Source organism: Paenibacillus sp. MAH-35, assembly GCF_058135425.1.
In genome coordinates, this window is record NZ_JBYUPU010000054.1 from 1 (window position 1) to 41,844 (window position 41,844).

Annotated in this window: 36 protein-coding genes and 1 rRNA gene; 8 read left to right on the forward strand and 29 right to left on the reverse strand. The window is 54.2% G+C overall.

Annotated elements, in window-relative coordinates:
* The 5 genes from AC3Y2E_RS31270 to AC3Y2E_RS31290 form a co-directional block, all read right to left on the reverse strand.
* A 16S ribosomal RNA gene (locus tag AC3Y2E_RS31270) occupies positions 1-120 on the reverse strand; the annotation flags it as partial.
* A 992-nt stretch (positions 121-1,112) separates the two neighbouring features.
* The gene (gene ligA, locus AC3Y2E_RS31275; protein ID WP_379217248.1) at positions 1,113-3,116 is read right to left on the reverse strand and encodes an NAD-dependent DNA ligase LigA; all 2,004 of its coding nucleotides are present in this window, start codon (positions 3,114-3,116) and stop codon (positions 1,113-1,115) included.
* A 113-nt stretch (positions 3,117-3,229) separates the two neighbouring features.
* The gene (pcrA, locus tag AC3Y2E_RS31280; protein ID WP_379217219.1) at positions 3,230-5,554 is read right to left on the reverse strand and encodes a DNA helicase PcrA; all 2,325 of its coding nucleotides are present in this window, start codon (positions 5,552-5,554) and stop codon (positions 3,230-3,232) included.
* Positions 5,555-5,568: 14 nt separating this feature from the next.
* A complete protein-coding gene (gene pcrB, locus AC3Y2E_RS31285; RefSeq protein WP_379217220.1) occupies positions 5,569-6,258 on the reverse strand; it encodes a heptaprenylglyceryl phosphate synthase in 690 nt (229 codons plus the stop codon).
* Positions 6,259-6,476: 218 nt separating this feature from the next.
* Positions 6,477-7,016: a PspC domain-containing protein gene (locus tag AC3Y2E_RS31290; protein ID WP_379217221.1), complete on the reverse strand. Its 540-nt coding sequence runs from the start codon at positions 7,014-7,016 to the stop codon at positions 6,477-6,479.
* A 252-nt stretch (positions 7,017-7,268) separates the two neighbouring features.
* Here AC3Y2E_RS31290 and AC3Y2E_RS31295 point away from each other — a divergent pair, with 252 nt between their 5' ends.
* Genes AC3Y2E_RS31295 through AC3Y2E_RS31305 form a run of 3 tightly spaced genes read left to right on the forward strand, consistent with a single transcriptional unit; the run spans position 7,269 to position 9,211 of the window.
* Positions 7,269-8,063 carry a thymidylate synthase gene (locus AC3Y2E_RS31295; RefSeq protein ID WP_190929322.1) on the forward strand — a complete coding sequence of 265 codons (795 nt, stop codon included), beginning with the start codon at positions 7,269-7,271 and terminating at the stop codon, positions 8,061-8,063.
* Positions 8,060-8,566, forward strand: a complete 507-nt coding sequence (locus tag AC3Y2E_RS31300) for a dihydrofolate reductase (protein WP_379217222.1) — start codon at positions 8,060-8,062, stop codon at positions 8,564-8,566. Before AC3Y2E_RS31295 ends, AC3Y2E_RS31300 begins: the two co-directional genes overlap by 4 nt.
* A 27-nt stretch (positions 8,567-8,593) precedes the next feature.
* Positions 8,594-9,211, forward strand: coding sequence for a class I SAM-dependent methyltransferase (locus AC3Y2E_RS31305; RefSeq protein WP_379217223.1), 618 nt, complete (start codon positions 8,594-8,596; stop codon positions 9,209-9,211).
* A 240-nt stretch (positions 9,212-9,451) separates the two neighbouring features.
* Here AC3Y2E_RS31305 and AC3Y2E_RS31310 read toward each other — a convergent pair whose 3' ends face one another.
* From AC3Y2E_RS31310 to AC3Y2E_RS31390, 17 genes are all read right to left on the reverse strand, one after another.
* Positions 9,452-10,312 carry an HAD-IIA family hydrolase gene (locus AC3Y2E_RS31310; protein ID WP_379217224.1) on the reverse strand — a complete coding sequence of 287 codons (861 nt, stop codon included), beginning with the start codon at positions 10,310-10,312 and terminating at the stop codon, positions 9,452-9,454.
* Positions 10,306-11,646: an alkaline phosphatase family protein gene (locus tag AC3Y2E_RS31315; RefSeq protein ID WP_379217225.1), complete on the reverse strand. Its 1,341-nt coding sequence runs from the start codon at positions 11,644-11,646 to the stop codon at positions 10,306-10,308. The genes AC3Y2E_RS31310 and AC3Y2E_RS31315 overlap by 7 nt, the downstream gene beginning before the upstream one ends.
* Before the next feature lie 51 nt (positions 11,647-11,697).
* Positions 11,698-12,669 carry a carbohydrate ABC transporter permease gene (locus AC3Y2E_RS31320; protein ID WP_379217226.1) on the reverse strand — a complete coding sequence of 324 codons (972 nt, stop codon included), beginning with the start codon at positions 12,667-12,669 and terminating at the stop codon, positions 11,698-11,700.
* A 15-nt stretch (positions 12,670-12,684) separates the two neighbouring features.
* Entirely contained in the window at positions 12,685-13,641 is a 957-nt protein-coding gene (locus tag AC3Y2E_RS31325; protein ID WP_379217227.1) for a carbohydrate ABC transporter permease, read from the reverse strand.
* Positions 13,642-13,767: 126 nt separating this feature from the next.
* A complete protein-coding gene (locus AC3Y2E_RS31330) occupies positions 13,768-15,102 on the reverse strand; it encodes an extracellular solute-binding protein (RefSeq protein ID WP_379217228.1) in 1,335 nt (444 codons plus the stop codon).
* Between the two features lie 201 nt (positions 15,103-15,303).
* On the reverse strand, positions 15,304-15,900 hold the full coding sequence (locus AC3Y2E_RS31335) for a glycerol-3-phosphate responsive antiterminator (protein WP_379217229.1): 597 nt from the start codon (positions 15,898-15,900) through the stop codon (positions 15,304-15,306).
* A gap of 107 nt (positions 15,901-16,007) precedes the next feature.
* Positions 16,008-16,196: a hypothetical protein gene (locus tag AC3Y2E_RS31340; protein WP_379217230.1), complete on the reverse strand. Its 189-nt coding sequence runs from the start codon at positions 16,194-16,196 to the stop codon at positions 16,008-16,010.
* 53 nt (positions 16,197-16,249) lie between these two features.
* A complete protein-coding gene (locus AC3Y2E_RS31345; RefSeq protein WP_332074105.1) occupies positions 16,250-17,173 on the reverse strand; it encodes a DUF4340 domain-containing protein in 924 nt (307 codons plus the stop codon).
* Positions 17,170-18,561, reverse strand: coding sequence for a GldG family protein (locus AC3Y2E_RS31350; protein ID WP_379217231.1), 1,392 nt, complete (start codon positions 18,559-18,561; stop codon positions 17,170-17,172). The genes AC3Y2E_RS31345 and AC3Y2E_RS31350 overlap by 4 nt, the downstream gene beginning before the upstream one ends.
* A gap of 13 nt (positions 18,562-18,574) precedes the next feature.
* Entirely contained in the window at positions 18,575-19,291 is a 717-nt protein-coding gene (locus AC3Y2E_RS31355; protein WP_190929312.1) for an ABC transporter permease, read from the reverse strand.
* On the reverse strand, positions 19,284-20,288 hold the full coding sequence (locus AC3Y2E_RS31360; RefSeq protein WP_379217232.1) for an ABC transporter ATP-binding protein: 1,005 nt from the start codon (positions 20,286-20,288) through the stop codon (positions 19,284-19,286). Before AC3Y2E_RS31360 ends, AC3Y2E_RS31355 begins: the two co-directional genes overlap by 8 nt.
* A gap of 318 nt (positions 20,289-20,606) precedes the next feature.
* On the reverse strand, positions 20,607-20,981 hold the full coding sequence (locus AC3Y2E_RS31365; protein WP_190929310.1) for an STAS domain-containing protein: 375 nt from the start codon (positions 20,979-20,981) through the stop codon (positions 20,607-20,609).
* Between the two features lie 6 nt (positions 20,982-20,987).
* Positions 20,988-21,422 (reverse strand): ATP-binding protein, encoded by a 435-nt coding sequence (locus AC3Y2E_RS31370; protein WP_332074102.1) that lies wholly within the window; start codon positions 21,420-21,422, stop codon positions 20,988-20,990.
* Between the two features lie 141 nt (positions 21,423-21,563).
* Complete coding sequence (locus tag AC3Y2E_RS31375) at positions 21,564-23,348, reverse strand: AfsR/SARP family transcriptional regulator (RefSeq protein WP_379217233.1); 1,785 nt, start codon at positions 23,346-23,348, stop codon at positions 21,564-21,566.
* A 129-nt stretch (positions 23,349-23,477) separates the two neighbouring features.
* The gene (locus AC3Y2E_RS31380; protein WP_379217234.1) at positions 23,478-26,033 is read right to left on the reverse strand and encodes a U32 family peptidase; all 2,556 of its coding nucleotides are present in this window, start codon (positions 26,031-26,033) and stop codon (positions 23,478-23,480) included.
* A 176-nt stretch (positions 26,034-26,209) separates the two neighbouring features.
* The gene (locus AC3Y2E_RS31385) at positions 26,210-26,719 is read right to left on the reverse strand and encodes a phosphoesterase (protein WP_379217235.1); all 510 of its coding nucleotides are present in this window, start codon (positions 26,717-26,719) and stop codon (positions 26,210-26,212) included.
* Positions 26,720-26,722: 3 nt separating this feature from the next.
* Positions 26,723-27,706 carry a PfkB family carbohydrate kinase gene (locus AC3Y2E_RS31390; protein ID WP_379217236.1) on the reverse strand — a complete coding sequence of 328 codons (984 nt, stop codon included), beginning with the start codon at positions 27,704-27,706 and terminating at the stop codon, positions 26,723-26,725.
* A 231-nt stretch (positions 27,707-27,937) separates the two neighbouring features.
* On the opposite strand from AC3Y2E_RS31390, the gene AC3Y2E_RS31395 reads away from it, so the two are divergent.
* From AC3Y2E_RS31395 to AC3Y2E_RS31415, 5 genes are all read left to right on the forward strand, one after another.
* Positions 27,938-31,123 carry an FG-GAP repeat domain-containing protein gene (locus tag AC3Y2E_RS31395; RefSeq protein WP_379217237.1) on the forward strand — a complete coding sequence of 1,062 codons (3,186 nt, stop codon included), beginning with the start codon at positions 27,938-27,940 and terminating at the stop codon, positions 31,121-31,123.
* 139 nt (positions 31,124-31,262) lie between these two features.
* Entirely contained in the window at positions 31,263-31,514 is a 252-nt protein-coding gene (locus tag AC3Y2E_RS31400) for an acyl carrier protein (RefSeq protein ID WP_379217238.1), read from the forward strand.
* An 8-nt stretch (positions 31,515-31,522) separates the two neighbouring features.
* Complete coding sequence (locus AC3Y2E_RS31405; RefSeq protein ID WP_379217239.1) at positions 31,523-32,734, forward strand: hypothetical protein; 1,212 nt, start codon at positions 31,523-31,525, stop codon at positions 32,732-32,734.
* Between the two features lie 12 nt (positions 32,735-32,746).
* On the forward strand, positions 32,747-33,673 hold the full coding sequence (locus AC3Y2E_RS31410; RefSeq protein ID WP_379217240.1) for a hypothetical protein: 927 nt from the start codon (positions 32,747-32,749) through the stop codon (positions 33,671-33,673).
* 97 nt (positions 33,674-33,770) lie between these two features.
* Positions 33,771-34,919 carry an MBOAT family O-acyltransferase gene (locus AC3Y2E_RS31415; protein WP_379217241.1) on the forward strand — a complete coding sequence of 383 codons (1,149 nt, stop codon included), beginning with the start codon at positions 33,771-33,773 and terminating at the stop codon, positions 34,917-34,919.
* A 137-nt stretch (positions 34,920-35,056) separates the two neighbouring features.
* Here the strand turns inward: AC3Y2E_RS31415 and AC3Y2E_RS31420 are convergent, their stop codons facing one another.
* The 7 genes from AC3Y2E_RS31420 to AC3Y2E_RS31450 form a co-directional block, all read right to left on the reverse strand.
* Positions 35,057-35,269: a hypothetical protein gene (locus AC3Y2E_RS31420; protein ID WP_190929300.1), complete on the reverse strand. Its 213-nt coding sequence runs from the start codon at positions 35,267-35,269 to the stop codon at positions 35,057-35,059.
* A 300-nt stretch (positions 35,270-35,569) separates the two neighbouring features.
* Positions 35,570-36,133, reverse strand: coding sequence for a helix-turn-helix domain-containing protein (locus AC3Y2E_RS31425; RefSeq protein ID WP_379217242.1), 564 nt, complete (start codon positions 36,131-36,133; stop codon positions 35,570-35,572).
* A gap of 184 nt (positions 36,134-36,317) precedes the next feature.
* Positions 36,318-37,625 (reverse strand): ABC transporter substrate-binding protein, encoded by a 1,308-nt coding sequence (locus AC3Y2E_RS31430; protein WP_379217243.1) that lies wholly within the window; start codon positions 37,623-37,625, stop codon positions 36,318-36,320.
* 31 nt (positions 37,626-37,656) lie between these two features.
* Complete coding sequence (locus AC3Y2E_RS31435) at positions 37,657-38,571, reverse strand: helix-turn-helix domain-containing protein (protein ID WP_379217244.1); 915 nt, start codon at positions 38,569-38,571, stop codon at positions 37,657-37,659.
* 106 nt (positions 38,572-38,677) lie between these two features.
* Positions 38,678-39,565: a helix-turn-helix transcriptional regulator gene (locus AC3Y2E_RS31440; protein ID WP_379217245.1), complete on the reverse strand. Its 888-nt coding sequence runs from the start codon at positions 39,563-39,565 to the stop codon at positions 38,678-38,680.
* 128 nt (positions 39,566-39,693) lie between these two features.
* Positions 39,694-41,484, reverse strand: coding sequence for a glycosyl hydrolase family 28-related protein (locus AC3Y2E_RS31445; protein ID WP_379217246.1), 1,791 nt, complete (start codon positions 41,482-41,484; stop codon positions 39,694-39,696).
* A gap of 173 nt (positions 41,485-41,657) precedes the next feature.
* On the reverse strand, positions 41,658-41,844 hold a 187-nt coding region (locus tag AC3Y2E_RS31450; protein ID WP_379217247.1), incomplete at its 5' end, for a hypothetical protein.

Below are 41,844 nucleotides of genomic sequence, written 5' to 3' on the forward strand. Positions count from 1 at the left end.
AGGCAGGTTGCCTACGTGTTACTCACCCGTCCGCCGCTAGCCCCGAAGGACTCGCTCGACTTGCATGTATTAGGCACGCCGCCAGCGTTCGTCCTGAGCCAGGATCAAACTCTCCAATAAGGTTGAGCCGCCTCTCCGATTTCACTCACGAGAAGCATCTCTTTATTTTAGAGCTGATTGCTCAAACGTACTGACTTGTGAAATCTCGCAGCTTGCGCCAACGAAATTTCTTTTATGGTCCGTTTCATTTGTTCAGTTTTCAAGGAACTTTGTTGTCGCCGTCATGGTTCATAAGCCTTATTTACTGGCTCATTTTTTTAGCGAATCATGTCGTGACAAGAACTTATAATATCAGGTTTCAAAATGGAATGCAACTCTTTTCTTAAATTATTTTTCGGATTCGTTCCAGGCCACCCACATTAGCCGTTACAACGCAGCAAAGACCAGGTTAAATTACATGTTCGACAAAAAGAAAAGCTTCCTGACGAAACCTTAGCCGTGATGCATGACCCGACGTACGAGGCAGCTTTTCTTGCGAGCGGAAAGAATTCAGCTTCGCTGAAAACTGAATCTTTCTTAGCTCTTAAGGAAAAACCATCCGGTCAAAGCATCCGGACGGTCCTTGGTGTGCAACGTTTGCGCGTTGAAGGGAAGGGGACCCTCGCTCGGGCCGCTCGTTGATGAGTTTTTAGGGTAACAGATCGCCTTCGGTTATGGCCCGTGAGCAGCTTTCACACGATCAGATCCCCTTCAGCTTTCGCTAAAACGAAATACGTACAGACTAATCACATAATAAGAGTCTCTGGCACCCTCTATATTCGACATATTGGGAGGACAGAGACGAATAGAGGTGGTTTGTACCCCTTATTTCAACCAACTAATGGGGGTATAACCCTTTTAGCGGATTTTAGAAGCTACAAACCGCTCTTATTCCGTGTCCAGGCGAGTGTTCGAACAAAATTAAGGGTACAAACCACTCTTATTCGGTTCTCTCTTACCTCTGAGCGGGAGCACAAGGTCCAAGATGCTACGATGAACGTCCGGCATTGTGTCCATTTAAGAAAAAAATCTAACACAATGCATGCCCGGCGTAAGCGATAGCTTCTATTCGGTTATCCCTCAAGCAGCCGCTGCAGTTCTGCCTCGTCCTCGATTACAGGGATGCCTAGTTCTTTCGCTTTGGCCAGCTTACTGCCCGCACTCTCGCCGGCAATGACAAGATCGGTCTTCTTGGATACACTGCCGGTTACCTTGGCACCGAGCGCTTCAAGCTTTTTAGCGGCCTCGTCCCGCCCCATGCTGGTTAGCGTACCGGTGAGCACCACGGTTTTGCCGAACAGCGGATGCTCGGTATTGGCCGGCTGCGCCCGTTCCTCCGCTTGCGGCGTTACGCCTGCCGCCAGCATCCGCTCGATGCTGCGGATCATGACGGGATCGGCAAAAAAGTTCACGATGCTCTCCGCAACGATGCCGCCGATATCCGGGATACCAGTTAACTCGTCGGCCGTAGCGGTCATCAGTCTATCGAGGCTGCCGTAATGCTCGGCCAGCGACTTCGTCGTCGTTTTGCCCGTATTGGGGATACCAAGCGCGAATAAAAACGAAGGCAGATCGCATGTCTTGCACTTCTCGATCGCTTCGAGCAGCTTCTTGGCCTTCTTGTCCCCGAATCGCTGCAGCTTGATCAGATCTTCGAATTGCAAATAAAACAAGTCGGACGGATCGCGCACCTCAAGCTCGTCATACAACTGCTGGGCCGTCATAATACTGAACGTCTCGATATCCATCGCATCGCGCGAGGCGAAATGCGTGATCCGGCCTATTAGTTGAGGCTTGCAGCCAAGCCGGTTCGGACAGAACAGATGAGCGCCCCGCTGCTCCAGTTCGGTGCTGCAAGACGGACATGCGGTAGGATAAACAATCTCCGTTCCGTCCTGCTCCTCGGTCACTTTGCCGAGAATTTCCGGAATCACGTCATTGGAACGACGGATAAAGACAGGTGTTCCGAGTGCGAACTTCAAATTTTTGCGCTCGATGTCGCCTATGTTGTTAAGCGTACAGTTGGACACGGTAACGCCGGCGATATCTACCGGCTCGACGGCGGCGACAGGCGTCAGTTTGCCCGTCCTCCCTACTTCCCACGATACCGATTGCAGGATCGTCGTCGCTTCTTCGGCTTCGAATTTAAAAGCTACCGCCCAGCGTGGAAATTTATCGGTATAGCCGAACACTTCGCGTGTACGCATATCGTTAATTTTGACTACCGCACCGTCAATCAAATAATCAAAATCATGCCGGACGGTCTCCAGCCTGCGCAACTCTTCGGCGACATCCAGAATCGAGTCGTAAAATTGCACGTATGGGTTCACCTTAAAACGGTTGTCCCTCAAAAATTGCACCATTTCTCGATGGTCCTTAAACCGGGCTTTATCCGAATATCCGACATTGTATATGAAAGCGTTCAGTTTTCTTTCGGCTGTCGCTTTCGGATTCAAGTTGCGGAGTGCTCCGGCTGCAGCGTTACGCGGATTTTTCAGCGTCTCCGCCGCGGTTTTGTTGTAGGCATCGAAGACCGACAAGAACATCATGCCTTCGCCCTGCACCTCAAGAATCCCGTCTTTGTAAGGAATTTCAAGCGGGATGGAGCGAATCGTCTTCACTTGCGGAAGAATCCCTTCGCCAACGACCCCGTTGCCGCGCGTGGAAGCCTGAACGAGCTGACCTCCGTCATAAGTCAGATTCAACGAAAGTCCGTCGAACTTCAGCTCTACGACAAAGGAGGGCTCCGGCAGCGGATCTTCCGGATTACGGGTATTGTAATCGTTAATCAGCTTGAGCACCCGGGTATGCCAAGCCATCAGATCATCTACATTTTGCGCTTTATCCAGACTCCATAGTCTCGCCAGATGTTTGTGCGGCTGAAAGCCGTCCAGCAGCTCTCCGCCGACGCGCAAGGTCGGAGAGTTCGGCAGCGTGACGCCGGTCTCCCGCTCCAGCGCAACGAGCCGGTCGTACAGCTCGTCGTACTCCTTGTCGCTAATGATGGGCTGATCCAGCGTATAATACTGGTAATTGTGCTTGCCGATTTCATCGATCAAGCTCTTCATCGTTTCCATCGCATCTGCCACGATTCAACTTCATCCTCTCATAAACGGATTAAATAGTCCGCAATCCTGCACGCGATCCTGTCCGCACACTGCCGGCAGGACGGAAGTTTCGTGTCAGCCGTTTACAGCTTGGAGATCGGGGCGAATTTCGCGAGCAGCCGCTTCACCCCGACAGGAGCAGGAAAAGCGATCTGCAGCTCCGTATCATCGCCGCTTCCCTTTACAGCAACGATGACGCCGGTCCCCCACTTGCCATGGCTCACTTTATCACCGTTCGCATACGATGCCGCCGCGCCGCTTCCGGCAGCTCCGGCCTGGCGCTGCTGCACACCTGCAGCGGCTCTGCCGGCGACCGATTGAGCTGCGCCGATCGAGCTTCCCGCCGGCGAGCCGTATGCTCCCCTCGAAGGAGATCCGTATACCGACGTGCCGCCGCCGTATCCCCCGCTCCGGGAGCTGTAAGAGGATCCGCTGCCGCCAATGACGCCGTAACCTCCCGCATTCTCGACCAGCTCCGCGGGAATTTCTTTGAAAAACCGTGACGGCGCGTTCGCCGCCGTCTTCCCGAACAGCGTGCGCATCCGTGCGCAGGTCAAATAAAGCTTCTCCTCCGCACGCGTGATGCCTACATAAGCGAGCCGGCGCTCTTCCTCCAGCTCTTCGTTGTCCAGAAACGCACGGCTGTGCGGGAATACTCCTTCTTCCATGCCGATGATGAAGACGACCGGGAACTCTAGTCCTTTGGCACTGTGCATCGTCATCAGGATGATCGCGTCTTTGTCGCTGCCGTCGTCTTCCTTGTCCATCGTGTCGATGTCCGCGATTAAGGCCAGATCGGTCAGAAACGACACAAGCGACTTCTCTTCGCTTCGCTTCTCGAAATCAAGCGTAACGGACAGAAACTCGTCGATGTTTTCTAATCGCGACTTCGATTCAATCGTATTTTCCCGCAGCAGCTCTTCACGGTAGCCGGTCAGCTCCAGCATCTTCTCGGTAAGCTCCGTAACGGACAAATAGTCGAGCATTGCGTTCAAATTGCGGATCAACCCGTAAAACTCGGCCAAGATAGCCCGAAATCTCGCGCTTAATTCCAAGCTGTCCGCCTGCTCCAGCGCGGCAAAGATGGAAATTCCCCGCGCCGCCGCAGCTTCAGCCAGCTTGTCCAGCGTCGTATCGCCGATCCCGCGCTTCGGTACATTAATGATCCTTCTTAAACTAATATCGTCATCCGGATTCGAGATCAGACGCAGATAAGCCAGGATGTCCTTAATTTCTTTCCGGTCATAGAACTTGATGCCGCCCACGATCTGATACGGGATATCCGACTTGATCAAAATTTCCTCGATTACCCGAGACTGGGCATTGGTCCGGTACAGCACCGCGTGGCTCGAATACTTCTGGCCCTGCTTATAGTTTTTGACGATTTCCCCGGCTATAAAATAACCTTCCTCGTGCTCAGAGCCCGCTTCATACCGCTGCAGCTTGCTTCCGTCGCCTTTGTCCGTCCATAACCGCTTGGGCTTGCGTCCGGTATTGTTGTTAATGACGGCGTTGGCCGCATTCAGGATGTTGGAGGTGGAACGGTAATTTTGCTCGAGGTAAATCGTGCGGGCTTCCGGGTAGTCTTTCTCGAAATTCAAAATATTTGCAATGTCCGCTCCGCGCCAACGGTAAATCGACTGGTCGCTGTCGCCGACGACGCATATATGATGATGCTTGTCCGCAAGCATCCTGCATAGCATATATTGAGCTCTGTTCGTATCCTGATACTCATCCACGTGGATGTATTGGAACTTGTTCTGGTAAAACTCCAGCACATCCGGAACTTGCTGAAACAGCTCGATCGTCTTCATGATCAGGTCGTCAAAATCGAGCGAATTGTTGGCCTTCAGCTTCTTCTGGTAAAGCGTGTATACTTTGGCGACCTGGCCTTGAAAGAAATCGCCGATTTTGCGCTCGTACCGCTCCGGCGTGACCAGTTCGTTTTTGGCTGAACCCAGCTCCGCCTGGATTGCCTTCGGCTCGAACTTTTTGGCGTCGACGTTCAGTTCCTTCATACAAGTCTTTATAACCGACAGCTGGTCCGTGGAATCGAGAATCGAGAAATTGGATGAATATCCGATCCGCCCAATGTCCCGCCGTAAAATGCGAACGCACATGGAGTGAAACGTGGACACCCAAATGTCGGACGCCGAAGGTCCGGCGATTTTCCCGATTCTGTCCTGCATTTCCCGGGCTGCTTTATTCGTAAATGTGATGGCCAAAATGCTCCAGGGAGCCGCTTTCCGCGTAGCGATCAAATAAGCGATCCGGTGCGTCAAAACGCGCGTCTTGCCGCTGCCCGCTCCCGCCATAATAAGTACGGGGCCGTTCAGCGCCTCGACCGCCTCCCGCTGCTCCTTATTCAGTTTGGCCACTGCCGCATGAATATCGATGCTTCCGTTCATTCCGGTCAACCTTTCTATTCTTGTATCGCCCGGACTGTCTCCAGGGCACGATCCAGGTTCTCGTATACGGCGTTCCCGACGATGATCGTATGAGCCGCTTCCGACGCCAGTCTCGCTTTGTCGGGGCCGTCGATGCCTCCCCCGTAAAACAGCCGGGTACGCTCGAGCTGCGCCGCAGCGCGCTTCACCAGATCCATATCGCCGAACATACCGCTGTATTCGACGTAAAATACGGGAAACCGGAACAGCTTCTCCGCGATTCTCGCATAAGCGACCACATCGTCCGCTTGCAGCTCTGTCCGGGCTTCCGTTACGCGGGCCGCACTGGAGCCGCTGTTCAAAATCACGTATCCCTCTGCTGCAATCTGATCCCACTGCATCATCGGACCGTATTCTTTCACTGCACGGTGATGCTGACCGACAACAAAATCCGGATTGCCCGCGTTCAGCACGACGGGGATCAAATACATATCGAATCCCGGAACGATCGCGTCGTGTTCGGATATTTCCAGCACACAAGGCACCTCGAACCGGCGAATCCGGGACAGCAAATCTACCGTATTATCAAACGTAACTCCCGTTGTGCCGCCAACCATAACGGCATCCGTACCCGACATGCATACCCGCTCGAGCGCCGAGTCGGTTATGTCCCGTTCCGGGTCCAGCTTGAAGACGTGCTTCCACCGTGCAATGTCGATGTTCAACCGTGTAACCCTCCGACTATCCGGGCGTTGTTCCCTTCAAAATAAAAACTAATCTCAGTCTATGTCAGCACTCCGGGGGTGTCAAATGGTTCATCGCGGCGTTTGCTTCCATCATACCAAAAGCGAATGTATGTTCGTAATCGTTTCCAACAAGGAAGCATTCCCTATAAAAAATAAAACCACGGAAGCTAAAGTTCCGTGGCTGATACCAACCTGCTTTATTTGTCGCTCTTCTCATACTGCGCCAGCTTGGCGCGAAGTTCCTCAATCTCTTTTTGGAGCGCCTTCTTCTCGACGTCCCGCATCATCTCGTCCAGATTGGGAGCCGGCTTCTGCGGAGCGGGACCGGCGGACGGCGGAGCTTCCGTCTGCGGCTGATAGCCGGGACCGTAGCTGGGCGGCTTCGATCCGTATCCGCTCGAATAAGTGGAACTTCCGTACGGCTGATGCGTCGTTCCGCTGGAGCTGCCATAATACGAACTGCCGCGGTAGTGCGGATCCGAATGATAGGGTCCGGGGCCGTATTCCGGCCGGTTCGGATACCCGTATGTTGGGTTATAAAACGGATCGAACGCCGGTTCCTTCGGAATGACGAGGCAGGCGATAAAATATATCGGGATCAGTGTGCCTCCGGTGAAGAAAGCCGTCACCAGCAAGACGACACGCAGCAGCGTAGAATCGACGTTAAGAAGTTCGGCCAGCCCGCCGCATAAACCGAACAACTTGCTGTCTCTACGGGACCGGTACAATTTTTTCATGTCGGACAACACCTTTGTATGGTATTGGCTCACCGCATACCGGACTTGGCAGCGATGCAACCTTATGCTTCTAGTATAGAAAATCGGACGCCCATCCAAAACGGACCGAAGATGGTATTCGGACTGGACTTAAGTCGGGGTCGACCGACAGGTCTTCGTATCGGGCACGCCCTTCCTTATGGTAATATAAAATGGTTGAAATGGACAGCGGAAGTTCCGCAAACGACGGAAAAGAAAAGAGGGAACTTACTAATGAAGCAATACTTGCAGCTATGCGAAACGATATTAAACGAAGGCGTGCACAAGTCGGACCGGACCGGCACAGGCACAATCAGCTTATTCGGATACCAGATGAGATTTGATCTGCAGCAAGGTTTTCCGCTGCTGACTACGAAGAAACTACATCTTCGCTCGATCATTCACGAACTGCTGTGGTTTCTGCGCGGGGACACAAATGTTGGCTATCTGCACGAACACGGTGTATCTATATGGGACGAATGGGCTGATGAGAACGGCGATTTGGGGCCGGTGTACGGCAAGCAGTGGCGCTCATGGGCCAAGCCTGACGGCGGCGCGGTCGACCAGATTGCGATCGTGCTGGATCAAATCAAAAACAATCCCGATTCGCGCCGGATGATCGTCAGCGCGTGGAACGCCGCCGAGCTGGACCGGATGGCGCTGGCCCCCTGCCACTGTCTGTTCCAGTTTTATGTGGCGGACGGCAAGCTGTCGTGTCAGTTGTATCAGCGGAGCGCGGACGTTTTCCTTGGCGTTCCTTTTAATATCGCCTCTTATGCGCTGCTGACGCTGATGATGGCTCAAGTTACCGGACTGCAGCCGGGCCATTTTGTCCATACCTTGGGCGACGCGCATATTTATTCGAATCATATGGAGCAGATCCGTCTCCAAGTAACCCGCGAACCCCGGCCGCTGCCGGCGATGAAGCTGAACCCGGATGTCCGGTCGATCTTCGACTTCCGTTACGAAGATTTCGAGCTGATCGGCTATGATCCGCATCCGCGCATTAAAGGGGAGGTCGCGATATGAGCGGACAAGCACCTGCTTCCGTCTCGATGATCGTCGCCATGGCGCAAGGCGGCGTAATCGGCAAAGATAACAAACTGCCTTGGCGGCTCCCGGCGGATCTTGCCTTTTTCAAAAGAACGACGATGGGCCATCCGGTGATAATGGGGCGCAAAACGTACGAATCGATCGGGAAGCCGCTGCCGGGCCGGTTGAATATTGTACTGACCCGGGATGCCTCCTATGCCGCCGACGGCTGTAGGGTCGTCCATACGCCGGAGGAGGCGCTTGAGGCCGCTGCCGGGCAAAGCCCGTTCGTTATCGGAGGCTCGGAGGTGTACGGCATGTTTTTCCGCTACGCTGATCGGATCTACGTTACCTCGATCGAGGAACGATTCGAAGGGGACGCCTTTTTCCCCGAACTCGATCCCGATCAATGGGAAGTTACCTCGAGCGTGGCGGGCGAGGTCGATGAGAAAAACGCACACCCTCATACGTTTCTGACTTATGAGCGCAAGCTTGCCTGAGTAACACCAGCTGAAGGAGGGGAACCCGTGACCGGTGTATATAAAGCCGATTTAGTAGCCGCCTACAACCGTCACGCTGAAGAGCGGGACCAAGCGGGAACGGCCGAATGGAAAGTTCGCGAACGAGAGCATTTTCTGAAAACCCTTAGGAAGAACGATACCAGGACGTTGCTGGAGGTCGGCTCCGGACCGGGACGGGACGGTCTGTTTTTTGCATCCGCCGGGCTTGAAGTGGTCTGCACCGACCAGTCCCCGGAGATGGTACGGATTTGCCGGGAGAAAGGATTGCAGGCCGAGGTGCGAAGCTTCGACGATTTGGGCTTCCCGGATCAATCGTTCGACGCCGTGTACGCCTTGAACTGTCTGCTGCATGTGCCGAAAGCGGAGCTCCCGGCCGCCCTGAAGGAGATTCGGCGGGTGATGAAGCCGGACGGGTTGTTTTACATGGGCGTGTATGGCGGGCGTGATTCGGAGGGTGTATGGGAGCAGGACTTTTATGAACCGAAACGGTTTTTCGCGATGTACACGGATGAGAACTTGCTGAAGGCAGTCAGCAGCTTGTTCCGGATCGTATATTTCGACACCGTGTCGCAAGGAGAAGACAATCCTCATTTTCAGTCGCTGATTCTTCAGCCAAGACAGTGAGCGGCAGCTTAATAAACCAGTTACACCGGTGCTTCTATGAACGATAGAACTCTTCCAACATGCACCGTTAACGCACAGAAGCGGCCGGATAACCGGACCGCTTTTTTCATCGTTGCAGGAACTCAAGGTTTGTAGAGTCGCAAGGCCTTAAAGCGTTGCTTTAAAAAAAGTGATTGGTCATTCATCGTGGAGAAGGCTTCGTTTAGAAGCATTTTTCGCTAGCAAACGGCAACGTTCTCATTATACACCGCCAAATCCCACACGAGCCGAAAGAGACTGCAGATCCGGAAGCGCAACATCCGGCCGCAAGTGGAAAGGGAGCGGTTCCTCAGACGACGGAAGATTGGCCGCACCGTACAGCCAGATCGTTTTCATGCGTGCGGAACGGCCTCCCGCAATGTCCGTATGCAGATTATCGCCGACCATTACGCATAATTCAGGGTATTTTACGCCGCAGTTTTCCATAGCAAGCTCGAACATATAAGGAGCCGGCTTGCCGAAATAATTGATTTTCCGGCCCGTCATCGCCTCAAGCGCGCTATACAGAGCTCCGGTCTCCGGCACCTTTTCGCCCCGGCTCCCCGGATGAAACAAATCCGGATTGGTCGCAAGCACCGGCGTACCGGTGTCCATTTCTTCCATAGCTGCCTGTAGCTTCGCGTAATCATAGGACGTATCCCGGCCAATCACGAGCGTATCGGCCCGTTCGTCGCTGTACAGCGGCACTAAACGATGCCCGGCCCGTTCCAACGCGCTATGCAGGGAACGGCTGCCGATCACTTTAAGCGTCGTTCTGCCGTACAGCCTCATCAGGTGCAGCCCTATTAGTTCCGTAGCCGTCATAATTTGTTCGGACCCGGCTTTTAGGCCCATCCGGACTAAGCGGGCGGCCACCTGCGCGTCTGTATCGGTAGAATTATTCGTTACGAAGCGGACCTGCTTCCCTTTATGGCTTAGCCATTCCAGCAGCGCCAAAGCCCCGCCCGCCAGCCGATCGCCAAAATAGATGCAGCCGTCCAGATCAAAAAATACCGCTTCCGCCTGAAGCAGCAGCTCCAGAGCTGCGGATACGCTTCGTTCGTCATCCTCCAAAATTAACATGACCTTCCGTCCCTTCTTCCCAGCATCAGCTTCTTTCCGTCCGCGTCCGGGATCGCGATGCCGAACCAGCTGGCAACCGTCGGCGCTACATCCACAAGTCCGATGTCCGGCAGACGTGCTCCCCGCTCGATCCCCGGGCCTGCCGCGACAAAGAATGCCCTCATCTCGTCCCGGTCCGCGAAATAACCGTGCATTCCGGTAAATTTGGACCGCTCTGCCGTTACCTCGCCGCCTTGATGCCCAAAGTTGACAAACCAGTCCAGATGCATGTCAAAAGCGAAGTCCGGCTTAAAACGGCTATGTTCGCCTCCTGCGGGGAGCCCCCATTTTTCAAATTCCGCATCGTCCTCCACCAGCAGCCGGACACCCTCCACGGACCGGAGCCGGGAACGAACCTGCTCCCGCAGCTTTTCTCTTTCCTCAGTGTCTTGTTCCAGCAAATAAGCGTACCCGCTGCCGCCATTGGAAACGGCCATCACCTTGCTCCGTTCGGGGCATGCCTCGTCAAACCAGCCCAACTGCTTAAACAGTACGTTCGGATAAAACGTTCGGGTCGCGTCGGCAAAGCCGTGATCGGACATAATGACCACAAACGTCTCCTCCGTCCCGCCTGACGCCTCCAACTCCTGAAGCAGCTCCCCGATTCGCTCGTCTATATAGGTCAGAGACCAGTCCAGTTCCTCGGAATGCGTGCCATAATCATGCTGATAGCTGTCCGGAAGCAAATAATGGACAAGCAGCAAATGGGGGGAATGGCGCCGGATGAGATGCTTGGCGATTTCGGTCGTCAGCCAGTCCTGCATAGGACCTCGGGCATGATCTTTGCTCCATGACGCATACCTGTGCATGGGCAGACCCAAATCCACAAGCTCCTTCCATAAAGAAGCCGTGCTTCCCGCCTCCATTAATTCCTGCTCGTAGCATTCCGGTATGACGAAATCGAGCCCAGTCGCGCCCCAAGTTTTAGGCCAGCACAAGGCGGCTGTAGTGCCTCCGATTTGTCTCACCGCGTCATAGATCGTTAGACTGTGAACGGACTCTTCCTTCGGATACATCCGCTCTCCGAAGTGCTCCCCGACCCGGTTCGTCTCGCGGTCCACGACCCAATTGCCCAGAACGCCATGCTTGCGGGGATAGGTGCCGCATACGAGGCTCGTATGAATAGCCCACGTAGCGGAAGGCGTAATGCTGCTCATCCCCGCTTCGACGCCCCGCTGCGCAAGCTTTTTCAGGTTCGGCATCGGTACGCCGCTCCGATTCCAGCTGTTATACCCCAACCCGTCGATGCTGATTACAAGAACGCGGGGCAGTTTGGCGTTCGCTTTGTTCATCATTGACACCCCTTCCTAGGGTCCGCTCGACACGGTCCGGCTCCGGAAAACCGGCTACTCTTTCAGACCGCCCAGCGTCAGCCCTTGAATAAAATATTTCTGCAGCATTAAAAACATCGCTATTACCGGTACAGCCCCTACGGCCGCGCCTGTCATCAACAGTTTGAAATTAGCTAGATTGGCGTCCTGGAGGGTCTTGAGGCCGGCGGTCAAAGTAAACCATTTCACATCGTTCAGCACGATGATCGGCCATAAGAACGAATTCCACTGCGCCACGAAGGTGAATATCCCAAGCGAAGCCATCGCCGGCATAGCCAAGGGGATAACGACATGGATGAACGTTTTCCACTCGGACGCTCCGTCAATCTTGCTCGCTTCCAGCAGCTCGTTCGGTGTGTTGACCAGAAACTGGCGCATTAAAAACACACCGAACGCTCCGGCCAACCCGGGGAGGATCACTGCCCCCAACGTATCGTACAGCTGAAGGTTTTGCACGATCATAAACGTGGGAACGAGCGTAACCTGTTCAGGGATCATCATCGTGGCGAGAATAATCCAGAACACCGCCATCCGCCCCGGAAATTGCTTTTTGGCCAGTACGTAACCGGCCATCGTATCGAACAATATACACCCGAGGGCGCCTATTACGGCAACGACGGACGTGTTGATCAGCCATCGGATAATTTCGGTACTCTTAAACAAATACACATAAGACGAGAACGTCGAACGGATCACTTCCTGCATCTTCTCTTCGTGATATTGCACCCGTTGTCCGTGGCCCGCCTGCTCGGCTTCCCGCTTTTTTTGCCACTGCGAGAAGTACTCCACAACTCCGAACGGATACAGCTTGGGAGGATCGGATTCCACATACGATACGGGCTGCTTCATCTCTTCATTCTGATAAGACGGCAACTGAAGGGATGTGGTGAAGATCCAATACAGCGGCAGCAGAGATATGACCGCCATAACGAGCAGCAGCCCGTATACGATCCATTTTCCGAGACGATTACGTGCGGTATAGGTCATGAGGGTCCTCCTCTCTCAGCTGTTCTTGCTTCTTAAGCGAAACTTGAAGCGCCGTCTGTCGTCGTCGCCGGATATTTGATACTGAATGATCGAGAACACCATAATAATCAGGAACAAAATAACGGATTGCGCGGAAGCAAGACCGTAATCGAAATCGCGGAAGGCGGTTTTGTAGATGACGTGCACAACAGTTTCCGTAGCGTTGCCCGGACCGCCGCCTGTCATCATGACGATTTGGGTGAACACTTGGAACGAGCCGATCAAGGTTAGAATCAACAAATAAAACGTCGTCGGCTTCAGCAGCGGAACCGTAATTTGTCGCCAAATCTGAAAGGAAGACGCCCCGTCTATACGGGCCGCTTCGACCAGATTCGGATTCAGGGAGCCCATCGCCGCCAAATAAATAATAATCCCCGCACCGGGCGGTATAAGCAAGTTCATCAAGATTAGCGACCACAGCGCCGACGAGGATTGCCCCAGCCAGTCGATCGGCTGCAAACCGATCCATTCCAGCATTCCGTTGAACAAGCCGAACCGGTAATTAAACATCCAGCGCCATACCATCGCGATTACAACCATAGAGGTGACCGACGGGATATAAAAGGCGGCGCGGAAAAACGTCCGGGATACCGGCCGGAGGGGGAAAACGAGAGACGCGATAACTAAAGCCGACCATACCGATACAGGTACGGTTACGATCGTGTATACAAACGTGTTCCATAAGGAAACCCGGAACATCTCGCTGCGGAAAGCCTCGATGTAATTGTCCAGTCCGACCCAATGGGCATCGAATATTTCAAACTGTTGAAAGGAAAGCGCCAGCGACCAAAAAACCGGGATAATCGTGAAGAGCGCAAACAACAGCAACTTGGGCAGCAAAAACCAATAAGCGGGCGCATACCGGCTGTAGCTGCGCTTGAGCTTTTCCTTGAGCGTTATGCCGGTCTTCATGTGATGCATGTAAGATTCCAAGCCCCAGTCCTCCTTATGAGGGGCCGGAGCTCCCGTTATCGGCGGAAGCCCCCGACCGTCTTATCGTTTCTGAAACTTCATTCGTTGAGCTCTCGGAAAGGCAGCTATGCAATCGTTGCCTTTTGATTACTTTCTCAAAATCGGCTCCACTTGCCTGCCTGCGTCCTTTAATGCTTGTTCCGCGCTTTTCGTGCCGTTTACGGCAAGCTGCAGCTCTTTTTGAATCAGCTCGTCGATTTTCGCCCACTGCGGATGACGCGGCACCATAACGGCGTTTTCCGATATTTTTTGCGCCTGCTCCATTTGCGGATTATCTTCGAATGGGCGTTTTTGTGCAGCCGATTTTTTGGATGGAAACACCCCGTAATATTTGGCCGTCGTATAGATTTCGTCCGTCGTCGTCAAAAACTTCATAAACTCGACGATCATCTTGCGCTTCCCGTCATCCTTCTGCTTAAACATAACCCAGCCGAGAACGTCGCCGATTGTAGTTGATTTGCCGGTTGTACCACTTGGGTATTCCGCAACCATAAAGTTCATCTTGTAAGGGTCTTTCTGGGCCGAAGCGATCGCCCACGAGCTCCACGGCTGAACGGCCATCAGCCGTTTGTCCGCAGCGGCAAATTGCTTCCACGTATCGCCGACGTTAGACGTTCCCATATCGGGAGGGGCTGCCTGGTGCTTGAATTTCAGATCGAGAAACTTTTGCAGTCCGCTGATCGCTTCGGGCGAGTCGAACGTATACCGGGTCATATCTTCGCTTAACGGACGCCCGCCATCCATCATAATGAACGGCCATGCCTCGTAGTAGCTCGGCATAATATAAGTCGAGAAACCGTGCTTTCCGTCTCCGGTAAGCTTCTTCATCTTGTCTACAAATTCTTCATACGTCCATTTGCCGTCCTTAGGAGGCTCTACTCCTCTGGCTTTGAACATATCGAGGTTGAGCAGCAGCGTATGCACCCGGGAACTGACGGGAATGCCGTAATGCTTGCCCTGATATTCATACTCGGCTAACGTGTTCGGGAAGAAGTCGTCCAGCTCTTCCTTGGTATAGAAAGGGTCGATCGGCTCCACGACACCTTGCTGAATGTTCTTGACGCTGGCAATCCGGTTGCTGACGTTGTATACGAGATCGGGCCATGCCTTGCCCGCTATGGCGACATTTAATTTGTCTTCCATCTCCGCCCATGGAGTCTGTACGATCTTGATCGTTACACCCGGATGAAGCTTTTCAAATTCGGCTTTTTTCTGTTCGATCCAAAAATACTTATTATTTTGATCATCCGACCATCTTGGGCCGTCCCAGACGGTAATCTCCCCGGTCCAGGCCGGAGCGTCCGCCGAGCCTTGACTCACTTTCGAGCCGGACGGAGCCGGGGACGAGCTGCAAGCGGACAGTACGACGGAAGCGATCAAGGTGACGGATGCCAGCTTAGCAAATCGAAAACGACGAAACATTCAGATAGACCTCCCGCTTAAAGTAATGGTAGTAGAAGAAAATCGAAATAAAATGCAAATGCAGTCGAGCCGGCAGGCCTCACCCCCTCAACGGAAAATAAAAAAGAGAAGGCGCAAAGAGGCGGCCTCCGCCATAGGCGGAAGTTGCAACTCCTTGAGCTTTCTCTCATCACACAAACTCAGGTTCGTTTTATTTTATTGTTACATCCCGTCAGGGAAAAAATCGTTGAAGCTTTTGCGCCATAACGCCGTTTCCGACACGGATAACGAGGTGGCGCCTGCATTCAACGCAGTCCGCGCTTCGTCCACGGTCCGGATTAGTCCGCTGGCGATGATCGGAATCGTATCGGTTGCCGCTGCATAGGTTTCAATTACTTTCGGTATGACTCCGGGCATGATCTCGATTCCGTCCGGTTCAAGCTGATCGATCAACTTGAGCCCGTTGTCCACGGCCAGCGAATCGATGACGAACAAGTGAAGGATGCCGTACAACCCCGCCTGCTTGGCCGCTTTTACCATATGACTCTTGGGCGTCACGATACCGTCTGCCTGGATATGGTCCGCTACGAATTCAATCGTTTCCTTGTCCGTGCTCGACAGTCCGCGAACTAGATCCAGATGGATGAAGGAATGTTTTCCCGCGTTCCTCACTTGCGTGACGGCCGGAATGATCTCCGAAGCGCTGCCGCCCATAAAAAACACATTATCCACTTTGGATTCGAGAGCGGCATTTAACTCCGACAGTTTGCGTACGGCAGCAATGATCGGCTTGCTCCCGATTCGATGAAGTAAAGTCATCTTCCACTCCCTTAGATGCCTACTGAAGCCAGTATATCATACGGATCTCTTCTTGTTTGTTTAGTATTTGTTAATGTGGATGCGAGTCGGCCCGCTTCTCTGCATCGTCATTTCGCGACGTCAATCGGACTCCAGATTCCCACCTGCTCTTCTTCCTTGTCCTCCCGAATATGAAACACTTCTATCGTGTAGGCATTACGCAAGGATACGTGCCCGTTCTCCTTCATAAACCGCTCCAGCTGTCCGTAGCCTTCCCCGATCGTGCGATTTGTGCAGATTACCCGTGCTTGATCCACACACCTCCGCCAAAAGAAAAACCGCCGCTAATCGTTAGCGGCGAGTGAACTATTTATTTGGCTTCCGGTTTTTTATATGCATCGAAGATCACTTGAACGTCGGTTTCGGCGAGCGCATACGCCCATGAATCACCTTGTTTTACGATCCAGACCAGCCCGTTGTCCAGCTTGCCGGCGTATACGTCGGCAGATTCCTTGCCTTCTTTGCTGAATTTGATCTCGAGCTTCAGCTCGGCCGTATCGAGCTTCAATTCGGAAGCAGGCCGCACGAGCTGATCGGTTACCGCAAACAGCAGCTTGTCGATCGCCGGCTCGACATCGCCCGCCTTCACTTCCTTGCCGTCAAGCGTCCAGGCCGATTCGTTGAACGATTTGGTTTTGTCCGTTTTGACGACCGATTTTTTGGCGCCCTTCCATTGCAGCTCCACACCGACCACGTCCAGATAGTTGAGCTTAAACGGACTTTTGTTCATAAAGCTCATCAAATCTTTTTGCAGTGTTGTGATTTGCTGGTCGGCCAGCTTGTAAATGGCAGGACTATCTTTCAGCTTCGTATAAAAGTGTCCGGCAATCGGCAAGGGAGATCCGATCTGCACCGTTTTGACGGTGCCGTCGTTCAGCGTCACTTCAAATTCCTTGGTCGGGCTGCTCAAGCCAAACACCGACAGATCGGATGGATTGGCCTCGACTTCGCCGTCATGCTTCAGAGCCGTAAAGCTGCCCAGCCAGCTTTCCACCGTACTCGTCTCGACCGGCATCGCCGCCGGCTTGACCATCGTCCACTTGCCGTCCTTCTTCTCGAACTCCAAGCCTTCCTCTTTCAGCTTAAAGCCCGCGATATCCTCCTGCTTCATCGTGACGAGCGGCTTGGAAACCGGCTCCTCCTCTTCCTTCTTGAAAAACGATTGGCTGGATGCATACCAGAACGCCCCGATCAATACGACGAGAAGCACGATCGTCGGAATGAACCGTTTCATCCTTTTCTCCTCCTCCACCAGATCGCCCCGCCAAGCGCCAGGATAAGCAGCGGGAATGCTACGATGGTGCCGTAGAAAATCCACTGTGCCTGATTCGGCATAATGAACGCCTGCTGCATCGCTTCTTCCTCACGCGGACGGATGGTGACCAGGTTCTCTTGTTCCTGCAGCCAGTTGACGCTGTTCAAGGCGAAGTCGCGATTGCCTTGTTCGCGAATAATCTGATCGTGCAGGAATTGGGCATTCCCGATCACGACCGCCTTCGGCTTGCCGTCCTTGTTCTCGATCGCGTAAGCGACATCGAGCGGACCTTTCGGATCGTTCTCGTCCTGCTTGGACTTGCCGGTCGTCAGCTGCGTCATATCGGTTTCGCCGTAAGCTTTGTCGGTTGATTTCAGCAGCGCTCTCGTCTTCCAATCGGTATTGTTCGCATCGGTCATTAACCCGAGCGCAACCGGAAGAATCGTTACCCGGTTCTGATCGGACAAGTCGTACGTAATATCATGGTAGTTGTAGCTCGGAACGATCGTAAGCGGATCTCCGAGCAGCGTACGGCCGGTCTCCACAACGACCGAGCGGGAGTTTTTGACGTTGATCGTATTAAGCAGATCGTCGATATTCGTCCACGTGCCCAAATCTTTGGAGAAACCGAGTGCGATAAAGAGCTTGCCCTTGCCTCTCACATATTCTTTGAGCAGCGTGCTTTCCTTGGAGTCCAGATCGGTTTGCGGTCCTACGAGGAATACGGCTTCCGCATCGTCGGGAACTTTGCCTTCCTTATACAGGTTCAGCTCTTTGACTTCGTAGTTCTCTCCTTCCAGCGTAGAGCGCAGCGTCGAGATTCGTCCGGACGGCATCTCGCCGTGTCCCGTCAAGAAGTACACCGGACGTTTCACGTCGGACGTTAGGCCCATAATCGCCGCAGTGAACTTTTCTTCGCCGCTGAACGTATAGGAGCCTTGCGCCGCCCCCGGACCGAACAGCTCATAGCTGAATACTTTCTTCTGCTTGTCGCCCATCTCGAACACGATTGTTCCGGCCTGATCGATCTGATACTGCTGAGCTTTGGCCGGCTCGCGGGTCGGGTCTACCTCTTCGAAGGACATCTTGCCCGAACGCTTGGCGTATTCGTTCAGCATATCGCGGATATCCCGGTACATGATCGAGTCGTCCGCCGTGGTGCCTCCCGTGAACATCGTTGCCTTCACATCTTTGTTCAAATCGTTCAGCACCATGACCGTTTTTTCGGACAAGGAGTATTTTTTATTTTTGCTCAAATCCCATTGGATGCCCTTCAAGGAACTCAGGAAGAGCGTTACGATAATAAATATCCCGATCACGGCAATCGATAAAACCGTCGCATTCGTGCCTTTGATCCATTTGTTCACGTCTCTTCCCCCCTTATCTCCAACGTTTGCGTTCCAGCGTCTGAATGCTCAGGACGAGGAACACGGCGATCAGCGTCACATAAAACAGCACATCGGCCAATTGGAAAATCCCTTTTTGCAAATTGATTTGACGGCCGGTGAGCGAGAATTGAATGATCCATTCCTTAAACTTGCCGCCGAAACCTTCCGCCGCCCAGTCGATCAGCCACAACACGAGCAGGATGACAAAAGCGGCAATCGCCGCAACCATCTGGTTGCTGGAAAGCGTCGAGGCGAACAAGCCGACCGCCATCATCGCAGCGCCCAGCAAAAACATGCTGAGATACGACAGCCAGAGCACGGACGCGTCCAAATCGCCAAAAGCCGACATGATCCACGGATAGATCAAGCTGCTTACTACGAGCATAAACATCAGTGTAAGCGCCGCCATATATTTCCCGAACACAATCTCTCCGATTCCGGCAGGCGACGTAAGCAGCATCTCGTCGGTACCTTGGCGGAATTCCTCGGAGACGAGGCGCATCGACAATAACGGAATAATGAACAAATAAATGAAAGTCGTGTTTCCGACGACAACCCGGGCATCTACGATGCTGTAGTTGGTCAGGACAAAATTCCAATAAAACATCACGCTCGACAGCAGCACATAAATCGCAAACGCGACGTAGGCGGTCGGCGAGTAGAAGTACATCTGCAGCTCCTTGCTGCAAATGGCCATAGCTCTACGCATTCTTCTCCACCTCCGGTTCCTCTTGCGGCTCCGCCGGTTCTTGCTCCTCGGGTTGCTTCTCGTCAGTCGTCAGCTTCAGGAAGATGTCTTCCAGGCTGAGGCTTTCCTTCTTCATGCCGAGAATCGGGTAGCCGCGTTCCGCCATCTGGTAAAACACCGCTTCGCGGATATCGGTACGATCCTTGGCCGTCACCTGAAGCAAGGTCGACCCGGCTTCAACGCGTTCGCGGTCCAGTTCTTTGACCACTCCTACGTCCGGCAGCTCCAGAAGTTCGCGCATGACGTCCTCCTTCGGCCCTTTAATCTCCAGGCTGACTTCGAACGTCTCGCCCATCGTGCCCCCGATCCGGTCGGGATGCTCATCCAGTACGATAACGCCTTGATTGATGATCAGTACCCGGTTGCAGATCGCGTTCACTTCCGGCAAAATATGCGTGCTGATCAAAACGGTATGATTTTCGCCCAATTCGCGAATAAGCTGCCTGATCTCGATGATTTGCTTCGGGTCGAGCCCTGACGTAGGCTCGTCCAGGATGAGCAGGTCGGGTTTATGCACGATCGCCTGGGCGAGACCGAGACGCTGCTTATACCCTTTGGACAAGCTGCGAATAATTTGCCTCTCCCTGCCTTGCAGACCCAGCTTCTCGATGACTTCGCCGATCCGCTGCTTCTGTTCGCGCACCGGCACGTCGCGGAGACTGGCGACGAATTTCAAGTACGAGGTGACCGTCATCTCCGGATAAAGCGGCGGGGTTTCCGGCAAATACCCGATCTTTCTTCGCGCCTTGCGCGGATGATCGGCCATCGACAGGCCGTCCACCAGAATCGACCCTTTCGTCGGATTCAAGTACCCTGTAATCATGCGCATGGTAGTCGTTTTGCCGGCTCCGTTCGGACCCAAAAAGCCGACGATCTCGCCTCGGCTCATCGAAAAATCGATGTTGTGAACCCCTCTCTTATTCTCGTACAGCTTGCTCACCTGTTTGACTTCCAGCACCTTGACTCCCTCCTCTTCAGTAGAGACCTTAATCCCCAGGCTCATCTATCGGATGCATATCCCAGACTAACTCATTTTACCAGAAACAATATACTAACCAAACAATAATCAAACCTTAAACAAATATGAAAATTAGATTAAAATTTTGTGTCTAAATTGTGAACGAGTTAGAGTGATGAAACCATCCATGTCCCGGGGCACAGAAAAAGCAAGCTCCGCTTGCAGTAAGGTGCAAGGAAGCTTGCCTGTTGGACGAACTCCTGTCCGAAATAAGTGTCGTCAAGTCCGAAAGCTGTATGCAATGGGAGGGAGCCGGGTTTACATCTTCGCCTGCTCCAGATCTTCGATTCGTTGAAGCACCGAATATTCGTCCGGATAAATCATCAAGTATTCGGTCAGTCCGACCATCCGGAACAATTTTTGAAAATGCGGCGTAACGCCGTAGGCGAAGGTGCGAAACTTTCCCTTCAGCCCGGCCCTGACGAGGCGGATCAGAACAGCGATTCCCGCGCTGTTAATATACGGAACGCGCGTACAATTCAAAATCAGGTAACTTCCCGGCGACCCCAGGCCGGTCTCCCACGCCCTCATGCCAAGCAGCGTCTCTTCGGCCTGCTTCGTCAAATCACCGCTCATATCGAGAATAACACCGTGTCCGAAGCTGCGCCTCTGTATCTGAAACTGGTTGTCCATCGCCGCCTACCCCTCCCCATTCGATACGAACTCGACCTCTGTATAAAACGTTCCCGCCTCATAACCGAACTGGACCCGGTCGGACAACGATCGGATCAGAAACAGCCCCCAGCCGCGGGGATTATCCTCCTCCAGCTTATCCTCCGCTCGCGGCATATCTGCCTTGGCGGCCATCCAGCCCTCGTAGTCGAAGCCGCTCCCCTCGTCGAGGATCCGGCATACCGCCCGTTCCCGGTCTACTTGCAGCCGGATGCGGACCCGCTTATGAAGATCCAGCCCGTTCCCGTGCTCGGCCGCGTTCAGACAAGCTTCCGCAACAACCGTCGCCATATCGTCAAGCCGGTGCGAGAGCGGGGCAAAGCCGTTGAGATAACCGGCCAATAGTGCAAGTATCCGCCGTTCTTGCCCGAGCTTGCTTCGCATGCTCCATTCCCCGTACATCCGCCGGGAAACTCCCGCTTCACCCGTCAACCCTCCACCTACTTTCCGCCGTGCAGGCGCCGATCTCCGTATCCTCAATATAGCTTACGAATCTTACAAAACACTTACATGCAGACGAACCGTCCTTGGGGAGCAGCCCGCTTATATTCCCTCGCCTTGCAGCAGCCGTGTCGTCTCCGGCAGAGGCGTCACATTCAGCTCCTCGCGGCATACCGCCTCCAGCTTCCGGTACCACCGGTTCGCCTCAGCCGTTTTACCTTGCCGCATCAGCAGCCGGATCATCCCCTGGTAGGCTTCCTCCTCGGCGGGTCGGACCTGCAGCCAGCCGATGCAATGGGATTCGGCCGCGTCATACCGCGATTTCTCCATAGCGAAGTAAACCAGCCTTTTTAACGTTACGGCCTGGACCTCCGCGTAGTGATTTCGAAATCCATCCAGCCAGTCAATGTAAGGAAGCTCCGGCACAAGCTCCTCGTACATCTGAACCGCCTGCTCGTACAGCTCCGCAGCCAGCTCGCGGTCGCTTGGCCACAGCTGGTCGCCTACGCGGATGAGTGTCCGATATTTTTCCACATCGGCCTGTTCGAGAAGCGCGCCGATTTTGACTACTCCGCCCCGCGCGATGATGGCGTCCTCGCATCCCAATGCTTCCCGTAAAACCTGCTTGAGGCTATGGATCGTTACGTACAGCTGGCCTGCCTTCCGGTCGGAGTCGCTGTCGGCGAACAGCTTCTCGAGCAGTTGATCCCGCGGGCACGCGTAGTTCGGCTGCAGCAGCAAATACAGCAAAAGCTCCTGCGCCTTCCGGCGTTTCCAACGGAAGTCGGCCACCTCGGTGTTGCCCCGGGTAAATTTCATCATGCCAAAGCAGGTTACGCTCCACAGCAGCCCCCCCTGCTCCGTCTTCTCGTCACGGTCCCGAACCAACGCATCCAGCGCGCGCTGCATCGCCTGAACTTTCGTCCTCGCCTGAGCGGATGCGCACAGCTTCGCCAGCGCTTCGGCATGGACAAGCGCCCGGCGCGCCCCCGCTTCATTCCGTTCCTCCCGTTTGCGCTCAAACCCAAGACAGACATACTGAAACTGGATCGAGGCATCGCCTGCAAACCGTCTGACGTCGTCTCTCAGCCGCTCGAGTCCTTCCTCCGGCAAGACCTGGCCGCAGCGGAGCATCGCTATATATCCGCAGCAGCGCAATGCTGCGTCCAACACGACGGGCAGCTTGTTATGCGACAGCCCGGCGAACGCATCGGAGGCTTCCTCCCACCGCTCCTCGAAGTAAAGCGCCGCAGCGGCATAAGCCGCCTCGTAGTCGGCTACGGCAGGGCTGGCGGATAAGCGCAGACACAGCAGCGCATGCGACTCCTGAATCCGGCTGCCTAGCGCCGGCCCGAGATCGAGCAGCATTTCGAGCAAAACCCGGCTGCCGTTCTCCGGATCTGCGGCCCGGTCGAATGCGTCAAAGGCCGCCTGGTAGTATAACCTCCGGCTGCTTTCTTCGCCAATCAACTGCGCTCCCCTGGCGATGGCGAGAGGAACGTGCCCGCCTTGCGCCGTTTCTTCGCGCTCGTATTCGTTCCGGAGAAAGATCAGCAGCGTCTCCGCCTCGTGAAGCTCCCCCATGCGCATGTGCACGTAAGCAAGCGAGGCCATCGCGGCGAGCAGCTCCTGCTGAAACGTCTGGCGCGCAAACCCTTTCACCGACTTTTGCAGCAATTCCTTCGCTTCCGCCAGCCGTCCTGTATCCGCCAGCCGTTCCCCGTACGTTTTCTGCAGCAGGGGCGACCCGCTCAGGACGCCGTCCGGCAGCATGGCGAGCAGCTCCGCATCGGGCCGCCCGCCTTCGAGGATGGCGCATTCCAGCCGGATGACCGCCATCGCATAATCTCTCTGATCGATCCATCGTCTGACCTCGTTCAACGTCAATCACCGCTGCTCTTATGTGATACCGTACTAATTCGTCGGCAGCGGCCGTTTCCCTCTCCGCCGCTCCAAAGAAAAAAGCGGAGCCCCGCAAACCGTATAACCGGCTTGCGCGCTCCGCTGCAACTTCCTTTATTTGACCAATTGTCCCCGGGTGACGCCGAGCTGGTTCGTCGCCTTCAGCGCCCGCCACACGTTCGTACCGCTGATCGTCCCCTTCAAGGCGCGGCTGTACAGGTCGAGCACCTCGCGTACTTTATCCGGCGTCTCCTCCAGAAACTCAACCCGGAACGTCGTCAGCCCAAGCTCCCGGAACTGGGGTAAATACTCCGCTCCGGACTGTTCGATCGCGTTATAGACCGTGTTGCGGCACCCTTCGTCCACGCGGACCGGGTGAGACATGCCGATCCGGTCCTGAAGCGATACGCGACGCTCCTCGCAAGGCCGGCCGCAGTTCGTATAGTCCGTACCCTCGCTCAGAAATGTGCAGTATACGCAGTGCTCCGTATGGAACATCGGCAAATGCTGATGAATGACAAGCTCCAGCCTGGACGGGTCCGTCCTCCGCAGCATATCGACCATCTGTTGAATATTCAGATCGTAGGACGGCGTTACCCGGCTGCAGCCTGCGTCGACAAACAGATCGACCGTCTTGTGGTTGACCGCATTCAGCGAGAAATCCCCGATCAGCTCCGGCTTGTAGCCGTCCGTGCTCTCTGCCAGGTGTTTCATGAAAAAGTACATCGCGCCGGTGTTGCGAACCAGGATGGCGTCAGGACGCAGCTTCAGCATGTTCTGAAAGTATCCGGTCTCTCCCGGCATATGGATGCGCGGGGTCGCAAGAGCGATCCGTCTGCCGGCAGCCCGGACCGCTTCGATCGCGGCGGGAAACTGCTTGATAAATTCAAAGTCGGCGTAGATCCACTGAACGTCGGTTGTGAGCACCGCTTCGACCTGCTCGAGGTTCCGGCAGAGCGCGATGAGACGCGGCTCCTCCCGTCCAGTGAGCGCGCTGGAGGCGACGGAGGCCCCCGCTTCGTCGGAGAATACTCCCGCCGGCAGCTGCCGGGCCGCATCCGCGTACACGTCTACACTACGCTTCTGGTAGCGGCGCGGCTGCTGGCGGGCCGTCTCCAACAGCTCGACCGCACGCCGGCGCATCTGATTCAGCTCCCGCATCGGGACGATGAGCGAACCCTCCATCGCGACCTCGAGGCCGCTCAATTCGAAAATCGTGCCGCCGAGACGGCCGAGCTGCTCCTCGAATAAGGCGCGGTCCATCGGTCTTTTCTCCGCCTGCACCAGATGCAGCTCCGACTGCACCTCCACGCGGTTACCCGTCCGCACGTCGGTCCATACCGATTGCAGCGGCTCGCCAAGCCGCCCCGATACGTGGACGGTTACCGGGAAGACGCGGTAAGGTTTGTCCGTCTCGAACGTCTGCCGGAGCCTTTTGTCCAGATGCGGGTCGCTCGTCTTCCAGATCCGGTCGCCTACGTGGACCCGCTTCAGGTCGACGTCGTTGCGTCCCGGGACGATCTCGATGAGTCCGCCTCCCGCTTCCCCTTCGAGCTTGACTCCTTTGCGGCGAATGTCGTACACCCGTCCGCCTTCCTCCGGTTTGGTCGGGTCACCCGCATCGAATACGATGCCGTCTCCCCGCTTGAGCGGAGCCTCGAGCTCGCATAATACGCCGTCTCGCAGCAGCTGCTTCACCCGGCCCAGATAAACGCCCCGGCTTTTGGGGAATGTGCCTTCGACCAGCTGTTTGTTGTTCGTTCCTTTCAGGAAGCCGTAGGTGAACCCTCGCGAGAAGCTTTGCTGAAGCTCCCGCAGCTCTTCCTTGGACGGCTTCGGATCGCGTCCGGCGAAGTAGTCGTCGATCGCCTTGCGGTATTTGCTGACGACGTTCGCTACGTACTCCGGAGATTTCAGCCGCCCTTCGATCTTAAACGAAGTAACGCCGGCTTCAATCAGCTCGGGTACGAGCTCCAGCGCCGCCAAATCTTTGGGCGACAGCAGATAGGCGATATCTCCCATCGGCTTCTGCTCGCCGTCCACCATCAAATCGTACGGAAGCCGGCAAGCCTGCGCGCATTCGCCGCGGTTCGCCGAACGGCCGCCCCACATTTCCGACGTCAGGCACTGGCCCGAATACGATACGCACAAAGCCCCGTGAACGAACACTTCCATCGGCAGCTTCGCCCGGTCGCCGATCTGCTTGATTTGCTTCAAATTATTCTCGCGTCCGAGCACGACCCGCTCGATGTCGAACGGCTTCGTAAATTCGACCGCCTCCGGCGAAGTGATCGTCATTTGCGTAGAGCCGTGAATCGGGAAGTCCGGGGAGATGTCGCGGATCAGCTTGACGAGCCCGAGATCTTGAACGATGACAGCGTCCACTCCGGCATCGATGCAAGCTTCGATGAGCCGCTTGGCGTCGTTCAGCTCCTCTTCGAATACGAGAATATTAAACGTAACGAACCCTTTGACCCCGTACAGATGCAAAAAGGACATAATGTCCGGCAGCTCGTCCATCGTAAAATTTTTGGCCCGGACGCGGGCGTTGAACTTGTCCACGCCGAAGAAGACGGCGTCGGCTCCGTTCGCCACAGCCGCCCTCAGGCAGTCCCAATCGCCGGCCGGAGCCAGCAGCTCGATATGTTCGATGCGAATGTCTTCGCGCATGTTTCGTTTCCTCCATTGCTTACCCGGTGCGGCCCCAGCCGCCCCTTTATGCTTACTAGTGTACCAGAAAAGGGGGGCCGGACGCTATTGGAGCGATTTGGAGCAGTTTTTACGAACATACGTTCCGATACCATTTTCAGGCCATTATTTTGACACTGTCCATTTAGCTCATACACCTACTGCTCCTCGCCCGGCACGACTCTCCGTACGATTTCCTCGAACGTTACAGGCGTATAGTCCCAATGTTCCACACAAACGTTGAAGTAATGGTTCCCCTCGTATTTCTGCCCGTGAATATGACCGTGAATATTGACGTAGGGCATATGCTTGTTCATGTACATAGGTTCATGCGATAGAAAAAAGAAACCGCCGTAAACGATCGGATATTCGCTTACTTCCTGAAAACCCGCCTCCAGCCACCAGGCGCGCGAGCGGCCCCGGTCGTGATTGCCGAGGATCAGCGTCTTATAACCGTTCAGCCGGCTGACGATCGCCGTCGTTTTCTCCCGGTTCAGAAACGAGAAGTCGCCGAGGTGGAACACCTTATCGTCCTTGCCGACGACGGCGTTCCATCTGTCGATCATCGTCTCGGTCATCTCGTCCGTATCCGCGAACGGCCTCGATTCAAAGTCGATAATCGATTTATGTCCGAAGTGGTGGTCTGAAATCATAAATACGCCCGCCACCGCCTACACCTCCCGGCCCAGCATCGCCAATGTTTCGGCGCGCGTCGGCAAGGCGGGGATCGCCCCGCGCTTCGTCGTGGTGAGCGCCCCCGCCGCATTCGCAAAGCTGCATACATCCTGTACGAACGACTCCTCCGCCATCGCCTCTTCGAGCTGTTCCGCACCGATTCCCGCTTCGGCAAGCCGGCAAAGTAGCCCTCCCACGAAGCTGTCCCCGGCGCCGGTCGTATCGACCGGTTCTACAGGCACGCCGGGAACTGCGATGCCGCCCTTTTTCGTAAAGACCCGGCAGCCGGCAGCACCGAGCGTTACGACGATACAACGAGGCCCCAGCTCGAGCATCAGCCTCGCCCCTTCCTCGATGTCCGCTCCATGGAACAAAAACGCAATCTCGTCCTCGCTAACTTTCACAAGATCCGAGAGCGGCAACTGATCGACGATGACCCGTCTTGCAAAGTCGGCATTCGTCCATAGCGGCAGCCGGACATTCGGATCGTACGAGATCAAAGCACCGAACGCTCTCGCCCGTCTGGCCGCATACAAGGTAGCGGTACGGCACGGCTCTGCGATCAGCGACACCGAACCGAAGTGAAATATCGCTGCGTCGCTCAGCAGGTCGTCTGTAATCTCCTCTTTGCGGAGCAGCATATCGGCCGCCGGATCGCGATAAAACATAAAGTCGCGTTCTCCGTCCTCCCGCAGCGATACGAACGCCAGCCCCGTGCGCGCTTCGTCCGTCCGTACGAGAACCGGCTCGACACCCGCCCCATACAGCGCCTCCTGCAAATAGTCGCCGAAGGCGTCACGGCCTACTTTGGCTATAAACCGGGATTTTCCACCCAGCCTGGCCACGGCTGCAGCCACGTTCGCCGGGGCTCCGCCTGCGGCTTTCCGGAACGTGTCCACCTGCGCCAGCGGCTGGCCGTTCGTCTCCGGCACAAAATCGATCAGCAGCTCGCCCAGGCATACGACGGTGCGTTTGTTCATACGATTCCTCCTCCAACACGGTATTTACCAAGAGTATAACGAAATCGGGCGGAAAAGTGGAGCCGTCCCGGCGTTCCGACACGATTCCCGAAGTTCCGGCAACCTTTCCTCTCCCTCTTTCGTCAAAAGTTAACAAGGAACCGTCTAAATGCTATAATGACTATAGTATACAGAACCAATCCTGTTGACTATATTCAACGACCTACATCTAACCAGTTTTGAGGGATCGACTTGTCATTGCGCAAAAAAGCGGTCTGGCTAGCGGGACTACTCCTTCTCGCCGCTGTGTTCGTACTCGTCTTCGGACATAAAGAAGAGCGGGTGCGTCTGCTGTATGCGAGCGGAGGCGATACGTACGACCGGTCCGCTTATCTGAATTTCGAACAAACGATCGTCGCTAACGCCAAAGTGAAAAAAGCCCGTCTGGACGGACTCGACGGCAACAAGCTTCAGTCCTACGATGCGATCTATCTGGACGTCTCTCTGAAGCAGTCCGACACGCTAAGAAACGCCGTTCCGTTGCTGGAAACCTATGTGAAGCAAGGCGGCCATCTGTTCGTCGAGAACGACCTGCTGAACGATTTACCCAAAGGGTTGCTGGGAGCCGAAGCTATTGCTCCGGTCACCCCGACCTTATACCCGCAGTTCGGTTATCCGGCCGTCCGCGGAAATCTCCAAGGCTTGCAAAATGTGTTCCGGCAATTCGCCGACAACTTTACATCGCATGCTTACGTGAACAATCTGGACGATATCATGCCGGGCTTCGACTGGGGACAAGCCATCGTGCCTTCCACAGCGGAGACGATCGTAACGCTTAACAATCAACCCGTCTACACCATCAACCGGTACGGACAAGGTACGGTTTTCGCCGCCGGAGCTTTTTTGCCTAATCGTTATTTTATTACCGGGTTTGATCTGCAAAGCGGCATGGACCCGTCCAAAGGGTTTCTGACGAAAGCAAGCAAGCATAATGAGTCGATTCAGCGGCCGGGCATGTCCATGTACTACAGCTTCAAGACCGGCCTGCCGCTGGAGCCTTATTTTCATTTTGCTTTCTCGGCGGCCAATCACTTGTTCCGAAGCGAATACGTGTCCTTCGTATCCAAGGAAACGCTGGGCTACAGCCTGAAGAAAGTATACGGACCGTATGGAAGGCCGGCGATGGCTTACCAGAACCATTTCGAGGCGATGCCTGCCTTCCTGCACAAGGAAGCGATCGGCTGGGCCGAGCTGCTGAAGCAGTACAACCAGATTCCTTCGTTCTCGCTGATCCGTTCCGCTTTCGAATGGTACCACTGGTATGAAGGGATCACCGTGCATTTAAATACCGGCACGAATGAACAGCCGTTGTTCGTCGGGGAGTTTCCCAACTCGTTTTATTCGAGCGGCACGCTGCTGATCAGTGGTGAATCGCCGCTTACGCAGGCCGCCTATCCCGCCAATCTGGAGCTTGGAGTTAAGCTGGAGCTGCCTTACCGGGTGTATCCGGCCTTAGCCGACTTGAACGGAGACGGCAAGCCCGAGCTGATCGCAGGAAGCGCCGACGGCTACCTGTACCGGTATACCAATGCCGGACCCAAGCTGTCTACGCAGATGGTACCGGATGGCCTTACTCACCCGGACGGATTCGGCGCGCCGGAGAAACTGAAGCTCACGAACGGGCAGACGATGAGAACGGACGGTTACTCCACGGTAACGGCAGCCGATCTGACGGGAGACGGCAAAGCGGATCTGATCGTCGGAAGCCAGGGCGGCGCTATCGTAGCCCTGCTTCAGCAAGGGAAAGGGACATTCGCACCTCCGGTACCGCTTCTGTCGGACGGATCGCCGATCCGGACCGCCTCTCACTCCGCCCCGGCGATCGGGGACTTGAACGGAGACGGCATACCGGATCTCGTCGTCGGGGATTCCACCGGTCAGCTCACAGCTTACTACGGCATCGCGGGCAAGAAGCTGCAGTTCGGGAAAGCTCAACCGCTGTTCAAGATCGGGGCCAAATATGCCGCCCCTGCGATCCGCGATATGAACGGAGACAAGAAGCCAGACCTCGTCATCGGCAACAATGAAGGCGACCTGCTCGTGTATGTGCAAGCCGACGGGAAGTGGAATCCGCAAGGATCGATTAAAGGCAAGACAAACAATCAGATGGGGTCCAAGTCGCTCGTCGGCGGACAGTTCTCCGTGCCGCTCTGGGCCGATATGAACCATGACGGCAAGGAAGATCTGATCGTCGGCCAAGTCCAATACAGCAGGCCGGTGCCGATCGACGACCCGACGTTCCCTTATAAAAAAGAGCTTACGGAATTTCTCGATTACGCCAAAACCAACAAGCTGGAGATCATCCCGCACGTCTACGTGCACAGCTTCGTCAGCTCCGAACAGGAGAAGCTCGAATTGCAGCTTCAGCGGAAGGCGTTCGACGCGCTCGGGCTGCCGTGGACCCAAACGGGCACGAACCAGCACACTTGGCGGATTAATCAGTCTGACCGGCTGCAGACGCTGCGCAACGAGAACGACGCCGATATCTGGTTTAACTTCGGCTTCAAGCCGTCCGACAGTCCGACCGAACCTCAGTGGGGACGGGAATTCATATGGAGTTTCCCTTTCCTGCTCGACGACAATCAGCTGAAGTCGCCGATGATGCTGTACGCTCCCGGATTCCGCTATTCGGACGCACCGGATGGGAGCAAGCCGGGCACAACGGACATTTACCGCTCGTATGCGAATCTGGATCTGCCGATCGATTATTTCGAGCATATCGAGTACCAGTTCGACAATCCTACTAAAACCGGTGATCTCACCAAGTTCGTGAAGTTTTTCGACACCCTGCGCACGGACTATAACTATAACTTTATGTCGGAGCCGCAAATGGCGCGTTCGTTCCTCGCGGCGATGAAAACGGAAGTAACGGTAGAACGACCTTGGCTCGTCTATGCGATCGACAAGCTGAAGACGAAGTTCGGGCGCGGCCTGCACCTGACTTTATCGTTATCGTCCGATACGAGCAACGTGCCGGATATGGCCGCCGAGTATCGCGACACCGCAGGAGTCGTCTTCGAGCCCGGAGAGCGGTACGCCAATTACCCGTTCGCTACCGATTCGCCGGCTTTCCTGAAAAACGAAGGCAAGCTGTACGTCGGTCTCGGCCTTCGCCGGCTTACGTCCGTATCCGTCAACTGGGGCGCCGAGCCGTTCCATATCGTACGCTCCAACGTGCCTGTGCGGATTCAGGATAACGGCACGGCATGGACGATCGACCTGAATTCCGACGGCATGCAGCAGATCAAGCTGTACGGCCCGCGTCCTCTCGTCATCGAAGGCGAGGATCTGAAGATCGAGCAAGATCCGGAGGACAATTTGTATACCACCGTAACCCATTACGGAGCCAAAACGAGCATTACCGTAACGATGCCGTAACGATCCGTTACGTGACGCACGCGGCATCTTCAATCCGGAGCAGCTTACGAAAGCCGGCGGTTCGGACGGTTCGCCGATCCGATCCCCTCCGGCTGCGTAACCGCCAGGGAATATGACTAAACCTGAAGGAGATACCTGCATGGAAGAGATCCTACTGGAGCTGGAACAACACATCCGGGAGCGCTACGAGATCGACGATAGCGATGACGACTTTACGACCGACGTCCATCTGTTCGACTACGGCTTTATCGATTCCTTGGGAGCGACGGCTTTAATCGCCCATATCGAGAAGACGTACAGCATTCAAGTGACCAATCAGGACCTGATGCTGTATCCGCTGAACACGATCCGCGAGATCGCCACCTTTATCGCGGGCAAGAAGGGAAGGTAATCCATGCTATGATCAGTCCCCATGCTGTTACATATACCGTCTCGCTCGAGCGGCTTGACCCGAGCCAGCACGGCCAGGTCAAATATGCGTCCGCCTTCGTGGACGAGCATATCGACGAAGTCCGTCTCGAAGGCAGCCAGCTCGTGATCGTCCATCGTTCTCCGGGCGGGAACGAGCGGATAACGGCCGGCGTCGAGAAGCTGATCGAGCGTTTCTCCCACGGCGACTTCGGATTTAAAGAACATATTCTCTTCGAGCATAGAGGACCTACTCCGTACCGGGGAGACATTATCGCCGAGCTGATCGAGTCCAAGGCGATAAAAGTGCTGGAGCCGGGCTTGTTCATCTTCCGCGAGCCTTTCTCGAGCCTGCTCCGGTTTCTCGACGATACGTTCGTACAACGGATCGCGAACGCTTTCGGAGCGAAGCAGGAATCGTATCCGGCAGTCATCCATCTGTCGACGCTCGATAAGACGAACCATTTTACATCGTTTCCGGAGCATCTGCATTTCCTGAACCACCTGCGCGACGACCTGGACGTCATCGAGTCGTTCTCCGAGTCGGTGCGCGAGGCCGGCGGCTGGAAGGAAGACGCTCCGCTCGACCTGAACAAAACGATGCCGAAGCCCCGTTTTGCGATGAACCCGTCTACCTGCTACCACTGTTACGAGGGCTTGCAGGGCGAGACGCTGGAAGGCGACGGCATCGTCGTTACGGCGGTAGCCAAGTGCCACCGCTACGAATCCAAAAACCATAGCGACTTCGGCCGTCTGCTCGACTTCAGCATGCGCGAGATCATCTTTGTCGGCAAGCCGGAATTCGTCCGGGAAAACCGTCTGAGGGCCGTCGAATATTTGAAACAGCTGGCGGTTGAATGGGAAATCGACTGTATTATCGAAAATGCGAACGACCCGTTCTTTACGAACGATTTCCAAGTTAAAGCGTCGTTCCAGCGCAACCAGGAAATGAAGTACGAGATGCGTCTGAGCATTCCCTATATCGGCAAAACGATTGCGTGCAGCTCCGTTAATTTCGCCAGCACCGCCTTTGGCTCCGCCTTCGACATCAAGATGGGCAAACGTCCGGCTACTACCGGATGCGTCGGATTCGGGCTGGAGCGCTGGGTGTTCGCTTTTCTCGCGCAGTTCGGATTGAACGAAGACGGCTGGCCTGCCGCTTTCCGCGAGCAGTACCACGCTTGGCAAACAAAAACGAGATAACGAGTGATTCCCGTGAGCTTCTGGACCTTTTGGAGAAAAAACAGTTTCGTGCTGCTGCTCGTCGCCGGGTTCCTGCTGGTCGATACGTTTGTCGCCTGGCGGGACCCGATGACGAACTCGCTGCGGTTCGAAAAGGACGATTTTACAAAAACGTTATACCACCATCAATGGGATCGGTCCGGTCCCGTTTTTTTTGGCAACTCGGCGGTGACCGGTGCGTACATGGAGCACAAAGCTCAGAAACCGCTCGTCGAAATGGGGATGACGTACGGAAAAATTACCGACTTGCGGGAAATATTACAGCGGGGGCTGTATACGGTGGAAGAGCAGCTCGTCGTCGGCATCGACGTGCACACGATGCTGGATCAGATGCAGACCGATCCGCGCTTCCCCTGGTCGAGACCGTGGTATAGCCCGTACTTGTTCCATTACCGGGACTATTTTCAGGATGCGGGCGGCGAGTGGATTCGCAATGCATGGGCGGCAGCCCGTCAAGGCCAGCTGGATTTCAGCTCCTATGAGCCGAGATGGAACGATAAGATGCTTTATTTCGGCTACAAGCCGGCGGAAGAGATGAAGAAAGATTTGGCCCGTTATGAAGCCAATTATTACTGGATGGGCCTGGACGATATGAAAGGAAATCTGAAGGCGCTGGACTGGCTGCTCGGATACGTCAAAGAGCGCAATCTGCCGCTTAAGGTGATCTGGATGCCGCTGAATCCCGACCCGGCGTACCCTCAGCCCGCCTACTGGAAGCAGCTCAAGGAACGCGTCCATGCGATGGTGCAGCCTTACGACGTGCCTGTCCTGGACTTGTCGGACAAGTTCGCTCCGGATACGTTCCACGACATCGTTCACTTGAACCAGGAAGTCGGCGCACCCAAATTTACCGCGGAGGTGGACCGATGGCTGCTTTCCTTCGAAAAATCGGCGAAGTGACCCTGTACGTCATCATGCTTGCTTTGGTGGCCGTATGCTTCACCGGGCAAGGGCTGTTCATCTACGAAGGGTTTTGATCGATTAAAGGAGCCAGGCTATGTCTTATTTGCTCAATCTGCACGCGCTGGGCGCTCTGCTCGGTATGGTGATCGTGCTGCTGTTGACGCGGCGCTGGCCGCAAAACAAACGAATACTTGTCCTCGTGTTTAACTTATGCTTTCTGTACTTGTTCAGCCGGAAGCTGTTCCTGTTCTCCGCCGTATACGTACTCTTGAACTATATCGGCTATGTGTGGCTCTGCTACGCGCCGAGATGGCGCAGATTCGGCTTCGGGACGGCGATTGTGCTGAATATTGGGGCCGTAGTGGCGCTGCGTCTCCTCGGCCTGAATATATTCGAGCACCCCTTGTTCGACGCGATCTACTTATTCGGCCTGATCTATACCGTGCTTAAGGTGATCGACGCCTATTACTTCGCTTATTACGTCGGCAAGGACGGCAAGGCGCCTTTGCTCGATTTCGTCAATTATTTGCTGTTCATCCCGACGTTTACGTCCGGACCGATTTTAAAATTCCGCGATTTCATAGCCGATTCCAAAAAGCCTTATACGGTAAGCGCGGCCGATTTTGAAGCCGGGATCAAGCGGATTATTCTCGGTCTGTTCAAAAAGGTCGTACTGGTCGCCGGGATGACGATCGTCTTCAAGGACGTATTAGAGAACGATTTGCAAGTGTACCACAGCCTGTTTTTGATGGTGTGGTTTTATGCTCTCATTTATTTCGATTTCTCGGGTTATTCCGATATCGCGATCGGGTTCGGGCGGTTGATGGGGTATACGATCCCGGAAAACTTCAAGCAGCCGTTCCTGTCGCCGACGCTCACCCAATATTGGCGCAACTGGCACGCGACGCTGGGCGACTGGTTCCGCGACCATATCTTTATGATTTTCTCACGCTCCTTCACCTCCAGAGGGGCAGCCGCCTTGCTGTCCATCGTCATCATGGTGCTGATCGGCTTGTGGCACGGCTTTTCTTGGCTGTACCTGCTATGGGGGCTGTATCACGGGATATTGATGGCGCTGGAAAGCTTGCTCAAACTGTCGCTCGTGAACAAAAAGAAGGTGTCCCGTCCGTACTTCTATTTCCGGTGCGTATGCACCCAGCTGCTCGTTACGGCGGCGGTTATCGTGTACAGCGGCAGCCAGGAGACGGTGTTGACGATCTACCGAGGGCTGCTGAACTGGTAAAGGGCGATTTCGATACCATGCCAGCCCGCTTTCGCCAACACAGCGTGCAAACTAACAACCCCCTTGCCGGCCGGCAAGGGGGTTCCTTGTTCTTCGTTCTTATGTAGGGCTTGGGCCCTTTCCGCTCATTAAAGAGATCAAGACATCCAGCTCTGTACCATCAGTACGTCTACAATTAGAAATACGAGTAAGCTGACACCCGCAAATCCGACCGCAAATTTATTTTTTACCGGTGCAGCCAGCAATCTTACCAAGCCGACCGCGATCAGGATCGTAAATGCAACGATAAACAGATCGAACGTATGGAAACTGGCTGCGCCTCCCGCAGCAGCACCTTCTGCCAAAAACATAGCTCGGGACCTCCTTATTGATAACGATCACATTTTTCTCATCTTTTTCTATGTTATCGCGCCTCGTCAACGGTTGCAAGCAATTTCTTCAATGTTAACAAGTTTGTCACGATTTTTCCGGTTCATTCAGGATTAGGCTACTATCACGATAGGCTACGATTCGTATGAATCGTGATTCCAACCTGCCCCGCAAGTATAAGATGTCCATCTCTTCTAACATTTATAACTAGGCGCAAGCGGAAATCCAGTGCTTGGCCTTCAACTTCGTCAGCTTCCACACAAAACAAAATGATTGTGCTGCTATCTGCGCAGCAACTCCGGGCGTATATTAAAATCAAGCTTTACCTCATTCATTTCGGTCACCTGCTCGAGCGCTATGCGGATCATTTTCGAGTATCGAGTTTTTAGCCATTCGTTTTGAAAACGGTTTGCGCTTACGATCACTATAGATCCATTTTCGAATAGGGCACGAAGGTTTCGAATCCACGTATCATAGCTTGGTTTGGAGATTTGTCTCTTGATGATGTCACGCGCCCCCTCCCAAATCTGATCTATATCCACGGATGCCATATGTTCGGCAACCTCAACCGGCGCTGGAAAATGATTTGTCTCGGTTTGTTCCGGCGGGACTGCCCCTTTTTCATCCTCGCTTGCTCCCGTCAGCCCAAGCAAGTCGTCCACTCTTACTTGAAATAATTTGCTCATGGAAGCAAGCAACTCCAAATCCGGCAGCGATAAGCCGCGTTCCCACTTGGATACCGCCTGATGGGTCACCTTCAGCTCGCTTGCCAACTGGGTCTGCGTCATCTTATGCTGCTTTCTCAACAAGGCTATGACGGCCCCAATCCGTTGTGCATCAATCATTCGTTACCCGCCTTTCCCACCCAATCTGATCTCGTCTATTACGTTATCACAGGCCAGATGGGATAGAAATAGTCCTCGTTGTTGAATAGGGAGTACCACGATGCAACCGGTAGTTGCATATTTCTCCAAAAAACAACCGCAGAAGAACGATCCCGTTCATTCCGCGGCCTGGGCTCACCTCACATTACTTCCCCTGCTCGGCGCCTACTTGCTTATCATTTCGTTCCGCTGCCTCGCGAAGCGCCGAATTGACATCGGTGCCTTTGGCAACCGCTTCGAGAGCGGCTAGCAGCTCCTTGTTCGCAATCGCGTTATATTTCGTTTTTAAAGTAGGCTCGGCATATTTCGCCGGAATCATCGCCTGGATTCGTTTCCCTTGCACGTATGGAAGGTCGGCGGCGAATTGCTTCATTACGGAGGTGTCTTTCAGGATCGTAATGATGCCGGAACGGGCCGCAAAGCTTTGATACTCGTCCGACGTCAAATAGCTCAATACCTGGAACGCAGCGTCACGGTTTTTACTGGCTTTGCTTAAGAAGAAGTAAGTCGGGTACGATTGAGAGCCTATTCCCTTTTTGTCCTCGAACACCGGGAATTCGGCTACGTCCCAGTTCACGCTGTCCTTATATATCTTCTCGGCACCGCTCAGCGTGAGAAACATCGCAACCGTCTTGTTTTTGTAGAAAGGATTTTGCTGATTGTCCAAATAAAACTTGTCGCCGGGCAAGCCGTTTCCGGCAATCTGGTAAAATCTCGACTGATTCTCGAACGCTTTCTTGAACGTATCGTCCAGAAACAGCGCTTTACCGCTTTTCGCATCCTGGCTCGGTGCGCCCAGCTGATTCAGCATTAGCCCGAATTCGAACGCCATCGTCAGCCCTTTGTAGCTTTGGCCGCCCTCGGTCCGGGTCATTTTCCGGGTCACGTCGTACAATTCGTCCCACGTCATCCCGTCTTTCGGGTACGAGACCCCGAACATATCGAATAGATCCTTGTTGTAGTATAAAATCATCGAGCGGGTCCAGGTCGGCAACCCGTAGATGCCCCCGCCGGCCATCTTCCGCTGAATTTCGACCGCAGTCGGCTCCAGCCGGTTCAGATCGTATTTGTACTTGGCAATCAGATCGCTTATGTCGCCTTGCAGGTCGTACTCCATCGTCGAAACCCCGGTCGACTCCACGACCATGTCGATCGTTGTCCCTCCTGCAATCAGATTCGGCAGCGTTTTGCTGTCCACTTTGGGGACGATCTCAAAGGTCCAGTTCGGAAACTTTTCCTTTAGCTTGTTACCGTACTTATCCATCAGCAGTTCGACTTTCTCGCCCGTCGTATCATGGATGACCAGGTGGACCGGTATTTTCGTCAGATCCACCGACGGGGTCTCCCCCGCTTGGTCATTCCCCGCTTTCGGATTCGCGCCACCCCCGCACGCCGATATCGTTCCTACAGCTGCAAGCAAGCATGCCGCAATCGCCCATTTCTTGTTTAACAATCCGATGACCTCCTTGATCTGACGACCCTCGTTATTTTTCATTCGGCACGGTCTGAACCTCGCGGGGAGGGAAGGCGAACGGCTCCAGCAAAAACGGCTGCACCATTTTCCGGTACTGCTCCGGGGGAATCCCGACGAATTTTTTAAATAATCGGCTGAAGTGCGCCATACTATGAAATCCGACTTCCTTGTACACATCCGTAACGGAATAGGTTCGATCCAAGTAAAACAATATTTTAGCCTGGTTGATCCGGTATTTGTACAAATAATCGATGATCGTCATCCCCGTCAGCTCGCGGAATATCCGGGACAGATGATGCTTGCTCATATAGACGCTTTTCTCCAGCGTATCCAGCGAGATCGGCTCACGGTACTGCTGCTCGATCAACGAAATGACGGTTTGCACGTTGTGTTCCTTTTCCATCCCGTTTGCCGGTCCGGTTTGTTCAAGCCCTTCCATCGCTTCCTCGCATTCCCCGTACAGAAACCACAGCAGCTCGAAAAAGGCCAGCAAAGACCGGTTAAACTCAACCGTGTTCTGGCAGTAGTAATACTTGTTCATCCGGCGCAGCATATCCTCGAATTCAACCTTGCGGTCTCCGCTCAACCGAATCCGGTAATTTTTCAGCACCTCGAACGGACGCAGCGGATTAAGCGGTCCGAGCGTCTGATGAAAGATACGGATAATCTCCGGATAAAACGAGAACATCGACCGTACGTATTCGTTATCCCGATCCACAATCGGACCATGCAAAGTCATCCCGTTCATCAGGATCGCATCCCCGGACTCCAGCTCGAACACCTGATCCCCGATCAAATAGTCGCACTTGCCTTTATGAAAGTAGTAAATCTCGTATTGCGGATGGGTATGAAACGTTTTCACAAAAGGCGTATTGCATAAATAGTAATATTCGTTAAACAGCGGATAACGCCGCGTTAAGATCAATCGACTCCCCCCTCCTTCCCGACGATAAAACGTCCCCGCCGCCGTTGTATTTAATGTAGCACGGGTGCCAATCCGGTGCTTTCCTCTTGTTAACTTCCCCCCTTCCTCATTTGACTGTATTTGATTTCCGGTTGCTGCCGCCGTCGGCCGTTCCATGATCCATAACCTTTCGATATTGTTCCGGCGTAACTCCCACCTGGGTTTTGAACATTCGGCTGAAATGGGATACGTTCTTAAACCCGACCTGCAAGCCAATATCGGTCACTGAACATGCACGATGCATATAGAAGAGCTGCTTCGCTTGTTCAATCCGTCTGCGGTACAAATAATCGAATATGGTAATCCCCGTACTTTCACGAAAAATTCTCGACATATACTGCTTGCTTAAGTGGAGCTCCCGCTCCATATCGTTTAACGTGACATCCTCGTTGAATGCGTTTTCAATATAATGGATTATTTTGCGGACATGCCGCTCCTTCTCGCTAATCGTATAGTTTTGCTTCTTCAGATCCGGCTCACAGACAGCGTACACCACGATCAGCAAATCAAAAAAGGCCATTACGAGCCGATTGAGATCTACCCAATTGCCGCTTTGGCTAAACCGGTGTATTCGAAGCAACAAAGCTTCCATTTCCTTGCCGGCTTCTTCCGACATGTGAATATGATGATGCCCCAGCACTTCAAACGGCAGCAGGAGATCGATTCCGTTCACCGGCGACTTCATCTTCCTCAGTGCCGACGGGCGAATCGATATCCGGGTATAGATGCATCCGATCTTGTCATCCATACGTAATCCCTGCTGTTTCGTTCCATCCGAGATCAGAAGATCACGAACAGCGAGCGGAATCGCACGGTCGCCGACATTCGACACTCCGATACCTTCGTGGACATATAAAAGCTCGTACAGAGCCGGATGCCGGATCTCCTCCATATACAGCGGCTTGGCGCAACGGTATTCGAATTCATGAAACAAAGAGGGCCGCTCGATTGGCATGCCGTATCCCCCCAGTGGCGATTTTTATCCATATTACCACAGGTGGCTTTGCCCGGATAGACTGCTTCTCAGATGAATATCGGCCCTCCATACCTTTCCATAGTTGATTCGTATACTACCGAATTTCTCTAAACGGGAACATGGACGGCCGCATGCTCGATACAAGAAACGCTCACTGCCAATGCCGCTGTCCCTGCGTTCGTTATCGTTACGATCAGCTCCGTAATCTCGGCGTTCAACTGGAAGTGAGTGGTGAAGTCGGTCGCCGCATTTCCGGATACTTTGGTTAAAGGTCCTGCCGATACGTGTAACGCCCCGGAATGGTTGGAGAGAATCACCGTCTGCTCCGCGGCGTCGAAAAGTGGCGCCGGATGCTGAACGCATCCCGTGAAAGACATTTTGACGGCTTTGCCCGATCCTGCGGCAGCGGGGTCGATTGCAAACGAAGCCGAGCCGGCGGAACCGGATGCCGCACGGATTGTCTGCGACTGAAAAACTTTCCTGTCTGCAACATTCAACCTCGTCCCCGAAGACTGAAATAACTGCTCCAAGGTGGGAACATCGTGTTTGCCGGACAATGTATAATTGCGGTTTCCGTATAACCGGATCGCCCCGCCGGTGCTGCTGAATAAAACCAATCCGTTCACTTCGTTGCGGGAGATCTCCAGATCGAGACCCGGGTCTCGTACGATCCCGATCGATCCGCTCGTAAAGCCGGGAGCAATCCGGTTCTCGACAATGCGGCAAGCTTCCGTATACGTGCCACGGATAAATATCCCCCAGCCCCCCGGACCGATCAGTTCATTGTGGCAAATCTCCAGGTTTTTTATTTTACCAGCCCGGTAGGTGCTGAACTTATCGACGTAGATCCGATCTGCGATATTATTGGAGATGATCACGTTTTCACAATCGTTATCCTGAACCGTTACAAAGATCCGCTCTTTGATAATGTTCCCGTCAATGACCACAGTCGAGCTGTCGTCGATCCAAAGCTGTCTGTCGAAATTGTTGGAGGAAATGATCACTTCCGCCCCGGGGGAGTTCTCAATCTCGCAAGAACCGTACGAATTGTTGAAATCGTAATTACCGACAATTTTGATTTTGCCGTTGCCTCCGAAAAAATTGTAGCTGGTTGCATTTTGGCCGTTGTAACAGGCATTGCCGCTGTAATAAGTATTTATTGTACACAGGTTTTGAAAATGGCCGGCGTTTACCCCAACCGGAGCAGTTGACCGGCAGCCCTCCACGAGTATATCCCGGATCGGATACGACTCGGTCCCGCGGAAGTTAGTTGCATAGAAAAACTGCTCGAACTCGCAATTATGTATCGTAATCCGTCCGATGCTTCTCCCGATCAGGGCGGTCTCCGCCTGAATGCCTCGAATTTGGCTTGACGTGTTCAGCGCCTTGAACCGCAGCCCGCTGCAGCGGAAACCGTCAGCAAGTAGCGAGATATGGCGGCCCAGCACGAGCTTCCCCGTTCCTTCCAGCGTCAAATAGTTCTTATCGATCGTAAATCCGTTCGCCACCAAGTAATCTCCGGAGGGAACGTATATTTTACCGCCCTCACCCGCTGCATCGTTTACCGCTTGCTGAAAAATAGCCGAATTGTCGTAGCTTCCGCCCGGCCGGGCATTATACGGAGGTTGCGTGATATCGATCCACGGGCCCGGCTTCCTGGGATGAAGTCTCGAATCGTTCTCCGGAGTTGAACGTGCATACACCGATTCCGCGACGGAAGAAGCGCTTGCCCCATAGGCTCCCGCAACCGTCATACACGCACCTGCTCCGGCCAAACCGATGGACGCCAACAGCCTCCTCCGGCTTATCCGCTTCGGTGTAAGCTTCGTTTCCCACTCCCTCCCGTCCGTAGAATGTTCCTTGCCTTCATGGATCTCCTCTTCGTGTTCTGCCTTCATCTCCTGCGCCTCCTTCATCTAATGAGAATGATGGTCTGACTGGATTACTCCGGCTTGCAATGCATCACGATACCGATATCCCCCCTATCGTCACAAACACAAATTTCCTCACTCTCGCTCCCTCCATGATCCTGCGCTTATCGTACCAAATCAATCGTGCGGCTTCTTTTCCCTTATTCATGAAAATTCCGGTTTATTTGACTAAGAAGGACGATTCCCACTTTAAAGCGCGCAAAATCGAGTAGGCCCATGCACAATTGCATGGGCCTCTCACAGATCCGGACGTGCGGGTCATCGCATCCGGCTCCTCCAAGATTATCCCCTTTGGGGGTGATGTTCATTGTAAAGCTCAAGAAGACT

Excerpts from the sequence above, each read along its gene's own strand:
- AC3Y2E_RS31320 (WP_379217226.1), bottom strand. The coding sequence starts at position 12,669 with ATGACCTATACCGCACGTAATCGTCTCGGAAAATGGATCGTATACGGG.
- pcrA (WP_379217219.1), bottom strand. The coding sequence starts at position 5,554 with ATGAACGGAAGCATCGATATTCATGCGGCAGTGGCCAAACTGAATAAG.
- AC3Y2E_RS31440 (WP_379217245.1), bottom strand. The coding sequence starts at position 39,565 with ATGCCAATCGAGCGGCCCTCTTTGTTTCATGAATTCGAATACCGTTGC.
- AC3Y2E_RS31295 (WP_190929322.1), top strand. The coding sequence starts at position 7,269 with ATGAAGCAATACTTGCAGCTATGCGAAACGATATTAAACGAAGGCGTG.
- ligA (WP_379217248.1), bottom strand. The coding sequence starts at position 3,116 with ATGGAAACGATGAAGAGCTTGATCGATGAAATCGGCAAGCACAATTAC.
- AC3Y2E_RS31445 (WP_379217246.1), bottom strand. The coding sequence starts at position 41,484 with ATGAAGGCAGAACACGAAGAGGAGATCCATGAAGGCAAGGAACATTCT.
- AC3Y2E_RS31310 (WP_379217224.1), bottom strand. The coding sequence starts at position 10,312 with ATGTTAATTTTGGAGGATGACGAACGAAGCGTATCCGCAGCTCTGGAG.
- AC3Y2E_RS31370 (WP_332074102.1), bottom strand. The coding sequence starts at position 21,422 with ATGTACGGGGAATGGAGCATGCGAAGCAAGCTCGGGCAAGAACGGCGG.
- AC3Y2E_RS31420 (WP_190929300.1), bottom strand. The coding sequence starts at position 35,269 with ATGTTTTTGGCAGAAGGTGCTGCTGCGGGAGGCGCAGCCAGTTTCCAT.
- AC3Y2E_RS31390 (WP_379217236.1), bottom strand. The coding sequence starts at position 27,706 with ATGAACAAACGCACCGTCGTATGCCTGGGCGAGCTGCTGATCGATTTT.
- AC3Y2E_RS31315 (WP_379217225.1), bottom strand. The coding sequence starts at position 11,646 with ATGATGAACAAAGCGAACGCCAAACTGCCCCGCGTTCTTGTAATCAGC.
- AC3Y2E_RS31380 (WP_379217234.1), bottom strand. The coding sequence starts at position 26,033 with ATGCGCGAAGACATTCGCATCGAACATATCGAGCTGCTGGCTCCGGCC.
- AC3Y2E_RS31405 (WP_379217239.1), top strand. The coding sequence starts at position 31,523 with ATGATCAGTCCCCATGCTGTTACATATACCGTCTCGCTCGAGCGGCTT.
- AC3Y2E_RS31335 (WP_379217229.1), bottom strand. The coding sequence starts at position 15,900 with ATGACTTTACTTCATCGAATCGGGAGCAAGCCGATCATTGCTGCCGTA.
- AC3Y2E_RS31425 (WP_379217242.1), bottom strand. The coding sequence starts at position 36,133 with ATGATTGATGCACAACGGATTGGGGCCGTCATAGCCTTGTTGAGAAAG.
- AC3Y2E_RS31345 (WP_332074105.1), bottom strand. The coding sequence starts at position 17,173 with ATGAAACGGTTCATTCCGACGATCGTGCTTCTCGTCGTATTGATCGGG.
- AC3Y2E_RS31355 (WP_190929312.1), bottom strand. The coding sequence starts at position 19,291 with ATGCGTAGAGCTATGGCCATTTGCAGCAAGGAGCTGCAGATGTACTTC.
- AC3Y2E_RS31300 (WP_379217222.1), top strand. The coding sequence starts at position 8,060 with ATGAGCGGACAAGCACCTGCTTCCGTCTCGATGATCGTCGCCATGGCG.
- AC3Y2E_RS31365 (WP_190929310.1), bottom strand. The coding sequence starts at position 20,981 with ATGGACAACCAGTTTCAGATACAGAGGCGCAGCTTCGGACACGGTGTT.
- AC3Y2E_RS31330 (WP_379217228.1), bottom strand. The coding sequence starts at position 15,102 with ATGTTTCGTCGTTTTCGATTTGCTAAGCTGGCATCCGTCACCTTGATC.
- AC3Y2E_RS31415 (WP_379217241.1), top strand. The coding sequence starts at position 33,771 with ATGTCTTATTTGCTCAATCTGCACGCGCTGGGCGCTCTGCTCGGTATG.
- AC3Y2E_RS31400 (WP_379217238.1), top strand. The coding sequence starts at position 31,263 with ATGGAAGAGATCCTACTGGAGCTGGAACAACACATCCGGGAGCGCTAC.
- AC3Y2E_RS31290 (WP_379217221.1), bottom strand. The coding sequence starts at position 7,016 with ATGAAAAAATTGTACCGGTCCCGTAGAGACAGCAAGTTGTTCGGTTTA.